The 47941-nt window shown below is 63.5% G+C and carries 45 protein-coding genes; 22 read left to right on the plus strand and 23 right to left on the minus strand.

Annotated features, from left to right (window positions below):
- Window positions 1-347 precede the first annotated feature (347 nt).
- Window positions 348-1307, plus strand: a complete 960-nt coding sequence (locus ACDC66_RS14340; protein WP_376697423.1) for an integron integrase — start codon at window positions 348-350, stop codon at window positions 1305-1307.
- Here the strand turns inward: ACDC66_RS14340 and ACDC66_RS14345 are convergent.
- The 5 genes from ACDC66_RS14345 to hemL all read right to left on the minus strand — a co-directional run bounded on the left by ACDC66_RS14345 (window position 1304) and on the right by hemL (window position 6809).
- Window positions 1304-1690, minus strand: coding sequence for a VOC family protein (locus tag ACDC66_RS14345; protein WP_376697424.1), 387 nt, complete (start codon window positions 1688-1690; stop codon window positions 1304-1306). The two genes, ACDC66_RS14340 and ACDC66_RS14345, sit on opposite strands and share 4 nt — an antisense overlap.
- Complete coding sequence (locus tag ACDC66_RS14350) at window positions 1687-2163, minus strand: helix-turn-helix domain-containing protein (protein ID WP_376697425.1); 477 nt, start codon at window positions 2161-2163, stop codon at window positions 1687-1689. The genes ACDC66_RS14345 and ACDC66_RS14350 overlap by 4 nt, the downstream gene beginning before the upstream one ends.
- Before the next feature lie 163 nt (window positions 2164-2326).
- Entirely contained in the window at window positions 2327-3763 is a 1437-nt protein-coding gene (locus ACDC66_RS14355; protein ID WP_376697426.1) for an NAD(P)(+) transhydrogenase (Re/Si-specific) subunit beta, read from the minus strand.
- Window positions 3764-3775: 12 nt separating this feature from the next.
- A complete protein-coding gene (locus ACDC66_RS14360) occupies window positions 3776-5350 on the minus strand; it encodes a Re/Si-specific NAD(P)(+) transhydrogenase subunit alpha (RefSeq protein ID WP_376697427.1) in 1575 nt (524 codons plus the stop codon).
- 172 nt (window positions 5351-5522) lie between these two features.
- A complete protein-coding gene (gene hemL, locus ACDC66_RS14365) occupies window positions 5523-6809 on the minus strand; it encodes a glutamate-1-semialdehyde 2,1-aminomutase (protein ID WP_376697428.1) in 1287 nt (428 codons plus the stop codon).
- A gap of 172 nt (window positions 6810-6981) precedes the next feature.
- On the opposite strand from hemL, the gene ACDC66_RS14370 reads away from it, so the two are divergent.
- From ACDC66_RS14370 to ACDC66_RS14390, 5 genes are all read left to right on the plus strand, one after another.
- Window positions 6982-7314 (plus strand): metalloregulator ArsR/SmtB family transcription factor, encoded by a 333-nt coding sequence (locus ACDC66_RS14370; RefSeq protein WP_376697429.1) that lies wholly within the window; start codon window positions 6982-6984, stop codon window positions 7312-7314.
- A 6-nt stretch (window positions 7315-7320) separates the two neighbouring features.
- The gene (gene arsC / locus ACDC66_RS14375; protein WP_376697430.1) at window positions 7321-7743 is read left to right on the plus strand and encodes an arsenate reductase (thioredoxin); all 423 of its coding nucleotides are present in this window, start codon (window positions 7321-7323) and stop codon (window positions 7741-7743) included.
- A 12-nt stretch (window positions 7744-7755) separates the two neighbouring features.
- Entirely contained in the window at window positions 7756-8862 is a 1107-nt protein-coding gene (gene arsB, locus ACDC66_RS14380; protein ID WP_376697431.1) for an ACR3 family arsenite efflux transporter, read from the plus strand.
- Window positions 8859-9176, plus strand: a complete 318-nt coding sequence (locus tag ACDC66_RS14385) for a CC/Se motif family (seleno)protein (RefSeq protein WP_376697432.1) — start codon at window positions 8859-8861, stop codon at window positions 9174-9176. Before arsB ends, ACDC66_RS14385 begins: the two co-directional genes overlap by 4 nt.
- 97 nt (window positions 9177-9273) lie before the next feature.
- Entirely contained in the window at window positions 9274-9426 is a 153-nt protein-coding gene (locus ACDC66_RS14390; protein ID WP_376697466.1) for a rubredoxin, read from the plus strand.
- Here ACDC66_RS14390 and ACDC66_RS14395 read toward each other — a convergent pair.
- The 5 genes from ACDC66_RS14395 to ACDC66_RS14415 form a co-directional block, all read right to left on the minus strand.
- Entirely contained in the window at window positions 9423-10169 is a 747-nt protein-coding gene (locus ACDC66_RS14395) for a metallophosphoesterase (protein ID WP_376697433.1), read from the minus strand. The two genes, ACDC66_RS14390 and ACDC66_RS14395, sit on opposite strands and share 4 nt — an antisense overlap.
- Window positions 10170-10300: 131 nt before the next feature.
- Window positions 10301-10543 (minus strand): DUF6116 family protein, encoded by a 243-nt coding sequence (locus tag ACDC66_RS14400; RefSeq protein WP_376697434.1) that lies wholly within the window; start codon window positions 10541-10543, stop codon window positions 10301-10303.
- Between the two features lie 5 nt (window positions 10544-10548).
- A complete protein-coding gene (locus ACDC66_RS14405; protein ID WP_376697435.1) occupies window positions 10549-11010 on the minus strand; it encodes a DUF192 domain-containing protein in 462 nt (153 codons plus the stop codon).
- Between the two features lie 175 nt (window positions 11011-11185).
- Window positions 11186-13597 carry a S9 family peptidase gene (locus ACDC66_RS14410; protein WP_376697436.1) on the minus strand — a complete coding sequence of 804 codons (2412 nt, stop codon included), beginning with the start codon at window positions 13595-13597 and terminating at the stop codon, window positions 11186-11188.
- A gap of 150 nt (window positions 13598-13747) precedes the next feature.
- Window positions 13748-15742 (minus strand): ATP-dependent helicase, encoded by a 1995-nt coding sequence (locus tag ACDC66_RS14415; RefSeq protein WP_376697437.1) that lies wholly within the window; start codon window positions 15740-15742, stop codon window positions 13748-13750.
- A gap of 252 nt (window positions 15743-15994) precedes the next feature.
- Between ACDC66_RS14415 and ACDC66_RS14420 the strand changes: the two genes are divergently transcribed.
- Together ACDC66_RS14420 and ACDC66_RS14425 are read left to right on the plus strand one after the other, a co-directional pair.
- Window positions 15995-16516, plus strand: coding sequence for a hypothetical protein (locus ACDC66_RS14420; RefSeq protein ID WP_376697438.1), 522 nt, complete (start codon window positions 15995-15997; stop codon window positions 16514-16516).
- Window positions 16517-16526: 10 nt separating this feature from the next.
- A complete protein-coding gene (locus tag ACDC66_RS14425; protein WP_376697439.1) occupies window positions 16527-17168 on the plus strand; it encodes a thymidine kinase in 642 nt (213 codons plus the stop codon).
- A gap of 18 nt (window positions 17169-17186) precedes the next feature.
- Here ACDC66_RS14425 and ACDC66_RS14430 read toward each other — a convergent pair whose 3' ends face one another.
- Window positions 17187-17885, minus strand: coding sequence for a hypothetical protein (locus ACDC66_RS14430; RefSeq protein ID WP_376697440.1), 699 nt, complete (start codon window positions 17883-17885; stop codon window positions 17187-17189).
- 97 nt (window positions 17886-17982) lie between these two features.
- Between ACDC66_RS14430 and ACDC66_RS14435 the strand changes: the two genes are divergently transcribed.
- Window positions 17983-19188, plus strand: a complete 1206-nt coding sequence (locus tag ACDC66_RS14435) for a sensor histidine kinase (protein WP_376697441.1) — start codon at window positions 17983-17985, stop codon at window positions 19186-19188.
- On the plus strand, window positions 19188-19820 hold the full coding sequence (locus ACDC66_RS14440) for a response regulator (protein WP_376697442.1): 633 nt from the start codon (window positions 19188-19190) through the stop codon (window positions 19818-19820). The genes ACDC66_RS14435 and ACDC66_RS14440 overlap by 1 nt, the downstream gene beginning before the upstream one ends.
- Here the strand turns inward: ACDC66_RS14440 and ACDC66_RS14445 are convergent.
- Complete coding sequence (locus tag ACDC66_RS14445; RefSeq protein ID WP_376697443.1) at window positions 19817-20755, minus strand: LysR family transcriptional regulator; 939 nt, start codon at window positions 20753-20755, stop codon at window positions 19817-19819. The genes ACDC66_RS14440 and ACDC66_RS14445 overlap by 4 nt on opposite strands.
- 103 nt (window positions 20756-20858) lie before the next feature.
- Between ACDC66_RS14445 and ACDC66_RS14450 the strand changes: the two genes are divergently transcribed.
- Complete coding sequence (locus tag ACDC66_RS14450) at window positions 20859-21845, plus strand: DMT family transporter (protein WP_376697444.1); 987 nt, start codon at window positions 20859-20861, stop codon at window positions 21843-21845.
- A gap of 216 nt (window positions 21846-22061) precedes the next feature.
- Here the strand turns inward: ACDC66_RS14450 and ACDC66_RS14455 are convergent, their stop codons facing one another.
- The 7 genes from ACDC66_RS14455 to rpmH form a co-directional block, all read right to left on the minus strand.
- Complete coding sequence (locus ACDC66_RS14455; protein WP_376697445.1) at window positions 22062-23048, minus strand: glutathione S-transferase family protein; 987 nt, start codon at window positions 23046-23048, stop codon at window positions 22062-22064.
- Between the two features lie 144 nt (window positions 23049-23192).
- Entirely contained in the window at window positions 23193-24071 is an 879-nt protein-coding gene (locus ACDC66_RS14460) for a fructosamine kinase family protein (protein WP_376697446.1), read from the minus strand.
- A gap of 19 nt (window positions 24072-24090) precedes the next feature.
- Complete coding sequence (locus tag ACDC66_RS14465) at window positions 24091-24519, minus strand: CBS domain-containing protein (protein WP_376697447.1); 429 nt, start codon at window positions 24517-24519, stop codon at window positions 24091-24093.
- A 73-nt stretch (window positions 24520-24592) separates the two neighbouring features.
- A complete protein-coding gene (gene mnmE, locus ACDC66_RS14470) occupies window positions 24593-25939 on the minus strand; it encodes a tRNA uridine-5-carboxymethylaminomethyl(34) synthesis GTPase MnmE (protein ID WP_459117387.1) in 1347 nt (448 codons plus the stop codon).
- A gap of 706 nt (window positions 25940-26645) precedes the next feature.
- On the minus strand, window positions 26646-28373 hold the full coding sequence (gene yidC, locus ACDC66_RS14475; protein WP_376697448.1) for a membrane protein insertase YidC: 1728 nt from the start codon (window positions 28371-28373) through the stop codon (window positions 26646-26648).
- On the minus strand, window positions 28370-28699 hold the full coding sequence (gene rnpA, locus ACDC66_RS14480) for a ribonuclease P protein component (protein ID WP_376697449.1): 330 nt from the start codon (window positions 28697-28699) through the stop codon (window positions 28370-28372). The genes yidC and rnpA overlap by 4 nt, the downstream gene beginning before the upstream one ends.
- Window positions 28700-28730: 31 nt before the next feature.
- The gene (rpmH, locus tag ACDC66_RS14485) at window positions 28731-28877 is read right to left on the minus strand and encodes a 50S ribosomal protein L34 (protein ID WP_376697450.1); all 147 of its coding nucleotides are present in this window, start codon (window positions 28875-28877) and stop codon (window positions 28731-28733) included.
- Between the two features lie 238 nt (window positions 28878-29115).
- On the opposite strand from rpmH, the gene dnaA reads away from it, so the two are divergent.
- From dnaA to gyrB, 4 genes are all read left to right on the plus strand, one after another.
- The gene (gene dnaA, locus ACDC66_RS14490; protein WP_376697451.1) at window positions 29116-30444 is read left to right on the plus strand and encodes a chromosomal replication initiator protein DnaA; all 1329 of its coding nucleotides are present in this window, start codon (window positions 29116-29118) and stop codon (window positions 30442-30444) included.
- A gap of 242 nt (window positions 30445-30686) precedes the next feature.
- Window positions 30687-31784, plus strand: a complete 1098-nt coding sequence (gene dnaN, locus ACDC66_RS14495; protein ID WP_376697452.1) for a DNA polymerase III subunit beta — start codon at window positions 30687-30689, stop codon at window positions 31782-31784.
- Window positions 31785-31799: 15 nt separating this feature from the next.
- Window positions 31800-32852, plus strand: coding sequence for a DNA replication/repair protein RecF (gene recF, locus ACDC66_RS14500; protein ID WP_376697453.1), 1053 nt, complete (start codon window positions 31800-31802; stop codon window positions 32850-32852).
- A gap of 78 nt (window positions 32853-32930) precedes the next feature.
- On the plus strand, window positions 32931-35315 hold the full coding sequence (gyrB, locus tag ACDC66_RS14505; protein ID WP_376697454.1) for a DNA topoisomerase (ATP-hydrolyzing) subunit B: 2385 nt from the start codon (window positions 32931-32933) through the stop codon (window positions 35313-35315).
- Between the two features lie 125 nt (window positions 35316-35440).
- Here the strand turns inward: gyrB and ACDC66_RS14510 are convergent, their stop codons facing one another.
- The 3 genes from ACDC66_RS14510 to glyQ are packed head-to-tail and all read right to left on the minus strand — an operon-like array spanning window position 35441 to window position 38897.
- Window positions 35441-35920: a hypothetical protein gene (locus tag ACDC66_RS14510; protein WP_376697455.1), complete on the minus strand. Its 480-nt coding sequence runs from the start codon at window positions 35918-35920 to the stop codon at window positions 35441-35443.
- Entirely contained in the window at window positions 35920-38001 is a 2082-nt protein-coding gene (gene glyS / locus ACDC66_RS14515; protein ID WP_376697456.1) for a glycine--tRNA ligase subunit beta, read from the minus strand. Before glyS ends, ACDC66_RS14510 begins: the two co-directional genes overlap by 1 nt.
- On the minus strand, window positions 37998-38897 hold the full coding sequence (glyQ, locus tag ACDC66_RS14520; RefSeq protein ID WP_376697457.1) for a glycine--tRNA ligase subunit alpha: 900 nt from the start codon (window positions 38895-38897) through the stop codon (window positions 37998-38000). The genes glyS and glyQ overlap by 4 nt, the downstream gene beginning before the upstream one ends.
- Before the next feature lie 123 nt (window positions 38898-39020).
- Here glyQ and ACDC66_RS14525 point away from each other — a divergent pair, with 123 nt between their 5' ends.
- From ACDC66_RS14525 to ACDC66_RS14540, 4 genes are read left to right on the plus strand one after another with little or no spacing between them, the layout of a single operon-like run.
- On the plus strand, window positions 39021-39776 hold the full coding sequence (locus tag ACDC66_RS14525) for a glutamine amidotransferase (protein WP_376697458.1): 756 nt from the start codon (window positions 39021-39023) through the stop codon (window positions 39774-39776).
- Window positions 39760-41133: an MBL fold metallo-hydrolase RNA specificity domain-containing protein gene (locus ACDC66_RS14530; RefSeq protein ID WP_376697459.1), complete on the plus strand. Its 1374-nt coding sequence runs from the start codon at window positions 39760-39762 to the stop codon at window positions 41131-41133. Before ACDC66_RS14525 ends, ACDC66_RS14530 begins: the two co-directional genes overlap by 17 nt.
- Window positions 41130-42653, plus strand: coding sequence for a thymidine phosphorylase family protein (locus ACDC66_RS14535; RefSeq protein WP_376697460.1), 1524 nt, complete (start codon window positions 41130-41132; stop codon window positions 42651-42653). The genes ACDC66_RS14530 and ACDC66_RS14535 overlap by 4 nt, the downstream gene beginning before the upstream one ends.
- Window positions 42650-43552 (plus strand): ribose-phosphate pyrophosphokinase, encoded by a 903-nt coding sequence (locus ACDC66_RS14540; RefSeq protein WP_376697461.1) that lies wholly within the window; start codon window positions 42650-42652, stop codon window positions 43550-43552. The genes ACDC66_RS14535 and ACDC66_RS14540 overlap by 4 nt, the downstream gene beginning before the upstream one ends.
- 69 nt (window positions 43553-43621) lie before the next feature.
- On the opposite strand, the gene ACDC66_RS14545 is transcribed toward ACDC66_RS14540, so the two are convergent.
- Window positions 43622-44983 carry a sodium-dependent transporter gene (locus tag ACDC66_RS14545; RefSeq protein WP_376697462.1) on the minus strand — a complete coding sequence of 454 codons (1362 nt, stop codon included), beginning with the start codon at window positions 44981-44983 and terminating at the stop codon, window positions 43622-43624.
- A gap of 190 nt (window positions 44984-45173) precedes the next feature.
- Between ACDC66_RS14545 and ACDC66_RS14550 the strand changes: the two genes are divergently transcribed.
- Genes ACDC66_RS14550 through ACDC66_RS14560 form a run of 3 tightly spaced genes read left to right on the plus strand, consistent with a single transcriptional unit; the run spans window position 45174 to window position 47680 of the window.
- Window positions 45174-45863, plus strand: a complete 690-nt coding sequence (locus tag ACDC66_RS14550; protein ID WP_376697463.1) for an ABC transporter ATP-binding protein — start codon at window positions 45174-45176, stop codon at window positions 45861-45863.
- A complete protein-coding gene (locus ACDC66_RS14555) occupies window positions 45860-47125 on the plus strand; it encodes an ABC transporter permease (protein WP_376697464.1) in 1266 nt (421 codons plus the stop codon). The genes ACDC66_RS14550 and ACDC66_RS14555 overlap by 4 nt, the downstream gene beginning before the upstream one ends.
- A gap of 60 nt (window positions 47126-47185) precedes the next feature.
- Window positions 47186-47680, plus strand: coding sequence for a DUF3299 domain-containing protein (locus ACDC66_RS14560; RefSeq protein ID WP_376697465.1), 495 nt, complete (start codon window positions 47186-47188; stop codon window positions 47678-47680).
- Window positions 47681-47941: the final 261 nt, after the last annotated feature.

Below are 47941 nucleotides of genomic sequence, written 5' to 3' on the forward strand. Positions count from 1 at the left end.
GACGCTGCCCCTTGCTCGCTGCCCGCACGGAGCTAGGCGAATCGACTGCTCGACGTTTGGCAACGAGCCGGATGCTGAAAAGCACAAGTGCTATAACTAAGAACTATGTGGATTAAGTGAGGATCGGTCGATTGGGGTAGCGAAGTTCCTTCTAAGTGCGATCTCACGGGCTGGGCTTGGTGGTTTCTTCATAAAATCAGTGTTTTGAAAGGTTGCGCCAGCGCCTTTATTGCGGCGTTTTTCCTCTTAACGCGCAATTTTCTTACCTGACTGCGCGCCTTGTTCTTATTTTGCCGTTCAAAACGGTGCGCTTCAATCGTAGGCCGACTCGACACGGTTGAACAAGCATGGCGAGCAAATTATTGGATCGGCTGCGGGCAGCGATTCGGGCCCGGCACTACAGCCATCGCACCGAAGAGGCCTACGTGCACTGGGCCCGGCGATTCATTCTGTTTCACGACAAGAAGCATCCCGCCGATATGAGCAAGCGGCAGGTGGAGGCTTTTCTGACCCACCTGGCCGTGGATCGCAACGTCGCCGCCTCCACGCAAAATCTGGCGCTGTCGGCCATTCTCTTTCTCTACCGCGAGGTGCTCGAGATCGAGTTGCCCTGGCTGGATGAAGTGGTTCGCGCCAAGAAGCCGGCGCGGATGCCGGTCGTTCTCGAACGCGACGAGGTGCGCATGATCATGGCGCAACTTCCGCCGCCACAGGATCTGGTCGTCAAGCTGCTGTATGGCTCCGGGCTCAGGCTGATGGAAGCCTTGCGGCTTCGCATCAAGGACGTCGATCTGAATCGCCGTGAACTGATCATTCGCGACGGCAAGGGCGCGAAGGACCGCGTCACGGTGTTGGCCGATGCCTGCCGCGAGGGACTGGAGCAGCAGATCGAGCAGTCACTGGAGCTACTGGCGCTCGATCGCAAACTCGATCGGGGCGGCGCGATCCTTCCCCACGCCCTGGATCGAAAGTATCCGCATGCCCGCTTCGAGCCCGGCTGGCAGTACATCTTTCCCTCGCGGCGGGTGGCCATGGATCCCCGGTCGGGTCGGGTGGGTCGTCATCACCTGTTCGATTCCACCGTCCAGAAGGCCGTCAAGCGCGCGGCGCGCCACTGCAGGATTCGCAAGCCGGTGACCTGCCACACGTTCCGTCACAGCTTTGCCACGCACTTGCTCGAGTCCGGATCGGATATCCGCACCGTCCAGCAGTTGCTGGGCCATTCGGATGTTCGCACGACGATGATCTATACGCACGTGATCAATCGCGGTGCAATGGGAGCACGCAGTCCTTTGGACGCCGTCTAGCCGACCTGGAATATCTGGATGCAGTTGCCGCAGGTGTCGTCAAGCACGGCCATTCGCGTCGGACCCATGTCGGTTGGCTCCATGCTGAATTCGACGCCCAGACCTTTGAGGCGCCCGTGCTCTCGATTCACGTCGTCAACCTGGAAGGCGGTCAGGGGGATGCCCGCTTCGTGGAGCGCTTTTTGGTAATCGCGGGCCGGCTCGAAGCTCATCGGCTCGAGGACCAACTGAGTGCCGTCGGGTTCTTCGGCCGAGACGACGGTTAGCCATCGATGCTCGCCCATCGGGATGTCGGTCTTTTTCACGAAGCCGAGCTTTTCGGTGTAGAAGGCCAGGGCCTTGTCCTGATCGTCGACCATGACGCTCGTGAGTGGGATTTTCATGTGATTCTCCTTGTCGCTGCCTGCCATCGGTCGATTATCGGCATGGGGTAATCGGCGCGCTTATCGAGAATTGCTTTTCGGTATCGGGAAGGCGGCACGCCGCTGCTACGACGGAACAGCAAGGAGAAGGATGCCACGCTTGTGTAGCCCACCACCAGGCAGGCCTGTGTCACGGAAGCGCCCTGGCCGAGCAGTTCTCGAGCGCGGCGCAGTCGAACCTCGCGCAGGTAGCGGCCGGGCGTCTGGCCGTAATGGCGCTGGAAAAGACGGATGAAATGGTGTTGCGAAAGGCAGGCCCTGGCCGCAATGGCGTGCAAGTCGATGGGGCGGGCGTAATGCCGGTGGATGTATCGGCGCGCCGCCTGAACGAGTCGGGTTCGACGCCGGGTCGGAAAGAGCTCGGCGTTCAACCGGTGTAAGGTGTTCGAGTAGGTGTCCATGGAAATTGCGGCGCGGGTGTGGGCGGTCGGCACGCTACCGCCATGGCCCGCCCATTACGCAGCGTCCCCGGTGCCAGTCTAGCGAGCCCGGATACAGGGTTCAAATTCGGGGCTGGGAGGTCCCGGATCATCGCTTTGCGATGTCCGGGACGACAGGCATGTTGGCCGCTGGCGGCAGCCAGCGGCCGACCCGGGTTCAGTCCAGTTCTTTGAGCAGCGCTTCCATCGAGGCCTTGGCGTCGCCGTAGAACATGCGGGTGTTGTCCTTGAAGAACAGCGGGTTCTCGATGCCGGAGTAACCGGTGCCGCTTCCGCGCTTGCACACGAACACTTGTCTTGCCTTCCACACTTCGAGCACCGGCATGCCGGCGATCGGGCTGCCCGGGTCGTCCTGGGCGGCCGGGTTGACGATGTCGTTGGCGCCGATGATGATGACCACGTCGGTGTCGGGGAAGTCTTCGTTGATCTCTTCCATCTCGAGCACGATGTCGTAGGGCACCTTGGCCTCGGCCAGCAGCACGTTCATGTGCCCCGGCAGGCGACCGGCAACCGGATGGATGGCGAAGCGTACGCTCTTGCCCTGGTCGCGCAGTTTCTTGGTCAGCTCGGAGACCGCGGTCTGCGCCTGGGCGACGGCCATGCCGTAGCCGGGCACGATGATGATGCTGTCGGCATCATTCACCGCCGAGCCCACGGCATCAGCGTCAGCGGCAATCATGTCGCCCTCCACCGCCGCCGAACTGCTGGACTCCCCACCCCAGCCGCCGAGGATCACGGAAACGAAGCTGCGGTTCATGCCCTTGCACATGATGTAGGACAGGATCGCGCCGGAGGAACCGACCAGCGCGCCGGTGACGATGAGCAGGTCATTGCCCAGCGTGAAGCCGATGGCCGCGGCGGCCCAGCCCGAGTAGGAGTTGAGCATCGACACCACCACGGGCATGTCGGCGCCGCCGATGGCCATGATCAGGTGGCAGCCGATCAGGCCGGCGATGACGGCCACAGCGATCATCGTCCACAGACCCGCGCCGCCGAGATAAAGCGCGCCGAGCACCAGGCAGGAGATGATGGCGGCCAGATTGAGCATGTGGCGGCCGGGCAGCGTGAGCGCCGCGGAGCTGAGTTTTCCGGACAGCTTGCCGTAGGCAATAATGGAGCCGGTAAAGGTGATCGCCCCGATCAGGATGCCGAGGAACAGCTCGACCTTGAGGATGTTGAGTTCCACTGCCGATTTCTTGGCGATGGTCGCCGCGAAGCCGGCCAGCTCGGCAACCGTGCCGGCGTCTTTCGCGGCCAGCGCCACGGCCATCTCCAGGTGCGCGTTGATACCGATGAACACGGCAGCCAGCCCGACCAGGCTGTGGAAGCCGGCGACCAGTTCGGGCATTTGCGTCATCTGCACGCGCTTGGCGACGAACCAGCCGATGACGCCGCCGATGGCAACCAGCAGCGCGATCATCGGGTACTGGCCCACGCCCGGGGTGCCGATGGTGGCCAGCACCGCCAGCGCCATGCCGACGATGCCGTACCAGATGGCGCGCTTGGCCTTTTCCTGGTTGGCGAGCCCGCCCAGCGCGAGGATGAAGAGTACTGCCGCGACGACGTAGGCGGCGGTGATCAGTCCGTTACTCATGAATCATTCCCTTTAGCTGCGCTTGAACATGGCGAGCATGCGGCGGGTCACGAGGAACCCGCCGAAGATATTCACCGACGCCATCAGGATCGATGCCGCGGCCAGCACGAACACGATCGAATTGCCGGAGGCCACCTGTAACAGGGCGCCGACAATGATGATCGACGAGATCGCGTTGGTAATCGCCATCAGCGGCGTGTGCAGCGAGTGCGCCACGCCCCAGATCACGTGGTAGCCGACGAACACCGCCAGCACGAACACGATGAAGTGCTGCATGAAACTCGGCGGCGCCACCGCGCCGACGCCAAGGCACAACAAGCCGCCGATGCCCAGCATCCAGCCGGTGCGGTTGAGCGAGGCTTTCAGGGCCGCCGCTTCGCGCTCGGCCTTTTGTTCGGCCGTCTCTTCGGGCTCCTTCTTCTTCGGCTTGGCCGCGGCAATGGCCTTGGTCTTCGGCTCGGGCGGCGGCCAGGTGATCTCGCCTTCGTGGCAGACCAGCGAGCCGCGGATGACGTCGTCTTCCATGTCGATGACCGGCTTGCCGTCCTTCTCCGGCGTCAGGTCGTCGAGCATGTGCCGGATATTGGTGGCGTAGAGGTTGGACGACTGCGTGGCCATGCGGCTGGGAAAATCCGTGTAGCCGATGATGGTCACGTCGTTGTCGGTGACGATGCGCTCGTCCTTCTTCGTGAGCGTGCAGTTGCCGCCGCGCTCGGCGGCGAGGTCGACGATCACCGAGCCCGGCTTCATGGCCTCGACCATGTCGTCGGTCCAAAGCTCCGGCGCCGGGCGGTTGGGAATCAGCGCGGTGGTGATGACGATATCAACCTCGGGCGCCAGCTCGCGGAACTTCTCCAGCTGCTTCTCGCGGAACTCCGGGCTGGACGGCGCCGCGTAGCCGCCGGTCTCGGCACCGTCCTGCTGATCCTCTTCAAAATCCAGGTAGACGAACTCCGCGCCCATCGACTCGATCTGCTCGGCCACTTCGGGGCGCACGTCAAAGGCCAGGGTGATCGCGCCCAGCGAGGTCGATGTGCCAATCGCCGCCAGGCCGGCCACGCCGGCGCCGACGACCAGGACATTCGCCGGCGGCACCTTGCCGGCGGCGGTCATCTGGCCCATGAAGAAGCGGCCGAAGTTGTTGCTCGCCTCGACCACGGCGCGGTAGCCGGCGATGTTGGCCATCGACGAGAGCGCGTCCATCTTCTGTGCCCGGCTGATGCGCGGCACCATGTCCATGGCCAGCACGGACATGTTTCTGGCCTTCATTTTTTCCAGCAGGTCTTCGTTGTTCGCCGGCCAGACGAAGCTGATCAGGGTCTTGCCCTCGGGTGCGGCGTCGATCTCCTCGTTGGAGGGTTCGCGCACCTTCACGATGATATCGGCCTGCTGCCAGAGCGCCTCGGCGGAGTCGACGACTTCCACGCCGGCATCCTTGTACGCCTGGTCGGTAAACGACGCGGCCAGCCCCGCGCCCTTTTCGACCAGGCATTCGTAGCCCAGCTTCTTGAGCCGGCCCGCGCTCTCGGGTGTGAGCGCAACCCGCGCTTCGCCCGGTGCGGTCTCTTTCGGTGCACCTACTTTCATTCCATGCGCTCCTGGAAAATCCTGTTGGGGTGGCCCCGCCTTCGACGAGGCCGGTTCCCTCTCTGAAGGGGTCGTCGCCCGATCAGCGCCACCCCCTTTCTCCTTCAAGATGCTAGTCCACTCCGCCGGGCCCGGCAACTTCCGGCCCGACCGGCATCCCGTTCGATACTTGTTAGCCCGCGACCTTCTTCAGCGCCTCGCTCGCCGCGCCCACGGTTTCGGTGACGTCGGCGGCGGTGTGGGCGCTGCTGACGAAGCCGGCTTCGAAAGCCGACGGGGCCAGGTAGATGCCGGCATCGAGCATCGCGTTGAAGAAGGTCTTGAAGTGCTCGATATTGCAGGCGGCGGCCTGTTCGAAGTTGGTGACTTTTTCGGCATCGGTGAAGAAGTAGCCGAACATGCCGCCCACCGCCACGGTGGCCATGGGCACGCCGGCGTTGTCGGCGGCCTGCTTGAAGCCTTCGGCCAGTTGCGTCGTGCGGGCTTCCAGTCTTTCGTAGAAGCCTTCCTCGCGCAGCAGTTCCAGGTTGGCGATGCCGGCGGCCATGGCGACCGGATTGCCCGACAGGGTGCCGGCCTGGTAGACCGGGCCTTCGGGCGCGACCAGCTTCATGATCTCGTGCTTGCCGCCGAAGGCGCCGACGGGCATGCCCGCGCCGATGACCTTGCCGAACGTGGTCAGGTCGGGGATGACGCCGTAGCGGCCCTGGGCGCCGGTGGGACCGACGCGGAAGCCGGTCATGACCTCGTCGAAGACGAGGACAGCACCGTGCTCGTCGCAGATCTGGCGCAGGCCTTCCAGGAAGCCGGGTACGGGTGGTACGCAGTTCATGTTGCCGGCCACGGGCTCGACGAAGACGCAGCCGATTTCGTCGGGGTACTCGTCGAACAGTCGGCGCACGCTGTCGAGGTCGTTGTAGCGGGCGTTGAGCGTGAGCTCCGCCAGCGCGGCGGGCACACCCGGCGAAGTCGGCACGCCCAGGGTCTGCGCACCGGACCCGGCCTTGACCAGGAAACTATCGCCGTGGCCGTGGTAGTTGCCCTCGAACTTGATGAAGCGGTCTTTCCCCGTGGCCGCGCGCGCCACGCGCAGGGCCGACATGGTGGCCTCGGTGCCGGAGTTGACCATGCGAACCCGCTCGAGCGAGGGAATCATTTCGCACAGCATCTCCGCCATGGTCACCTCGCCCTCGGCGGGTGTGCCGAAACTCAGGCCCTTGGCGGCAGCTTTCTGCACCGCCTCGATGATGTGCGGATGGGCGTGGCCGCAGATCATCGGGCCCCAGGAGCCGACGTAGTCGATGTAGCGCTTGCCGTCGACGTCGAACATGTAGGCGCCTTCGGCGTGATCGAAGAAGATCGGCTCGCCGCCGGTGGCGGAGAAGGCGCGAACGGGGGAGTTGACGCCGCCGGGAATGCGGGCGCGGGCGCGGGTGAACAGGTCGTGGCTGGCGGTCATGGCGTTTTGAACAGCTCCTGGAACCGGCAAGTTCGGGTTTGGATTTCGGGCAGACAGTTTAAGGCATGGCGTTCGATCGGCGGGCCGGTTGTCGGACGCGATGCGCCGGGCAGGGTTGGCCTGCCGCCCGCATCACCTCTATAATTACATATATGCATAGGCGTATATCGACATGACGACCGAACGCTTCTTCCGGGCGCTGGCCGACCGAACACGGCTGGACTGCCTGCTGCTGTTGCTCGGCGAGCGCGAAATGTGCGTGTGCGAGCTTGTCCACGCACTGGCGCTGTCGCAGCCGAAGGTCTCGCGGCACCTGGCACAGTTGCGCGATGCGGGCATCGTGGCCGACGAACGCCGCGGCCAGTGGGTCTACTATCGCCTGCATCCCGTGCTGCCCGACTGGTCGCGCAAGGTCCTCGAGACCGTGCGCGAGGACCAGGCGCTCGAAGACTACCGCAAGCGCCTGGCGGCCATGCCCGACCGGCCCTTTGCCGCCTGCGACTAATTGATCGTGACTGACATCCTGTTTCTTTGCACCGGCAATTCCTGCCGCTCGCAGATGGCCGAGGGCTTTGCCCGGGCGATGGCCGGCGACCGCGCCGGCGTTGCCTCGGCCGGCATCGAGGCCCACGGCCAGAATCCCCGGGCGGTGGCGGTGATGCGCGAGGCCGGCGTGGACATCTCCGAGCAGCAATCAACGCGGGTCGACGATGACATGCTGGCCGCGGCCGACCTGGTGGTAACCGTCTGCGGCCACGCCGACGAACACTGCCCGGTGCTGCCGCCCGGTGTCCGGCGCATCCACTGGCCGCTGCCCGACCCGGCCCGGGCGACGGGCGAGGAAGCGGAAATCATGCGTCAGTTCCGCGCCGTGCGCGACGACATTCGCCGCCGCGTCGAGGACCTGCTTGCAACCGAACTCCAATCGCACTAGCCGGAAATCTGAATGAACACGGAAACCACCCGCACCATGGATGAGCAGGACTTGCCCGACATCAAGGAGGGGATGGGGCTTTTCGAGCGCTACCTGTCGATCTGGGTCGCGCTGGCGATCGTTGTCGGCATTGCCGTCGGCCAGTTCCTGCCGGCCGTGCCCGACACCCTCTCGCGCTTTGAATACGCCCATGTCTCGATCCCGGTGGCGATCCTGATCTGGGCGATGATCTACCCGATGATGGTGCAGATCGACTTCGGCGCGATCCTGGGGGTACGCCGCCACCCGCGCGGCCTGGTCATCACCACCACCGTCAACTGGCTGATCAAGCCGTTCTCGATGTTCGCCATCTCGTGGCTGTTCCTGATGGTGGTCTTCGCGCCGCTCATTCCGGACACGCTTGCGCGCGAATACCTTGCCGGCGCCATCTTGCTGGGCGCGGCGCCGTGCACGGCGATGGTGTTCGTCTGGAGCTACCTGACCCGCGGCGACGCGGCGTATACCCTCGTCCAGGTTGCGGTCAACGACCTGATCATGCTGTTCGCCTTCGCCCCGATCGTTGTGTTCCTGCTCGGTATTTCCGATATCAGCGTGCCCTGGAATACGGTGGCGCTGTCAGTTCTGCTGTATATCGTGATCCCGCTTTTCGCCGGCTACCTGACCCGCATCACGCTGATCCGCCGGCGCGGCAGCGAATGGTTCGACAACGTGTTCATGAAGCGCATCGGCCCGATCACGCCCATCGGGTTGATCATCACGCTGGTGCTGTTGTTCGCCTTCCAGGGCGAGGTGATTCTGGAAAACCCCCTGCACATCGCGCTTATCGCCGTGCCGCTGATCATCCAGACCTTCCTGATCTTCTTCATCGCCTACGGCTGGGCCCGTCTGTGGCGCGTGCCGCACAAGGTCGCCGCGCCGGGCGCCCTGATCGGCGCGAGCAATTTCTTCGAGCTGGCCGTCGCCGCGGCCATCGCCCTGTTCGGGCTGCATTCGGGTGCTGCCCTGGCCACCGTTGTCGGCGTGCTGGTCGAAGTGCCGCTGATGCTTGCGCTGGTGCGCATCGCCAACCGCACGCGCAGCCACTTTCCGACCATGGCGCAGGCCGAGGGCCGGGCTTGAGCGCAGGCATCGAGATCACCCAGGACGCGCGCCGCTGGCTCGCCCGCCGCAACAAAGCGGTCATGGTCAGGATCTCGCCGCGGCACGGCTGCTGCGGCGGGATGGCCGGCGTGCCGGTCGCCGAGCCGGGGACGCCCGAGAATGCGTCGGACTACCGGCACGAGCGCATCGGGGACATCGACGTCTACATCGACCTCGATCTCGATGAAGCCGGGACCCTGACGATCCGCCTGGAGGGCCTTTGGGGCCTGCGGCGCCTGTTCGTCGAGGGCGCGGACCTGAGTGGATCGGGGCGGCCAGCAGGCATGGCGTGATGTGCGCCCTGCTTGGGCGCGGCTTTCGATAGAATGCCCCTCAACTTTAACGACTACCGGATTGCAAGTGAGCGAAGAGCAACCCTACAAGACCTGGATGTGCATCGTCTGCGGCTTTATCTACGACGAGGAGAAGGGCTGGCCCGACGACGGTATCCCCGCCGGAACGCGCTGGGAAGACGTCCCCGAAGACTGGCTCTGCCCCGATTGCGGTGCCGGCAAGGAAGACTTCGAGATGATGGAGATCTAGAGAAGCCCCGATTCCCAACGACCGTCCGGCCATAGCCGGAACCAGCGCGCGGACGGACCCTGCTCGCTCGGGGTGAATCTTGGCGCGTCTGAAATACCGTTGGCCGCGGTCGACGGCGCCGACAGGCAAGCGACGCCGTCCTTTTCTCCCTCGTAGATCTGGTGCACGTGGCCGAAGGCGACCGCCTTGACCGGCTTGCCCGCCAGCTTTTCCCATAGCCGCCCGGGTTCCACCAGGGGATACTTGTCGATCCAGGGCGAGCCCACCGGCAACGGCTGGTGATGCACGAACACCAGCGCCGGCCGTTGGTCGTCCATGTGGTCGACGGGCGCCAGTCGTTCTTCATCCATTTCGCCTTCGGGACGATTGGGCCAGGCCGAATCGAGCAGGACGACCTGCCAGCCGCCGACCTCAATCCGGGGGCCGGCCTCGAACCCCAGCTCGTCGAAAACCTCGGCCATGACCGGTCGCTCGTCGTGGTTGCCGGGAATCCAGGCAATCCGCGGCGCCAGATCGCGCACGAAACCGCCCATGCGCCAGTAGGATTCCGGCGAGCCGTCTTCGGAGACATCGCCGGAGAGCACGATGACCTCGGGCGAGAGATTCCTGATCGCATCGCGCAAGCTGGCCAGGTTGGCGTCGGCCAGCTGGCCGCGGTAGCGCGCCTGCGGGTCTTTCGACAGGTGACTGTCGGACAATTGCAGGAGGGTGACGGGTTGCGAAGTGGCGGCAGGTAGATTCATACCACTCAGGATATCGCAGAGCAGAATTGAGCTCGTCTAAGAATCTGGAACCACGGAAAGCACCGAATTACACGGAAGGGCGGAAAAACAATTCATATTCTTCCGTGTATTCCGTGCCTTCCGTGGTTACATCATTCTTTCCGCGGCGGCTGGGTTGTTTGATCCGGGGCATCTGAGCCACTTTTTCGGCGTTCCCGGAAGGCGCCGACGATGACCGTGACGACCAGCATGATCATTTCATCGATGAAGGGAATGGGGTCGGGGATGAACAGGTTGGCGCCGAACAGGCCGGCCAGGATCAGGAACAGGGTGGGAAAGCGCCGCCGCTCGAGAAAGCGCTGGATCGGGCCGAAAAGTTTCTTGAAGATCCACATGTTGTTTACTGCTCCGCCATTTGCGCCACGTTACCCACTTCGATCCGGTCGCCGGGTTCCAGCCCCAGTTCGGCCGCCAGTCCGCCATTGATCTCGAGCACGTAACGCGCCGGGCCCTCACTGGGATAGCTGGGGCAGCGGCCGCTGCGCGAGCGGCACGGCGGGGTGTCGGCGCTGATGCTGACCACGCGCAGGTCGCGATCGAGGTAGATGATATCGAGCGGAATGCGCGTGTTCTTCATCCAGAAAGACCGCGGCCGTTCATTGGAAAAGATGAACAGCATGCCGTGGTCTTCGGGCATCTCGTCGCGGAACATCAGCCCCTGCGCACGGGTGGCGTTGTCGTCGGCGATTTCCACGCTAAAGCGCTTGCCCTCGACTTCCACATAGGGCTCACCGGCATCGCAGGCCGCCAGGGCCAGCATCGCCGTCGCCGTTACCGCGAGCTTGATCAGGTTATTGGCCATGGATTGGCATCATAGCGTCTTGGAGCTTTGGAGGCATTAGCTCTTTGTCTCACGCAAAGCCGCAGAGGACCCAGAGAAAAACAGTTAAGAATAATTTTGGTTTTCTCTGCGCGCCCTCTTCGCTCTGCGCCTCTGCGCCTCTGCGTGAGAACGTCAACGTATGCGCTCCCGCCACTTAGTCCGCTTGGCCACCCACGTAGGTCTCCAGCCACTGTTGCTGTTCCCAAAGCATGTGCAGCAGCGAGGCGCGGGCGCGGTAGCCGTGGGACTCGTAGGGCAGCATCACCAGCCGCGCCTGTGCGCCCAGCCCCTTGAGGGCGTCGAACATGCGCTCGGACTGCATCGGGTAGGTGCCGGAGTTGTTGTCTTCCATGCCGTGGATCATCAGCATGGGCTCGTCGATCTTTTCAGCGTGGAAGAACGGCGAGGCGGTGGCGTAGACGTCCTGCGCCTCCCAGAAATCGCGCTCCTCGCCCTGGAAGCCGAAGGGCGTGAGCGAGCGGTTGTAGGCACCAGAGCGCGCGATGCCGGCGGCGAACAGGTCGCTGTGGGCGAGCAGGTTAGCCACCATGAAGGCGCCGTAGGAGTGCCCAGCGATGGCGATGTGCTCGGGGTCGGCAATGCCGCGCTCGGTCAGCACGTCCACCGCGGCCTGCGCGCTGGCCACCAGCTGGGGGCGGAAGTTGTCGTTGGGCTTGTCGTCGCCGACGCCGACAATCGGCATCTTGGGGTCGTCGAACACGGCATAGCCCAGCGCCAGGTAGGGCAGCGGGCCCCAGAAACTGACCTGGTTGAACTCGTAGGGCGACTCGCGCACCTGCCCGGCCACCGCCGAGTCCTTGTACTCCAGCGGATAGGCCCACATCAGCACCGGCAGCGGGCCGTCGCCTTCCTCGTAATCGGGCGGCAGGTAAAGCGTGCCGCTGAGATCGACACCGTCATCGCGCTGGTACTTGATCAGCTCCTTGGAAATGCCCGTCATTTGCGGGTGCGGGTGCGGAAATTCCGTGACCTGCTCAAGCGTGTCCGCATCGAGGTCGCGCATGAAAAAGTTGGGTTGCTCGTCGCGCGCCTCGCGCAGGGTGAGCAGGCGATTGCCGCTGTCATCGAGGACGTCCTGGACACGTTCATAGTACGGCGCTTCGGAGTGCCAGAGCCGCTTCGTCTCATCCGTGGAAAAGTCGTGGCGATCGAGGAAGGGAACATTGCCTTCCGGTGAAGCACCCTGGCCGGTCAGCAGCACCTTGTCCCCGTCGAAAACGTGGATGACCTGGGTTCCGAACTCGCCGCGGGTGGTGACCGGCTGGCCGGGATCGTTGTAGGCGTCGTTGTAGGAACGCTCGTTGAACAGCACCGGCTCGGCGTCCGGGTTGCCCGGCTCGATGCGCCAGATTCGCAGCTTGCGGTCGGAGAAGCGCCAGTCGATGAACACCGCCAGCTCGTCATTGCCCCACTGAAGGCCGGCGTAACGGCGTTCGGTGGCGATCAGTTCCCCGGGCTCGGCCTCGAACGGGGCCGGCCAGGTAAAGACGCGATCGTGAATCTTGACCTCGGCGCTCATGTCGCCGCCGTCCTGCGCCTCGGCCCAAACCAGGGTGGCGGGGACATCGGAACGCCACTGGATGCTGCGCCGACCGCTGCGCACCGAATCGAAGCCCTTGGGAATATCCTCGGCCAGGGGCAGTTCGGCGACCGTTTCGACCATGTTGCCGTCGGCGTCGAGCACCACCGAAGTCAGCGGGAAGCGCGAGTACGGTACCGAGTAGGAAAACGGCTTTTCAAGGGTCTCCAGCAGCGTGTAGCGGGTGTCCGGCGACGGGGCAAAACTCGCGATCAGGCCGGGTTCGGTCAGTTCGGTCACCGAACCATCGAGCTCGACACGGGCAAGCTGCCCGGTGGCCAGGAACTCGAACTGCTCGGCGTCGGCCGGCGTCTCCAGCAGGTCCTGGTAGGTGCGCACCGGCGCCTTGCTGTCAGGATTGGTTTCCTCGATGACCGGGGCGACGGCTGCAAGGCCCGGCTGCGGTAGCTCTTCGCCGTGATTCGCGGCCAGGTTGACCAGCAGGGCGCTTCCGTCGGGCAGCCACTGGTAGGGGCGGGCTGTAAGCACGCCGTTGAGCGGACGATCGGAAAGCTGGCGTGCCTGAGCATCCGCAACGTCGTAGAGCCATAGCGTGCGCCGGTCGTCCCGCTCCAGAATGAAGGCGAGGTGGCGCGAGTCCGACGACCAGGCCGGCGAGGCGATGCGCGCGTCTTCAGGCAGATCGACGTCGATCTCGTCCCCGCTGTCGAGGTTGCGCAGCACGATCGCGTCGTAGGTGCTCGAGCGCGAACGCGAGAAGGTCACCGGCTCGATCCGTAGGCCGGCCAGCTTGAGCTCGTCGCGGGCCACCTCCTCGAGCGGCTTGACCCATTTGTACTCGAATGCCGCCAGCCAGCGCTTGTCGGGCGAGACATTCGATGCCGGCTGCTGCGGCGCATCCACCAGTGCGGTCAGCGCGGGATCGGGTTCGCGGTAGTTGTCGTTGGCCCCGGCCGTGGCGACCAGGCCAAAGAGAATCAGAAAAGCGGCCAACGCTCGCTGCATGGTGTCACCTCGTGAGTATAAAAGGCGCCCAGTATAGCCACCAAAGAAAAGCGCTAACCGCGAAGACGCAAAGAGCGCGAAGAATCCTTGTCTCTCCTTGGCGCTCTTTGCGTCTTTGCGGTTAAAGCTCTTTTCTCTCGCTTCCGCCGCTCAACCGTCGAGCATGGCCTTCAGGGCCGCGATGTTGTCCATGGCGTCTTCGGCGGTGGCTTCCTCGCTGCCGTGGCGGGCCGGCCAGCGGATGGCGCCTTCGGGCAATTCGTCGAGAAAACGGCTGGGGGTGGTCTCGACCTGCTCGCCGCCGCGACGGCGACGGCGGGCGTAGGAAATCTGAAGCTTTCTTTCCGCACGCGTGATGCCGACGTACATCAGGCGGCGCTCTTCCTCGATGGTGTCGTCGTCGACCGAGCGGCTGTGCGGCATCAGGCCTTCTTCGCAGCCGGCCAGCCATACGCGCGAAAACTCCAGCCCCTTGGCGGCATGCAGGGTCATCAGGCGCACCATGTCGGCGCCGTCATGGCGATCGTCGTCGGGCCCGGAGGCCAGGGACACGCGCGCGATCAGCTCCTCGCCCGACTGCACGTCGGCGCTCAGGCGCTCGACCCAGCCGGTGAGGTCCTTGATCGATCGGCGTCGCCGGTCGGCCTTTTTCGGATCGTCGTCGGTCTCGATCAGCCATTCCAGGTAGCCGATGTGGTCGATCATTTCGGCAAAGGCCTCGCCGATGTTGTTTCGCTCGGCGCGATCGTTGAAGTCGATCAGCATATTGGTGAACGACCGGAACCCCCGCTGCGCCTGGGTGGGTAGCTCCGACTGGAACATGGGATCAATGGCCGCTTCGAACAGGCTCTTGTGCGTGGCATCAGCGTAGGTGGCCAGGCGCGACATCGCGCCCGAGCCGAGCCCGCGCCTGGGGGCGTTGGCCACGCGCATGAAGGCGGGATTATCTTCGGGATTGACCAGCAACCGCAGGTAGGCCAGGCAGTCGCGCACCTCGCGCGCATCGAACCAGCTCGGCCCGCCCGAAACCACGTAAGGCAGGCCGTACTCGCGCAACTGCTTTTCGATCGCGCGGGCCTGGAAGTTGGAGCGGTACAGCACCGCGCAATCACCATGGCGCGCGTGGCCGCCGTGGACTTCGGTAACGATCGAACGTGCGATCGACTCGGCCTCGTCGGCTTCGTCGGCGTATTCGACGACCTCGATCCTGTCGCCCGGCCCGTGCTCGCTCCACAGCTGCTTTTCGAACTCGTGCGGATTGCAGCTGATCACCGAGTTCGCGGCCGTCAGGATGTAGCCGGTGGAGCGGTAATTCTGCTCAAGCTTGACCACGGTCAGGCTCGGCCAGTCGGACTTGAGGCTGACCAGGTTTTCCGGGCGCGCGCCGCGCCAGCCGTAGATCGACTGGTCGTCGTCGCCGACCGCGGTGAAAGCACCGGTGTCGGCGGCGAGTTTTCCGAGCAGGCGGTACTGGGCCTCGGAGGTATCCTGGTATTCATCCACCAGCAGGTACTTGAGCTTGTGGCGCCAGCGGGTGCGCAGGACGGGGTCCTCGAGCATCTTGGCCGGCAGTGCGATCAGGTCGTCGAAGTCGACCGCATTGAGTGCGGCCAGGCGTTCCTGGTAACCGGCGTAGATTTCGGCCGCACGGGCGGCGTTCTCGCTGGTGGCCGCGGCGTGGGCCTGTTCGACATTCAAGCCGGCGTCCTTGTAGCGCCCGATGCCGGCCTGCACCGCGTAAACCATGTCACCGGGCGCGCCCGAGGGCAGCAGTTCCCGCACCAGGTCGCCGGCGCCGTGCTGGTCGAGAATGCTCAGGCCCTTGCGCCGACCGGCAGCCTCGGGCTCGGCGCGCAGGATCTGCCAGCCCAGGGAGTGAAAGGTCGAGATGGTCAGGCCCTCGATGCGCTTTCGCCCCAGGCGCTTGCCGATGCGCTGGCGCATTTCGCGCGCGGCCTTGTTGGTGAACGTGATCGCCGCAATCTCGCGCGCGCCGTAGTGGCCCTGGTCGATCAGCCAGGCGATTTTCTCGGTGATCACCCGCGTCTTGCCCGACCCCGCCCCGGCGAGGACCAGCAGCGGCGTGTCGATATGGGTAACCGCGGCGTGCTGGGCCGGATTGAGTTTGATGGCGGGCTTCGACATGGGCGCGGCATTGTAGCGGAAAGATGATTCTACTCGCCGAAAGAATTGCGGGTTCCGGGTTCCAGGTTCGGGGTTCCAGGTTCGGGGTTCCGGGTTCGGGGTTCCGGGGTTCGGGACCGGTTCCGATGCCCCAGAAGCCCCGGCCTACACCGCGCCCCGCTTGTCGACACCGAGCCAGCGGCTTCGCCCAACGCGCCTGAACCCTGAACCCTGAAACCTGAACCCCTCCTTTAAACGATATACTCCCAACCCATGCGCTTGCTGCTCTCCCTCACCATCTTGTTCACCGCCCTGCTCGGCGCCGCGCCATCTATTGCTACGGATATCACCCGCATCGAGCTGCACCAGCGCGAAGACGTGATGCAGGCGCAGCAGCGTTTCGTGGGCAACCTGCGTGCGCAGGCCCAGCGCGAGGGCATCGTGGTGAAGGTGCCGCAGCTGTTCGTTTATTTCACCGACCGGAGCAGCGCCTGGCACTTGCTGGGATTCCGACGCGGTTTCGAGCGGGAACTGGGCCTGACCTACGAGCACGGTCGACGCGAACGTTCGATGGTGAACCTCGAGCGGCTGCTCGATCGCACGCTCACGCCCGAAGGCGAACGCTACACTCACGAGGATCTGCCCGAGGCCGACATCTACCTGCTTCTGTATCGCCGCGAAGACTGTGACGATTGCCGGCTGGTGGAATCAACCCTGGGCGACTGGCTGGGTGAACGACAGAACCTGGATGCGGTCTGGTTCGACGTCTGGGTGGATCGGCACAAAGCGGACTGATTCATCGAGCATGGCCAAGCTCTATTTTTATTATTCGACCATGAATGCCGGCAAGACGACGGTCTTGCTGCAGTCGGCCTGGAACTACCTCGAACGCGGCATGCGGCCTCTGCTGATCAGCCCCGGCATCGACGATCGCGCCGGCGGCGGCGTGATCCGTTCCCGCGTGGGTATCGAACAGCCGGCGCTGGCCGTCGGCCCGGATGACGACCTGTTCGAGCTGGTCCAAGGCCAGCTCGACGCCGGCAACATCCACTGCCTACTCACCGACGAGTCGCAGTTTTTTACCCGCGACCAGGTTTACCAGCTCACCGAAGTAGTCGACCGCCTGAAGATTCCGGTGCTGGCCTTCGGCCTGCGCACGGATTTCCGCGGCGAGCTGTTCGAAGGCAGCCAGTACCTGCTCGCCTGGGCCGACAATCTCAAGGAGCTCAAGACCATCTGCCACACCGGTTCGAAGGCGACCATGGTGGTGCGCGTTGGCGACGACGGCTATGCCGTCACCGACGGTGAGCAGGTGGAGATCGGTGGCAACGAGCGCTACGTCCCGGTCTCCCGCGCCGAGTTCAAACTGGTGTTCTACGGCGGCAAGAAAGTACGCGATTTCGAGACCGTGCAGATCGAGAACCAGCCCGACCTGCTCGATCGCTGAGCGCTCGCTCCGCCCGCCTCACACGGCCGGTCGGGCAGGTGTTCGCCGCGGCCGCATGTATCGCCGATCCAGCCAGTAACCGGCGGCGAAGGCAAGCGCCAGCGGCCCGAACCAGGCCAGGTGCTGGACCACCGTATTGCCCAGTTCCGGAATCAGGCGCATGAGGCCGATCTGCAGGAAGGCGATATGCGTGGCCACGCCGTTGCCGATCATGGCGCCGTAGTGTTCTTTCAGCCACCACTTGGGGTTTTCGGGCCCCTTGCGCATGAACTTGCGGGCCTCGAGCGCGCCGAGCGGTCCGATCAGGCCGAAGATCACCAGGATCCAGGCTTCGTACACCAGGCCCAGACCCGAGACCGTGATTCCGGAAAGCGCCAGCACGACGTTGCTGACTCGGTAGCCCGTGCCGATATAGCCCTGGAAATCCCGCTTCCACCGGATGGACAACCAGGCCAGGCGACAGGCGTGGGTAACCAGCACCACCAGGTATCCGAGGAAGGCCGCGCCCACCCATTGACCTTCCAGGGCGGCGGCGAGCGCCAGCGGCACCGCCGTGATCACGATGCCGATCATCGCCAGCAGGTAGACCCTGCCCACGCGCTTGTGCAGGGGTGATCCCTTCTTCACCAGGGCGGCGGTCCAGAAAGTCGCCAGGGCGACGGTGCCGACCAGCGCGTGGGGCCGGGCAAATCCCGAAAGCATTTCGATCAGTGTCATGGCCTTGTCTCCTTGCGAACGTGCCGTGGCTATACGATCGCGCCAATGCCGCGGCCGTTGAGGTGCCGGAAGTCAGGAAAACCGGGTGCCGAAAGTCATGACTTTTGGCTGCGTGCTTGTGGTCGGCGCAGCGCGCAGCTATACAGGAGTCATGGATCAATACTGGAAAAACGGCGCCCGCGAGCTCGTCACCAGTCCCCTGGCCTGGGCGTCCTACGCGGCCTGGGCCGCGGTGTGGCTGTCCGTCAGCCCCCTGTTCGGGCGACCCGAAGCCACATTCCCCTCGCTCGCCGACGGCCTGTTGCTGGGCTGGCTGGCGCTCTGGGTGCTCTGCCTGCTCGACGAGTCATTCACGCGGCAGGTGCGGGACGTCCTGCTTGTCGGGCTGGCGGGGATGACGGCCGTCATTCTTTGGCTGGTGCCCGCCGGCTCGATGCCTATCCTGATGATCCTGCTGGTGACCCAGTTCGCGGTGCGACTTAACAACATCGGACTGACGCTGGCATTGGTGGCGCTCAACCTGTACTTCGGTGGCGTCATGATCGGCCCCTGGGAAGTCCCGCTGCAGAGCGCGGCGCGTAACCTGCTCGGGCTTTTCGCCTTCCAGATCTTCGCGGTGATGGTGATGCGCTACGCCATGAAGTCCGAGCGCATGGCCGAAGACCTCAAGACGGTGAATGCACGCCTGCTGGCCACCCGCTCGCTGCTCGGCGAGACCGCCCGCGACCAGGAGCGGCTGCGCCTGTCGCGCGAGTTGCACGACGTGGCCGGGCACAAGGTCACGGCCCTGAAGCTGAACCTGCGCGGACTCTCTCGCAGCCTGGACGACGAGGCGGCCGCCGCACAAGTCGGCAAGGCCACCGACCTGGCCGACGAACTGCTGCAGGATCTTCGCTCGGTCGTGAAGCACCTGCGCCAGACCGAGGGGATCGAGCTTTCCGAGAGCCTGCGCGAGCTGGCTCGGCCCTTTCCGCGGCCGAGGCTCGAACTGAAGCTCGACGAACACACGCGCGTGCCGCGCGCAGACCAGGCCGAGACCTTACTGCGGGTGGTCCAGGAGGCGCTCACCAACGCCGCCCGCCACGGTCCCGCCGAGTCGCTGCGCGTGCATCTCCAGCGCGAGGTCGATCGCCTGGTGCTTACCATCGAGGATGACGGGCGCGTCAGCGGAGACATTCGTCCCGGCAACGGCCTGACGGGCATGCGCGAACGACTGGCCGAACTGGACGGATCGCTGGAGATCGCCCGATCCGATACCGGCGGCCTGAAGCTCGTCGCCACCCTGCCTCTGGAGCCGCATTGATGACGATCCGTATCGCCCTGGCCGACGACCAGGCCCTGATTCGGGAAGGGCTGAAATCCGTGATCAACGACCTGCCCGACACGGCCGTGGTGGTCGAGGCCGGCTCGGGCGAACCGCTGCTCGAAGCACTCGAGCACGAGTCGGTCGACCTGATCGTTTCCGATATCCGCATGCCCGGCGTCGACGGCATCGAACTGTGCCGGCAGCTGAAGCAACGCGAAAGCGCACCGCCGGTGCTGTTGCTCACCACCTTCGACGACAGCGCGTTGATGCTGGCGGCCGTCGAAGCCGGCGCGCAGGGTTTCGCCCTCAAGGATATTTCCCCCGAGGATCTCGGCGAGTTAATCAACGCGATCGTCGGTGGTGAAAGTCGACTGCAGCCCATCAGTACCGCCGGCGTGGCCGAACGCTATCCCTACCGCGACGACTCGCCGCCGGCCGACGCCTTCTCCGGCCGCGAGGTCGAGATCATGCGGCTGATCGCCGGCGGTTATTCCAACCGCGAGATCGCCCGCTCGATCCACCTGGCCGAGGGCACGGTCAAGAACTACGTCTCCGACATCCTCGACAAGCTCAATACCCGGGACCGCACCCGCGCAGTTCTAAAAGCCATCACCCTACAGATTATCTAGCGGCTCCAGCCGCAGGCGTCTGCCTGTTTGGCCAACCATCGCGAGAGATGACGCATCGCCGGTTCGTTTGCACGCGAGGTCTTGCAGGCAAAGTGAAATTCATCGCCGGTCCGAAACTCATGGGTGGGCAGGCGCACCAGGTCGGGGTCGGTGGCGGTATCGAGCATGTAGTCATTCGATAGCGCGATGCCCTGGTGGTGGCGCGCGGCCTCCTGCGCCAGGAGCATATGCGAGAAGTGTTGCACGTGGGCTTCGGCCGGCAAGTTTGCTTCGGCGGCTGCGAACCAGCGCCGCCAGTCCTCGCCCGGGCGCTCGAAGATGCTGGCCGCCGAAAGCAGGGTAAAGCGCGAAAGCCACTCGGGCCGGATCGCGCCGCCGCCCTTCTTGCGCAAGCCGGCATCATCAAGCTCATCACGGATGCGGTTCCAGTACTGGCGCGAGCAAACCGCGAACAGACGCTCGACGTAGAGGCGCTCGGACTGATAGCCGCGCTGCTTGTAACGGAACGTGATGTAGCAATCGGCCAGTCGTTCGGACATCAACGGCATGTCGGCGAGCATTTCCAGATCGATATCGAGTTCGGGATGCTGGCGCTGCAGGTGTGGCAGGCGGGGAATCAACCAGCTGACGGCAAAGGAGCTGGGTACCGCCAAGCGCAGGCGCGAGTCGCTGACGCCGCGCAGTTGTTCGCTGGCGCGCTCGATCTGGGCCAGGGCCGGGGCGACGGCCTCGAGGTAATGCTCACCCTGCTCGGTCAGCGCGACGCGGCGGCCGCCGCGCTCGAACAGCGATTCTCCCAGGTGATCCTCGAGCTGGCGAATCTGGTGAGAGACCGCCGACTGGGTGACGTTCAACTCCCTGGCCGCGGCCGAGAAGCTGAGCGTGCGGGCGACGGCCTCGAACACCGGCAGCGCCCTGAGCGGGGGCAGGCGCATTATCTAAATATCTCATGGGTGATGAGTATTCATCATTTTACATAATATTGGCTCGTCGCCAGAATGGCAGCCTTCGACACACCGCCATGTGGAGTACTCGGCCATGTCCGGACGCACCGTCAACAGCGCGATCTTCCTGCTGGTCGTCGGCAACTTGCTGGCGATCTTCTCCGATGCGCTGATCAAGTGGGCCAGCGGCGACCTGGCCGTGTTCCAGTTCGTGGCGGTGCGGCTTGCGTTCACGCTGCTGCTGCTGCTGCCCTTCCTGTCGCTGGTCGACTGGAAAAACTTCTGGGTCGGCTCGCGTGTTCACCTGGTGCGCTCGCACGTGGGCCTGGGTGGCATCCTGTGCATGGTCGTCGCCCTGGGCGCCCTGCCGCTGGCCACCGCCAATGCCATTTTCTATGCCGCGCCGGTGCTGGTGATGGTCTTCGGCGTGCTGTGCTTCGGTGAACGACTGAACAAGTCGAGCCTGTTCGCCGTGATCGGCGGCATGATCGGCGTGCTGATCATCCTGCGTCCGACCGAAATGAACCTGGCCGGCTTCACCGCATTGGGACTGGCCGTGGCGCTGGCGGTCAACGCCCTTCTGGTGCGCAAACTGCCGCGCGAGCAGTCGGTGGTGCACAGCCTGCTTCTGAATTATCTGTTCGCCCTACCCGCGGCGCTGGTGCTGGCATTCATCGAGGGCGCGCCGCTGGATGTTTCTTCACTGGGGGCGGCCTTCGGCTCGGCGCTGTTCATCCTCGGCTACAACATGACGGTGATCCTGGCCTACCGTCACGTCGACGCCAACCAGGTGACCGCCTCGGAATACACGGGCATCGTCTGGGCCTTCGTGATCGGCTGGCTGCTGTTCGCCGAAGTGCCGGACCTGTGGTTCTGGATCGGCACGACGCTGATCGTGGTGCCCTTGCTGGTGCAGGCCCTGCAATCGGCCCGGCCCGCCGGCCGGCGTCGACCAGTGGGCCATGGGGCGCATTGGGTAGCGCTCAGAGCCACTGTGTGGACGCGAATCAAGGCGCGGTTCGCAGGCAAGGCTGGGGGCCCTTGGCAAGAAGCGCAACGCCGAGTCGCGTCCACACAGTGACTCCCGAAGGGCCGCAACACAAGCACCGCGGGCAGCGTTGCACTCGCTTGAATTGGCTACGGCCAGTCCTGCACTCGCGCGCCTTGCCCGCGGTGCTTGTGTTGCGGCTGTGCACTACCCAACGCGCCCCATGGCCCACTAGCACGCAGGTGGGCGGTTCGCGCCGCGCTACCGACCGGCTGTCGGCCGCAAGCGAGGAATCCGAGACGACCCCGATCAGTCAGCCGGTAGCCGCTCGCGGTCGTGCTTGCGATGAAAGTCCAGCGCCGGCCCCAGCGGCACGATGTAGTTCGGATTGATCGTGTCGTGGCTGCCGTAGTAGTGCAGCTTGATGGCGTGGAAGTCGACCGTCTCGGAAATCCCCGGCACCTGGTAGAGCTCGCGCAGGTAGTTCGACAGGTTGGGGTAGTCCTCGATGCGCCGGATATTGCACTTGAAGTGGCCGACGTAGACGGCATCGAAGCGGATCAGCGTGGTGAACAGGCGCCAATCGGCCTCGGTGATGCGTGAACCGCACAGGTAACGGTTTTCGTCCAGCCGGGCTTCGAGTTCGTCGAGGGTTTCGAATAGCGGGATGACCGCTTCCTCGTAGGCCTCCTGGGCGGTGGCGAAGCCCGCCTTGTAGACGCCGTTGTTGACGTTGGTGTAGACGATCGTATTGATCTCGTCGATGGCCTCGCGCAGATCCTCGGGGTAATAGTCACCCTCGAGCGCGCCGACCCCGTCGAAGGCCGAGCTGAGGATGCGCAGGATATCGGCCGACTCGTTGCTGACGATGGTGTTTTCCTGTTTGTCCCACAGCACCGGAACCGTGACGCGACCGGTGTAGTCGCGCTTGGCGGCGGTGTAGACCTGGTGCATGAACTCGGCGTTGTGAATCGGGTCGGGCGTGACCTTGTAGCCGGATTGGAAAGTCCAGCCGTTCTCGCGCATGATCGGGTTGACCACGGAGACGGGGAGCATCTGTTCAAGGCCCTTGAGCTTTCGCATGATCAGCGCGCGGTGCGCCCATGGACAGGCGTAGGCGACATAGAGATGGTAGCGGTCGGGCTCGGCCTTGAAACCACCCTGGCCCTGCGGGCCGGGCGAACCGTCGGCGGTCACCCAGTTGCGAAAGGCGGCCTGGTCACGCTCGAATCGACCGCCGGTGGACTCGGTGTCGTACCACTGGTCGTGCCATACGCCGTCGACGAGAAGTCCCATGTTGCACTCCGTAGAAAGTTTCCAATGCAACTAGTTTAACAATAGGCGATCTGCAGATTGAGAGGCTCGCTTCTTTCAATCTGCGGCCATCTGCGAAATCTTAGGTTTCAAATCCCAGGAGACCCGAAGCTGCAGCGCGAAGAACTACGGTTGCAGAATTCGGCGGCAAAGTTGCTCGCTGGCTTCGATATAGGGGCCGCCGAAGAGGTTGGCGTGATTGAGCATGTGGTAGAGCTTGTAGAAGAAGCGGCGCGTTTCGAAGCCCTCGGGCAGCGGCCATGCGGCTTCGTAGGCCTGGTAGAACGACTCGTCGAAACCGCCGAAGAGGTGGGCCATCGCCAGATCGCACTCGCGGTCGGCGTAGTGCACGGACGGGTCGTAGATCACCGGCACGTCTTCGGACAACGCGGCGGCGTTGCCGCGCCACAGATCACCGTGGATCAGCGACGGCGCCGGTTCGTGCGCGTCGGAGACGCGCATCCAGGCGTCGATCACTTCGTTCTTGAGATCGTTCCAGCCCGAGTCGGGCTGGTTGCGGCGCAGACGGTCGAACTGTGCGCCGAGCCTGTGGGCGGCGAAGAAAACGGTCCATTCGTCGACCGTTGTGTTGGTCTGCGGGGTGCGGCCAATGTAGTTGCTGCGGTGCCAGCCGAACTCGTCGCCCGTGTGGCGATGCATGGCGGCGAGCTGACGGCCGAGCCGCTCGTCGGCGCGCGGACTTCGCTGGTCGAGTTCGAGGTACTCCAGCGCCAGCCAGGCGAAACCGTCGTGCATGCCGCGCCGGATGACCTTTGGCACGCGGACTTCGCCGGTATCGTCCAGGGCCTTCAGCCCGTCGTCCTCAGCCGACAGCAGGCCAGCCTGCTCCAGCGGCAGGGCTTTGACGAAGACGGTTGCGTCGGCAGCACGCAGAAGTGATGCCTCGGCAATGTCGCCGCCGGGGACCGCCTCGATTTTCAGCTCGTGTTCGTCCAGCCCGAGTGTTCTGGCGACAGCGGAAGCCTGTTCGATATCCAGCGGCATTGTTTTCCCCTCGCCGGGGTCAGCCGGTCACATATTTTTCCAGTTGTTCGATCAGTTGCTGCTGATCACCGATAACCGCATTGACCAGGTCGCCGATGGAGACCACACCGAGCAACTGATCCTGCTCAACCACGGGCAGGTGACGAATGCGTTTGTTGGTCATCAGCGCCAGGCCCTCTTCCGCGGACGCTTTCGGTGAAATGGTGATGGCCGGACTCGAACAGATGTCGCCCACCTCGGTGTCGCGTGAGGAGCGACCTTCCAGGATGACCTTTCGGGCATAGTCACGCTCGGAGACGATACCGTGGAGTTGATCGTCGTCCAAGACGATCAACGCCCCGATACCCTTGGTCGCCATCAGGCGAATCGTGTCGTAGACGGTGTCTTTGGGAGTGACCGACCAGATCTGATCCCCCTTTTCGGCGAGAATCTGTCGAATCGTATGCATGATCACCACTCTCTTGTGTAATGCGCTAGTTGATTTTGAGTATAGGCCTACCGGGCCCGGGTCGGCAAATAGCTTACTTGCCGATACAGAAACTCGAGAAGATACGACCGAGCAACTCGTCGGAGCTCATGCGCCCGGTGATCTCGCCCAGTGCCTCGGCAGCCAGACGCAACTCCTCGGCCAGCAACTCCCCCGATCCGCTGGCCGCCAACTCGGCCTGCCCGCGGCGAATATGTTCGCCTGCGAAATCGATCGCGTCGACGTGTCGCTGTCGCGCGGAATACTCGCCACCGCCTGCTTCTTTCAGGCCGAGTTCCTCGACGACCACTTGCTCGAGCAGTTCCAGGCCACCGCCGGTCATGGCGGACACTCTGACGTGACGTCCCTCCCGAGAAGGCGCATCGCCCGAAAGGTCGATCTTGTTTTCGATGCGAATCAGGGGAACGTCTTCCGGCAGGCCCGGAAGCGGATGCGCTTCGGGCTCGGTTGCATCGATAACCCAGAAGATCAAGTCGGCGGCGTGCATCTCGCGCTCGGCGCGTCGAACGCCCTCGGATTCGACTCGATCGACCGTCTCGCGAATGCCGGCGGTATCGGCCAGCGTCACCGGCAGTCCGGCAATCGTGATGGTTTCACGCAGCACATCTCGCGTGGTGCCCGGCACCTCGGTGACGATGGCCGTGTCATGACGGCTGAGCGCATTGAGGAGGCTGGACTTGCCCGCATTGGGCCGACCGACAATAGCGATGCGAACGCCGCTCGACAGTAGTCGTCCGGTTCCCGCTCGAGCGAGGAGTTCCTCCTGACGGGCTCGCAGTCGGGCCACCCGTTCTGCAACCTGGCCGTCGGCGAGAAAGTCGATTTCCTCGTCCGGAAAATCCAGGGCTGCCTCGACCCAGACGCGAAGTTCGACCAGGGCTTCGGCGAGTTCGTCGACTTCTTTTGAGAAGGCTCCTTCAAGGCTTCGGTGCGCGGCGCGCGCGGCGGTATCGGTGGCCGCTGAAATCAGGTCGGCCACGGCCTCGGCCTGGGCGAGATCCATGCGGTCGTTGAGAAAGGCACGCTGGCTGAACTCCCCCGGTCCGGCGCGCCGGGCGCCGAGTTCCACGCAGGCGGCGATGATCATCTCCAGTACCACCGGGGAGCCGTGGCCCTGCAATTCAACGACGTCCTCGCCGGTAAACGAAGCCGGGCCGGGAAAGACGATCGCCAGTCCGGAATCAAGCGTTTCGCCCCCGGGGACCGTGAACGTGCGCAAGCCCGCCTTTCGAGGCGACGGCAGCTTGCCGCCTAGTTTTTCGGCAATGGCGCAGCTATCCGGACCGGAAAGGCGTACAACGCCGACGCCGCCCCGTCCCGGGGGTGTGGCGATGGCGACAATCGTGTCGGTGGGGGAATCCATGGGTTCGGATTTTGCCATAAGGGATTCTGGTTGCTGGATTGGCGATACCGAAAGCGGTGGGGGCCTCGACAAGTCAAAGGCTGTTTCGCCCGGCTTGCTTCGCAAGCTCTTTCGGCGAGCAACTTTTTTCTCGCGCGAAAAAAGTAACCAAAAACGCTCTTAAAACCATGCGGTGGGGCCGCAGGAGTAACTCGCCGTGGTGGCTTCACAGAATGTTGCTTGTGCCTTCGATCCTGCCCGGTCGAATTGGATGGCGTCTTCGGCAGAGATCGGGCGTAGCCCGCACCTGAACGGTACGACTTCGATAAAGGCCAACTTCCATTCGCCATAAGGGAAGCTGGAGGTGTAGCACCCCTGCCTCCAGTGTGGGCGCCCTGGCGCTGCTGTTGGCATGCATCGAGGTCGTGGCAGTGGGTCGGGCCACGCGTAACCTCAAATCGGAGCTTGGAAGAATCCGGCCGGGCACAAGCGAAGCCACAGCCGTAATTCTGTGAAGCCACTCCGCTGGAAAATGCCTGAGACGTATCCGCCTAGCTTTTAAGCGCGCTTTTGGTTACTTTTTTCGCGCGAGAAAAAAGTGACTCGCCGAAAGAGCTTGCGAAGCAAGCCGGGCGAAACAGCAGTTGACCTGTCGAGGCCCGCACAACGAGCAGTGGCGCCAATCCACCTAGCGCCCCATACAGTGAAGCGCCCCGATACCCCGCCCAAGGCGGGGCACAAAACCTTAGCGCTTCTTCCGTTCTTCTTCCTTGTCGAGCCGCCGCAGGATGTACCACTGCTGCGCGAGCGAAACGCCGGCGTTGGTTGCCCAGTACAGCACCAGGCCGGCGGGGAACAGGGCGAACAGGAAGGCGAAGACGATCGGCAGCCCCTGCATGATCTTGCGCTGCATCGGATCCATGCCGGCGGCCGGCATCAGTCGCTGCGTGATGATCATGAAGATGCCGTTGAGCACCGGCAGAATGAAAAGCGGGTCCGGCTGGCTGAGATCGGGCACCCACAGGAACGAGGCCTGTCGCAACTCGACCGACTCGAGCAGTACCCAGTAGAGCGAAATGAAGATGGGAATCTGCACCAGGATCGGAAGGCAGCCGCCGAGCGGGTTGACCTTCTCCTTCTTGTAGATATCCATCATCGCCTGACCGAATTTCTGACGGTCGTCGCCGTAGCGCTCCTTGAGCTGCTGGATGCGCGGCTGCAGTTTCCTCAACTTGCCCATCGAGCGGAACTGCGCCTCGGTAAGCTTGTAGAAGAGCAGCTTGATGAGCAGGGTCAGCACCACGATGGACCAGCCCCAGTGCTGGATCAGGGTGTGAATCTTGTCCAGCGCCCAGAACAGCGGACGCGAGATGATGGTGAAGAAACGATAGTCGACGGTCAGGCGCAGGCCCGGTGCGATTTCGTCGAGACGGTTCTGAAGCTTGGGGCCGGCAAACAACCGTGCCGAGAATTGGTGCCTGCCGCCGGCGGGCACGGTAACCTGGGGCGAGGTAGCCGCCAGGAGGTAGCGCGGCAGCTGCCCGTTTTCGACCTCGCGCGTCGTGTATCGGTGACGCTGGTCCTCGGGCGGAATCCAGGCAGCCAGGAAGTAATGCTGGATCATGGCTGCCCAGCCGCCGGCATGGGTCGCCTGATACTGGTCCTCGGCGATATCGTCCCAGCCGCGCTTGGTCAGCGCGTCTTCCGGTGAATAGATAGCCGCGCCGTTGTAACTGATGCGTTCGGGATTGGTAAAGACCCAGCCGGCTTCGCTGGTGTCGGGCCGGGTGCGCTGAAGCTGGACGTACCGGGCGCCCTGCCACGGCTCGCCAGAGTTGTTGATGACCTCGATCTCGAGATCAACCACGTAGTTGTCGCGATAGAAGACCCAGGTGGCGATCACTTCAAGGCCGGATTCGTCCTGCCAGGTCAGCGGTACTTCAAGCCGGTCCTCGCCGGGCTGCAGTTCATAGAAATCGCGTTCGAACTGCCACTGGGTCCGGTGATTGGGCGCCGGCCGATCGGCGCTGACCAGGCCCGCCTGGGCAACGAAGAGTTCCGGCAGGTCCTGAACGAGCAGGACGAATGGTTGTTCGGGGCGATCGACACTGACTGGGTAGTCCTTCAGGCGCAGGTCAACCAGGGTGCCGCCGTTGGCATCGAGGTCGACGTTGAGCACATCGGTATCGATGGTGATCCGGCGACTGGCCCGGGCTTCCGGCTGCGGCGAGGGCACATCGGGCGAAGCGGCCTGTTCCCCGTCTTCGGCGGGGTCATCGGAAAAATCGGGCACGTCGGGTACGTCACCGGGTGCGGCTTCGCTCCGGCTCTCCCGGGCCTCTGTTCCCGGATCAGCCTGCTGCTCCGATTCGGTCGCGGGTCGCGGCGGCGGTGCATAGTCCTTCTGCCACTCCAGGTAAACCATGAAGCCCAGCAGGCCGATGAGAAGAAGAAGAAAACTGCGCGTATTCATGGGGTGTCGCTAAACCGCTGCCATAGTTGTTCGAGGTTTTCTCTCAGGACGCGACGATCTGCCTTGCGGGCAGCCGATCGGGCCACGACCACGTAGTCCATGGGTGCGAGCCGGTCACGCCGGAGCCGAAACGATTCGCGGATCTGGCGTCTGATGCGATTGCGATCGACCGCTCGCTTCGAGACGCGGCGCGAAACGGCCATGCCGAGTCGCGCCTGATCCGAGGGCATATAGTGAACCCGGAAGAGTTCATTGCCGCAGGAGCGGCGGGCGGCGAAAACTGCCTTGAACTGCCCGCCGGATAACAGGCGCGCAGCTCGCGGCAAGCGGTGCCGCCGTAGCATTCGCCTTGAGTACTTATCGTCCGGGGTTGGCGCCCAGGCGCTTACGACCCTTGGCCCGGCGGGCGTTGATGATCGCGCGGCCCGACTTGGTGGCCATGCGCGCACGAAAACCGTGGCGGCGAAGGCGCTTGATTCTGCTGGGTTGGAATGTCCGTTTCATGACCGAATCCGTAAAATTTTGGCGATAGAATGAATGGCCTGGTCGCGCGGTGACCGGCCGGGCCGGATACGACAACGCGCCCCCGCACGGCGGTCTGCCGCGCAAGGAAGCCTAACAAAAGACATCAAGAATACCGCTTGGACGGCTTTCGTGTCAAGATTCAGAAGGGTTTCAATCGACTACAGCTGCCCGGTTTGTCGAACCGGTCCTATGCGGGATGAATTAGACTGAGCAACTTATGAGCGAGCCGCAGCACAATCGTCCAGTCGCCGATCTTTGGCAGCAATGCCTCGAGCGCCTGGAGCGACAGATTCCCCTCGAGGAGCTCAACACCTGGATACGCCCGCTGCAACTCGACGGAAACGGCGGCGGCCGGGTTCGGCTGACCGCGCCCAACGATCTGGTGCGCGACCAGGTACGCCAGCATTATCTCGATATGATGCGGGAGTTCTTTGCCTACCACGGCTATGAACGCGAGTTCGTCACCATCGAAGTCGGTAGCCGCAGGGAGCCGCGTGTCCAGCAGCGCTATCAGCCCGATGGCGGCGCCTGGGGCCTGGACGATCGCTATCGTTTCGAAAATTTCGTCCTGGGCAAGTCGAACGAACTTGCCTATGCCGCCGCGCGGCAGGTCGCCAACAGCCCGGGCACCGTCTACAACCCGCTTCTGCTCTACGGCTCCACCGGCCTGGGCAAGACCCATTTGCTGCATGCCGCGGGTCGTTTCATCGCCGATGCCAATCCCGACGCCCAGGTGATGTACCTGCACGCCGAGAAGTTCGTCAGCGAGATGATCCAGGCGTTGCGGCGCGACAGCATCGACGCCTTCAAGCGCCGCTACCGCTCGGTCGACACCCTGCTGCTCGACGACATCCAGTTCTTCGCGGGCAAGGACCGTTCGCAGGAGGAGTTTTTCCACACCTTCAACGCGTTGCTGGAATCGCGCCAGCAGATCATCCTGACCTGCGATCGCTATCCCAAGGAAGTCGACGGAATCGAGGCCCGGCTTCGCTCGCGTTTCGGCTGGGGGCTGACGGTGTCGATCGAGCCGCCCGATTTCGAAACGCGTGTGGCCATCCTCCAGAAGAAGGCCGGCGAACGGCAACTGGAACTGAGCGACGACGTCACCTTCCTGATCGCGCGTCGAATGCGTTCGAACGTGCGCGATCTCGAAGGCGCGCTCAATTCACTCATCGCCAACGCTCGTTTTTCCGGCCGCACGATCGACCTCGACTACACCCAGGAGATTCTGCGTGACGTGCTGGCCGTTCACGACCGGCTGATCACCATCGAGAACATCCAGAAAGTGGTGGCCGATTATTATCAGCTGCGCGTGGCCGACCTGCTCTCGCGCCGCCGGAGCCGGTCGATCGCCAGGCCGAGACAAATGGCGATGTACCTGGCCAAGGAACTGACCGAACACTCGCTGCCGGAGATCGGAAACGCTTTCGGCGGCCGCGATCACACGACAGTGCTTCACGCCTGTCGTAAAATCGAGAGTTTATGCGAGTCGGACGGGCGTTTACGCGAAGAGCACGCGCGTCTGACGCGAGAACTGACGAGCTGATGCAATTACCTGTGGGGATAACCTGAACAAGCTGTGGACAGAATTTTCGACGCGACTTATCCACAGACAGCCAACAACTTTCGAGGACAGTTGTCCCGATCGATTTTGGTATGCAATACGTTGAAAATAAAGAGAAAAACAGTTCGTCAACAGTATCAACAGGCCCTGTTACTACTGGTTATTTCTTTATATATACATAAACAGAAACAGTCATCCGACTGCCTCGACATGAAGGAGAAATCATGAAGTTCTCGATTCCACGTGAGACGCTGCTGGCGCCGATCTCCCAGGTAGTCAACGTGGTCGAACGACGGCAGACATTGCCGGTTCTGGCCAATTTCCTGATCGAAGCCGTCGACGAGGGACTGCGCATCACGGGCACCGACATGGAAGTCGAGGTAGTTGCCCGGGCCCAGGCCGAGGTCGCACAGACCGGTTCCATTACGGTGCCGGCACGCAAGCTGGTGGATATCTGCCGGGCGCTGCCCGAGGGTGTGCAGATCAACGTCCAGCTCAACGAGGACAAACTCGCGGTTCATGCCGGCCGCAGTCGATTCAGCCTCGCCACCCTGCCGGCCAGCGAATTCCCGTCGAGCGACCAGGCCGAGACGCTGCAAACCTACGAGGTCAACCAGGGTCGCCTGCGCTGGTTGCTGGACAAGACATCGTTCGCCATGGCCCAGCAGGATGTTCGGCACTATCTCAACGGCCTGCTGCTCGAGTTCCGCGAGGGGCAGCTGCGGTCCGTGGCCACCGATGGGCATCGTCTGGCGCTGGCCGAAACCGAGGCTGAAATCGATGGCGAGGTGCGCAGCGTGATCGTCCCGCGCAAGGGGGTGATGGAGCTCAACCGGATCCTCGAGGATATCGATGAGCCGCTCAAGATCATGCTCGGCCAGGGGTTCCTGCGCGTGGATCGGGATCGCATCGTCATGACCACGAAACTGATCGACGGGCGTTTTCCGGATTACGAGGCCGTCATTCCCCTGCTCAGCGAGGATCCCATGAAGGTCGATCGCGATGAGTTTACGCACGCGCTGCAGCGCGCAGCGATTCTCTCCAACGAGAAGTACCGCGGCGTGCGCCTGGAGATGCTGCCCGATACCCTGCGTATCGTGGCGCACAACCCGCAGCAGGAAGAAGCGACCGAGGAAATCGAGGCCGAGCACAGCTTTGACAAGCTCAAGGTCGGTTTCAACGTGAATTACCTGATGGACGCCCTGAGTTCGATGGAAGGCGAGAAGGTTTCGATCTCGCTCAAGGACGCCAACAGTTCCTGCCTGGTGACCGACCCGGACAGTGAAGCCGTGCGTCAGGTCGTGATGCCACTCAAACTTTAAGTTACCGGGCATCTCTTGAGCCTGGATCGCCTGTCGATCCGGGGGGTGCGCAACCTCGAACCCCTCGAACTGTCGCCGGCGCCCGGCATGAACTGGTTCTGCGGCCCCAACGGGGCCGGCAAGACCAGCATTCTCGAAGCCATTTATCTACTCGCCCGCGGGCGCTCCTTCCGTACTGCGCGCATTACGCGAGTTATCCAGAAAGACGCCGATGCGCTCACCGTGGTCGCCCGGCGGGCCGACACGGCCGGCCGGCTGGGAGTCGAGCGTGACGCCGACGGCTGGCGCGGCCGAATCGATGGTCGCGACTGCCAGCGCATCAGCGAATTCGCCGCTTTGTTGCCCCTGACCCTGATTGAACCCGGTAGCCACGCCTTGATCGACGGCGGGCCCGAACGCAGGCGCCAGTTTCTGGATTGGCAATTGTTCCACGTGGAACATGAGTACCTCGCCGCCTGGCAGCGCTTCGCACGCCTTCTGCGCCAGCGCAACGCCGCCCTCAAGGCGCGGGCTGCCGACAAGGTGCTCGACGCGCTCGAGCCCGAGTTCCTGCGCGGTGCCGAGGCGATAGGCCGTGCCCGCCGGGCCCTGGTCGAGCGGCTGTCCGGATATGTAACCGCAATGCAGTCCGAGCTGGGTTTCCGGCTTCCGGGGAGCCTGGAATTGCGTTACCGCGGGGGATATCCAGAAGATGCGGATCTGGCGACAATCCTGCATGAAAAGCGGGATCGGGATCGTGAGCGTGGTTTTACCCAATACGGCCCCCATCGCGCCGAGCTGGTGCTTCGCTGCGATGGGCAGGCGGCCGCCGAAATGTCGCGGGGGCAGCAGAAGCTGGTCGCCGTCGTGCTCCTGCTGGCGCAGTACCGGCTTCTGAAGGAGGGGCAGACGCTGGCGCCTGTCCTGTTGATCGATGATCCTGTCTCCGAGCTCGACGCCGACCACCTTGAAGCGCTACTGTCCTGGCTGCAGCGTGAGTCCGTTCAGAGCTGGATTACCGCAACCAGCGCGTCTCCGGTGTCCGCGAGGATGTTCCACGTGGAACAAGGGCGCGTTGACCGTGGGTGATATAATCCCGCAATGAAGTTCCGCGAGCGGATTCTCGCTCGTCGGTCGTGCGCAAATCTTCCTGGAAAAAGCATCCCAATGGCGCAAGACAGTTACGGTTCAACCAGCATCAAGGTCCTCAAGGGCCTGGATGCCGTTCGCAAGCGGCCGGGCATGTATATCGGCGATACCGATGACGGTACCGGCCTGCACCACATGGTTTTCGAGGTCGTCGATAATTCCATCGACGAAGCCCTGGCCGGGCACTGCGATGTGATCCGCGTGATCCTCCACGGCGACGGTTCGGTCAGTGTTTCCGACAACGGTCGCGGGATTCCGGTGGATCTGCACGAGGATGAAGGGCGTTCGGCGGCCGAGGTCATCATGACCGTGCTGCATGCCGGCGGCAAGTTCGACGACAATTCCTACAAGGTTTCCGGCGGGCTGCACGGGGTCGGCGTGTCGGTCGTCAATGCCCTGTCAGAAAAACTCGAGCTGGTGATTCATCGTCAGGGCCAGCGCTGGTACCAGAGCTATACCGACGGTGTGCCCGACCAACCACTGGAAGCCACCGGCGAGAGCACGCGCAGCGGTACGGAGATTCGTTTTACCCCCAGCACAGAAACCTTTACGGACGTCGAGTTCCATTACGACATCCTGGCCAAGCGCCTGCGCGAATTGAGTTTTCTCAATTCAGGTATCGAGATCGAACTGACCGACGAGCGCAGCGGCAAGCAGGACCGCTTCATGTACGAGGGCGGCATCCGGTCCTTCGTGCAGCACCTGGGCGAAAAGAAGAGTGCGCTTCATCCTACGCCCCTGCACTTCTCTGCCGAGGTTGATGGCATCACCGTCGAGGCGGCGCTGCAATGGACGGACGCTTACCAGGAGTCCGTTTTCTGCTTTACCAACACCATTCCGCAGCGAGATGGCGGCACGCACCTGGCCGGCTTCCGAGCGGCGTTGACCCGAACAATCAACCACTACATCGACGAGGAGGGCCTGGCCAAGAAGGCAAAGATCCAGACCACCGGTGACGACTGCCGGGAAGGCCTGATTGCCGTTCTTTCGGTCAAGGCGCCCGATCCCAAGTTCTCCTCCCAGACCAAGGACAAACTGGTCTCCTCCGACGTCAAGCCGGCGGTGGAATCCGCGCTGTCGGAACACTTGCGCGACTTCCTGCTCGAGCATCCCAATGAAGCCAAGGTGATCGTCGGCAAGGTGATCGAGGCCGCCCGCGCCCGAGAGGCCGCCCGCAAGGCACGAGACATGACCCGGCGGAAGGGTGTGCTCGACATTGCCGGACTCCCCGGCAAGCTGGCTGATTGCCAGGAAAAGGACCCCGCGCTGTCGGAACTGTTCATCGTCGAGGGTGACTCCGCCGGTGGTTCGGCCAAGCAGGGCCGCAACCGCAAGTACCAGGCCATCCTGCCGCTGAAGGGCAAGATCCTCAACGTCGAAAAGGCGCGCTTCGACAAGATGCTGGGCTCGGCCGAAGTCGGCACGCTCATCACTGCCCTGGGTACCGGTATCGGCAAGGATGAGTTCGATGTCGAGAAGCTGCGCTACCACCGAATCATCATCATGACCGACGCCGATGTCGACGGCTCGCACATCCGCACCCTGCTGTTGACCTTCTTCTACCGCCAGATGCCAGAACTGATCGAGCGCGGTTACGTCTACATTGCCCAGCCGCCGCTGTACAAGATCAAGCAGGGCAAGCAGGAGTGGTACCTCAAGGACGAGGCGGAAATGAACAACTATCTGCTAGAGCGTGCCCTGGACGGCGCTCGCTTGTTCCCGTCGACCGAGGCACCGGCGATCGACGACGCTGCACTGGGCGAGCTGCTCAAGAATTTCCAGCAGGCCCGGCTGGTCGGTGAACGGCTGAAGCTACGCTATGACGCCGACGTGATAGAGCAACTTGTTGATTTTCAGCCACTTTCTTCGGAAACAGACTTCGATAGATGGGCCCAGGCCTTCACCGCACGACTCGAGCAGGCCACGCCGGCCGGCGTCACCTGGAACATCAAGGCGCTCGGCGGCGGCGGCGTGGTGATCTCCCGCCACGCCCAGGGTGTGGTCCAGGATACCGTCCTCGACACCTCGTTCTTCAACTCGCCCGAGTATCGACAGCTGGCCCGGGTCGGCGAAGCCGTTCACGACCTGTTCGAGGATGGCGCGCGCGTGGAACGGGGCAATAACGCGACCCCCATCCACCGGTTTGCCGAGGCCTTTGACTGGCTGATGGAAGAATCCCGCAAGGGCCGCAGCTTCCAGCGCTTCAAGGGCCTGGGTGAAATGAATCCGGAGCAACTCTGGGACACCACGGTCAACCCGGAAACCCGGCGTCTTCTGCGCGTGAATATCGAAGATGCCGTGGCCGCCGATGAGGTCTTCTCGACCCTGATGGGCAACGAAGTCGAACCCCGGCGCGCCTTCATCGAAGACAATGCGCTACAGGTCTCCAACCTGGATATCTGAGCAAAACACAGGAACCACCACGGAAGGCACGGAAATCACGGAAAAAGAAACTTCTATCTTCTTCGCTTCCGTGCCTTCCGAGTTTTCTGTGGTTCCATGGGTTTTGCTTTTCAGAAGAAGCCGGCTCAGAGCACGTTCGCCAAGGCGGTTTTGAGGTCTTCGAAGGTGGGAATGTTGGGGATGGGCGTCGATCCCACGACGCCGAGCTTGAGACCGACCCGGTCGGCGGCATCGATTAATGCATGATCGGACCCGATAAGGGTCATTTCGCCGACGTTGCGGCCATATCGACGCGCGGTTTGCTCGAACTCGTTTTTCTGGCGGTGCTTGCGGCTGAACAGGCCGGTGCCCAGGTACAGCACGCCGTCGAGCTCTGCCCCGGCGCGGGTGAAAAGCTGGTGGAGCTGCTGCTGCAGTGCCAGGTCGTGGTCGACACTGCGGCGGGTCGGCCGCCAGCTGGCCGGCTTGGGCGCGACCAGCACGACGCGATTCCCGCGCCTCTGGAAGGTCACTACGCGTTCAATCCGGGCGGCGTTGGGCGTCCGTTCGCCCCGCCCGAGCAGCAGGGAACGCTCGATCAGTACCGGTGCGGTCGACCCGCCCATCAGCGACCCAGCCGGGCGACGTCGGCAATGCGCAGAAACAACGCGCGCAGGCGATCCAGCAAGGCCAGGCGATTGTTCCTGAGCGCTTCGTCATCGCACATCACCATGACATCATCAAAGAAGGTGTCGACCGGTTCGCGCAGTCTGGCCAGTGTTGCCAGGGCCGCCGGATAGTCCGCCCGTTCCATCGCCTGGTCAAGCTCGGCTTCGGTCGAGTCGATCGCCTCGGCCAGTGCGGATTCGGCCGGCTCCGAGAGCAAAGGGTGATCGATGCGCTGGCCGCACTGGAGTTCCGCCTGCTTGAGCAGGTTGCTGGCGCGCTTGTTGGCCGCGACCAGCGAGGCCATGGCCGGATCATCGGCAAACTGCTGAACAGCACGGGCCCGCGCCAGGAAATCGGCGACCGACCCGGCTTCGCCGGCGGCGACCGCATGCACGGTATTGGTTTCCATTCCCTGCTCTGCCGCCCAGGACCGCAGGCGCTCGAAGATAAACTGTTCAACCTCCTCGATCAGCGCATCGTCGACAGGAACCGTCCCTTCGAGCGGCCGGGCAGCGGCTTCCAGCGCCTTGCGGATCGTCAGTGTCGTTCCGGTATCGGCGAGCAGGCGCACGATACCCAGTGCGGCTCGCCGCAATGCGAACGGATCCTTGCCGCCCTTGGGCTTCTGCCCGGCGGCGAAGACACCCAGCACGGTGTCGAGCCGGTCGGCCAGGCCCAGCGCCCGGCCGGCGGCATCGTGCGCCAGATCGTCACCGGCATGACGCGGCCGGTAATGTCCCTCGATGGCGTCGGCGACCGCTTTCGGCTCGCCGTCTTCGAGCGCGTAATAGCGCCCCATCGTGCCCTGCAGCTCCGGGAACTCCCCGACCATTTCGGTAACGAGATCGCATTTGCACAACCCGGCCGCGCGAGTGCTCGCCTCGATACTGGCGTCCAGGGCGGGCGCCGTCGTTTCGACCAGCTTTTCGAGCCGGCCCACCTTGTCGCCGATGCTGCCCAGCTTTTCCTGGAACAGGATGGCGTCGAGCCTTTCCCGTTTGTCGGCCAGGCTGTTTCGCTGATCCTGGTCCCAGAAGAACCGGGCATCGGCCAGGCGCGGACGAATCACGCGCTCGAAACCGGCCGTCATAAGCTCCGGGTCCGTACTTTCCAGATTGGCCACGGCGATGAAGCGCGGCGCCAGCTTGCCGTCGCCGTCTCTGAGCGCGAAACTCTTCTGGTGCTGTTCGAGCGAGGAAATCAGCGCCTCCTCGGGCACTTCGAGAAAGTCCTCGCTGAAGCGCCCCATGACGGCCACCGGCCATTCGGTCAGGCCGGCGACCTCGTCGACCAGGTTCTCGTCGAGCACGGCAACCAGATCCGCCTCGGCAGCCAGTTGCCTGGCTTGTACGACGATTCGCCGGCGACGCCGCGCGGGGTCGACGATCACCGAGGCTTTCTCGAGCAAGTCCTCGTAAGCGCCGGCTTGATCAACGCTGTGCCAGCCCGGCGCATGAATGCGATGTCCGCGGGTCTGTCGACCCGCCCTCAATCCGAAGTATTCGAACTCGATCGTCTCTTCGCCGTGCAGGACCAGCAACCAGCGCACCGGCCGCAGGAAACGCTCCTCGCGGTCGGACCAACGCATCGACCGGGCCCCGGCCATGGATCGCACGGTTGCGTCAAACACCTCCGGCAGCAGTTCGGAAAGCGGCTTGCCGGGCTGATCGACGCGCGTGAAAAGCCAGCGGCCCTGGTCGTTTTCCAGCCATTCGAGTTCGTCGAAAGACTTGCCGACGCTGCGGGCGAAGCCCTCGGCCGCCTTGGTCGGCTTGCCCTCGCCGTCCAGGGCCACGTTGTCGGCCGGTCCCTTCCGTTCGAGTACCTGGTCGGCCTGGCGTCGCTTGACCGCGGGAATCCGGATGGTCAGGCGGCGCGGCGTACCGAGCTTGATGATGCCTTCGTCGCTGTCGATCAACCCGGCTTCGAGCAGGCGGCTGCCCAGGCCCTCCGCCAGCAGTTGAAGCTGTCCCTGGAGCTTGCCCGCCGGCAGTTCCTCACAGCCGATTTCAATCAGCAGGTCCGCACGCTCACTCATGCCGCGTCCTCCCGCTCATCCTTGAGGCCGGGGAATCCCAGCTCCTCGCGCCTGGCGTAGTAAGCCTCGGCCACGCGGCGGGAGATATCGCGCACCCGCAGGATATAGCGCTGCCTTTCGGTTACGGATATTGCCTGTCGGGCGTCGAGCAGGTTGAACGTATGGGAGGCCTTGAGCACCTGGTCGTAAGCGGGCAGCGGCAGGTCGGCCTCGACCAGGCGTACCGCCTCGCCGTAGCAAGTATCGAACCAGCCGAACAGGCTGTCGACATCCGCCCACTCGAAGTTGTAGGTCGACTGCTCGACCTCGTTCTGGTGATACACGTCGCCATAGGTGACTTTGCCGAACGGCCCCTCTGTCCAGACCAGGTCGTAAACGCTGTCGACCCCCTGCAGGTACATCGCCAGGCGTTCGAGACCGTAAGTGATCTCGCCCATCACCGGCTTGCAGGCCAGGCCGCCGGACTGCTGGAAATAGGTAAACTGCGTGACTTCCATGCCGTTGAGCCAGACTTCCCAGCCCAGGCCCCAGGCGCCGAGGGTGGGCGACTCCCAGTTGTCTTCGACGAAGCGGATATCGTGCACCTTCGGATCGATGCCGACCGCGTCGAGCGAGCCCAGGTAGCGTTCCTGGAAATCCAGCGGCGAAGGCTTCATGACCACCTGGTACTGGTAGTAGTGCTGCAGCCGGTTGGGGTTCTCACCGTAGCGCCCGTCCGTGGGCCGACGGCAGGGCTGCAGGTAGGCGGCATTCCACGGTTCCGGCCCGATGGAGCGCAGGAAAGTGGCCGGATGAAACGTCCCGGCCCCCACCTCCAGGTCCAGCGGGGCGGTCAGAACGCAGCCCTGCTCTGCCCAGTAGCGGTCCAGGGTGCGTATGAAGTCCTGAAAATACACGATCTTGTCCGACTTTAGTGGGGCAAGCCTGCAAGTATAACGGCCCATGTACCGGCCGGTGGCGCGCATCCGGTTATCATGGCTCGCCCGACCGGCCATGCTGACCGCCGACAATGGAGTGCCGTGACTCGCGATCGACTGCTTATCGTAAAGACCGGTTCCGCCGTGGCCGAGGCGCGAGGGCGCTTCGGCGACTTCGAACGCTGGTTTGGCGACGTCATCGGACAGGACGGGTTCGATTACCAGACCGTCAATGTCTCCAACGGTGAAACGCTCCCGCCGCTTGAAGCGATCCCTGCCTACGCCGGCGTGATCGTGACCGGATCGCCGGCGATGGTTTCCCACGGCCTGGACTGGTCCGAAGCAGCGGCTCGCTGGCTGGCTGAAGTCATTGGCGATGACCACTTGCCGGTCCTCGGCGTCTGTTACGGGCACCAGCTCATGGCCCATGCCCTGGGCGGTCGCGTCGGCCCCAATCCCCGGGGTCGTCGAATGGGCACGCATCGCTTCCAGGTCGAGGGCGCCGAAGATCGCCTTGTGGGCTCGCTTGCGCCCGAAGCCCCGGTACATGTGACCCACCTTGAGGTCGTGCTCGATCCGCCGCCGTGCGCCCGCGTTCTTGGCCGAACCGAAGCGGACCCCAACCACGCGCTCCATTTCGGCGGCCGAAGCTGGGGTGTGCAATTTCATCCGGAATTCGATGCGGCGATCATGCGATGCTATGTAGAGGCTCGGACCGAGTTGCTCGATGGCGAGGGCTTCGACAGCCAGGCCATACTCGACCAGGTTCGGGAGACTCCTTCGGGAACAATCCTGCTGCGGCAATTTGCCGCGATCTGTAAAGCTGGGCGAGGTGATGAAAATGGCGAAAGCCGCTGACAAGACAATCCGGTTTCTGGGTGCAGCGGGTACGGTGACCGGATCGAAGTTCCTGCTGCGCTGCAAGCGCTCGCACTACCTGGTCGATTGCGGCATGTTTCAGGGCTACAAGCAACTGCGCCAGCGCAACTGGCGACCGCTGCCGATCAAGCCCCAACAGGTCAAACACGTCATCCTGACCCACGCGCATATCGATCACTCCGGCTGGCTTCCGGTGCTCTGTCGCGAGGGCTTTGGGGGCAAGATTCTCGCCACGCCGGCCACACGCGACCTGTGCCGTCACCTGCTGCCCGATAGCGGCTTTATCCAGGAAAAGGATGCCGAGGATGCCAACCGGCACGGCTGGACCAAGCACCAGCCGGCCAAGCCCCTCTACACCAAGGCCGAGGCAGAGGCTTCGCTGAAAAGTTTCCGCTCAGTCCGCTTTCACGAGTCCTACCGCACCGACCACGTCGAGGTGCTGTTCAGGCATGCCGGGCATATTCCCGGCGCGGCGACCGCGCAAGTCGATCTTGATGGAACCCGCATCGTTTTCAGCGGCGATCTCGGCAACTACAACAGCGCGACCATGCCCGAGCCCGAGACGGTCGAATCCGCCGACTACCTGGTGGTCGAGTCCACCTACGGCAACCGGGATCGAAATCACGAGGACCCCGAAACCGAGATTGCCCGGGTGATCAAGGACACGGTCGGACGCGGCGGCAGCGTGATCATCCCGGCCTTCGCGGTGGGGCGCACGCAGCTTTTGTTGCATCACCTCAATCGCCTGATACAGTCGCAAAAGATTCCGCAAGTGCCGGTCTACCTCGATAGTCCGCTCGCGATCAATGCCACGGAAGTGTTCGCCAATCATCCCGACGACCATCGACTGAGCGCAGCCGAGGCCGAGGCCGCCTGCTCACTGCCCGAGTACGTTCGCGACGTGGAACGTTCCAAGGAACTCGATCGCGATCCGCATCCGAAAATCATCATTGCCGGCAGCGGCATGGCCACGGGAGGGCGCGTCATCCACCACCTCAAGGTCTACGCACCGGACGCCCGCAACACCATCCTCTTCGCGGGATACCAGGCCGGAGGAACGCGTGGCGACAAGATGGTCGCCGGCGAGAAATCGGTCAAGATTCACGGACAGTACTGGCCGGTCAAGGCGCAGGTCGAAAACCTCGACATGCTCTCGGCTCATGCCGACGCCGACGAGATCATGCGCTGGCTCTCCGGTTTCCAGCGGCCGCCGCGCAAGACGTTCATCGTCCACGGTGAGCCTGCCGCCGCCGATGCGTTGCGCCTGCGTATCGAAGAGGAACTCGGCTGGGACTGCGTGGTGCCCGAACACGAATCAGAGCACGAGCTGGCATGAGTGGCCAGACCGACGCGTCAAGCGGCAACAACCTGATCGCACGTCGGCTTGGCCTCGATACCCACGACGAATTAGTGGTCATCACTCGGCGCGATTGCCCGATCTGCCGCTCTGAAGGCTTTTCGGCCCACGCACGGGTTCGGCTCAGGAACGGCCGTCGATCGATCATAGCGACCCTGTATCAAATCGAGTCCGAATGGCTCGGCCTGCATGAATTGGGCCTGTCCGAATCAGCCTGGAAACACCTGGAGACCGACGAAGGCGACCCGGTTCACATCAGCCATCCGCAACCCATCGCTTCGCTCAGCGCCGTGCGTGGTCGCGTCTATGGCAAGCGCCTCGACCGCGCCCAGATGCATGCGGCCATCAACGACATTGCAGCCGGACGTTATGCCGATGTCCACCTGGCCATGTTCCTGGCCAGCATGGCCGCCAGTGATCCAGACGATGACGAGCTTGCCGACATGATCGCCGCGATGGTCGATGTCGGCGAACGGCTCGAATGGTCTCGCGACATCATCGTCGACAAGCACTGCGTCGGCGGTCTTCCAGGCAACCGAACGACACCGCTGGTCGTCGCCATCGTCGCCGAACATGGTTTGTGGATGCCCAAGACCTCGTCGCGCGCGATCACCTCGCCTTCGGGAACAGCCGACACCGTCGAGACCATGACTCGGGTCGATCTCGATATCCAGACCCTTCGCGAAGTCGTCCAGCGGGAAGGCGGTTGCATGGCCTGGGGCGGCGCGATGCGGCTCAGCCCCGTCGACGACACCCTGATCCGGGTCGAGCGCCTGATGGATATCGACGCCGAAGGCCAGATGGTCGCATCGGTCATATCCAAGAAGGTGGCGGCCGGCTCCACACACCTGGTGCTCGATGTGCCGGTGGGCGAGACAGCCAAGGTCCGTTCGCAGGCCGACGCCGAGCGACTGGCAGCGCGGCTGGAAACCGTCGGCCAGCGTTTCGGCATGAAAGTCAGGGTGCTGATCACCGACGGCAGCCAGCCGGTGGGCCGCGGCATCGGTCCGGCGCTGGAGGCCCACGATGTGTTGGCGGTGCTGGCCAACGCCAAGAACCAGCCGCGCGACCTGCGTGAACGCGCGGCACGACTTGCCGGCGCGCTGCTCGAACTCGCAGGCGCTGCGGAGACCGGAGAAGGTGCGGCGCTGGCGGAAGAAACGCTGGCCAGTGGGCGTGCGCGGGCCCGTTTCGAGGCCATCTGTCGGGCCCAGGGCGGCCTCAAGACGCCACCCCGGGCCGACCACGAGCACAAGATGACCGCCAAACACGGCGGCGTGATCACCCGCTTCGACAACCGACGGTTGGCCCAGGTGGCCAAGCTGGCCGGCGCGCCGGGCGCCCCTTCAGCCGGCGTGTACATGCACGTTAGCCTGGGTGATCGCGTTGAAGTCGGCCAGCCGCTCTACGCGATCCACGCGGAGTCGGGCGGCGAGCTCGACTATGCCCGGGAATATGCCGAAACCAACGGTATCGTGGCGATCGGGTCGGGGATATGACGGTTCACGACAAGCCACTGATCCTGCCCCTGCCCGGCAGCGATGATCTTGCGGTGTCCCTGGCCGGGCAACTCGGATTGCCCCTTGGCGAATTGGAATGGCGGCGCTTTCCCGACGGCGAGAGCTACCTGAGATTGCACGCCGATCCGGCCGGCCGCGACGTTGTGGTCGTCGCCCGGCTCGACCATCCCGACGACAAACTGGCCACCCTGCTTTTCACCGCCGACCTGCTCCGGGAAATGGGTGCCGGAAGAATCGGGCTGGTCGCTCCCTACCTGCCCTATATGCGACAGGACATGCGGTTCAATCCCGGGGAAGCGGTGACCTCGAGACCCTTCGCGCGATGGATTTCAGCCGCGTTCGACTGGCTGGTGACCGTCGATCCCCACCTGCATCGTTACGCGAGCCTGGACGAAATCTACTCGCTGGAATCGAGCGCCATCGAGGCTGCCCCCGTCCTGGCCGACTGGATTGCCACCGGGGTCGAAGACCCGGTGCTGATCGGGCCTGACGGCGAAAGCGAGCAGTGGGTTTCGGCGGTGGCGAGCCTGCGCAAACTGCCCTGGCGGGTGTTTACCAAGAAACGCCACGGCGACCGGGACGTGTCCCTGCAGTTGCCCGAGCTGTCCGGCCTGGCTGGACACACGCCGGTGCTGGTCGACGACATCATTTCCTCGGGTACGACGATGGTCGCGGCGGGGCGCCAGCTGGTCGAAGCCGGTTTTCGGTCACCGCTGGTCGTCGGTGTCCACGGCCTGTTCGGCGACCAAGCCCGCGAAACACTGATCGAGGCGGGCCTGAATCAGATCGTGTGCACCAACAGCATTGATGTACCGGAGGGAGTGATCGACTTGAGCCCGTTGCTGGTTGAGGCGATCGGAGAGTGGTTGGAGGGGTAGGCGCATCACGCTGACTAACCGGGCCGACCAAACAGGCCGGCCCGTCAACCGAGAGTTCGCTGTGTTCGCTTAGATGAATCCCATCAGGCTCGCCAACACCACCAGCACCAGTGCCGGGGTAACCACCCGCACCAGCCACAACCAGGCATTGAAGGCCCAGTCGGGCATTTTCTGGTCGAGTTCTTCGTGCGTGATCTTGTTCGAAAGCACCCAGCCCGCGAACAGCGCGATCAGCAGGCCGCCGAGCGGCATCATGATGTTGTTGGCGGCGTGCTCGATGGCGCTCATGATGTCGCGCCCGCCGATCGACACGTGCGACCAGACATTGAAGGAGAACACCGAGGCCATGCCGGCCAGCCAGGCCAGCAAGCCCACGACCAGCGCGGCCGCCTTGCGGCCCATGTTGGTACTCTCGACCAGGTAGGCGGTCGCCGGCTCAAGCAACGAGATGGAACTGGTCCAGGCGGCGACCGAAAGCAGCAGGAAGAACATCATCCCGTAGAGAATGCCGAAGGGCATTTCGTTGAAGGCCAGCGGCAGCGAGGTAAAGATCAGGCCGGCTCCGCCGGAGCCCGGATCGATACCGAAGGAGATCACGATCGGGAAAATGGCCAGCCCGGCAATCAGTGCGACGGCGGTATCGGCGGCGGCCACGGTGATGCCCACGCGCGGGATGCTCACCCCGGCCGGCAAGTAGGCCCCGTAGGTCATGATGGCGCACATGCCCAGGCTCAGGGTGAAGAAGGCCTGCCCCATGGCAGTGACGATCATCTCGCCGGAGACTTGTGACCAGTCCGGGCTGAACAGGAAGCCGACCGCTTCGACAAAGTGACCGGTGCTCATCCCGTAGCCGAGCAGGATCAGCAGAAGTGCCAGCAGAATCGGCATGAGAATGCTGACCGCGCGCTCCAGTCCGCGCTCGACCCCGAAGGCGACAACCCCGAGTGTCATCGTCATGAAGATGGCGTGCCAGAAAGTCAGTTCTCCGGGATTGGACAGCAGGGCGCCGAACGTTGCCTCCGGATCGGTGATGGCGGCGCCTCCCAACAACTGCTTGAGATAGGTGAAGCCGTAGTGCAGGGTCCACCCGGCGACCACCGAATAGAATGACAGCACCAGGAAGCCGGCGATGATGCCCATCCAGCCAATTCCCGTCCAGGCGCGTGTGGCGCCGGCGTCGTCGGACAGCTCCTTGATCGAGTTGATCGGGCTCATGCGTCCGCGGCGGCCTATGACGATCTCAGAAAACATCACCGGCAGGCCCACGATCAGGATGCACAGCAGGTAGATGAGCACGAAGGCACCGCCACCATTCTCGGAGGTGATGTAGGGAAAGCGCCAGATGTTGCCCAGGCCGACTGCGGAGCCGGTTGCGGCCAGGATGAAGGCCAGCCGCGACGACCACATGCCGTGAATGGAAGTGGTTTTCATTGTTTTCGAATCCCCGAGTAATGAAGTTGTTATTACTGGCCGGCAATTGTGCGACAAGGAGGGGGTGGGTGCAAACGGGCGCCTCGTTGACCGGAGGGGCGCGAGCGGCCGGGGACCGGCAGGGCGCTCGTGCCAGCAGTTGTCCGGGCACTCACCAAAAGGTAACCGCCTTACGGCAGAATGAGGGACCATGCATTCCGTACTCGCCATCGATGACCTGCGCTTTGCCTGGCCCGGCCAGGACCAGGCTGTGCTGGATATCGAGCGGCTGTCGATTGCGCCGGGGGAGAAAGTGTTTCTTCACGGGCCCAGCGGTTCGGGCAAGTCGACGCTGCTTGCGGCCATCGGCGCGCTGGTCGTGGCGCAGGCCGGACGGATCGAGTTGTGCGGGCAGGACCTGTCGGCGCTGTCGCGCGGAGGCAGGGATCGATTCCGGGCCGATCATCTCGGCGTGATTTTCCAGCAGTTCAACCTGTTGCCCTGGCTCGACGTGATCGCCAACGTGACCCTGCCTTGCCGCTTCTCGAAGCGGCGCGCGCAGCGGGCCGGCGACATCGAGCGGGCTGCCGGACGACTGCTCAAAGGCATGGATCTCGAGGCCTCGCTGTGGCATCGCCGCGCCGACCAGCTCAGCGTTGGCCAGCAGCAGCGGGTGGCCGCGGCCCGCGCCCTGATCGGTCAGCCCGACCTGGTGCTGGCCGACGAACCCACCTCCGCACTGGATGCCGACCGGCGCGACCGCTTTCTCGATTTGCTGTTCGAGCGCATCGACGAGGCCGGCAGCGCCCTGTTGTTCGTCAGCCATGATCGGCAACTGGCGGTTCGCTTCGACCGCGTCTTCGACCTGACCGAACTCAACCGGGCGGAGTTGCCGGCGTGACCCTGCTTCGCCTGGCCTGGCATTCCCTGCTCAATCGCCGGGCGACGGTGGTGCTCACCATCTTCACCATCGCCTTGTCGATCGCCCTGTTGGTGATGGTCGAACAGCTGCGCCAGGATGTGCGCCAGGGTTTTTACCGCTCCGTCTCGGGCACCGACCTGATCGTGGGTGCCCGGACGGCACCCGTGCAGCTGCTGCTCAATACGGTGTTTGGAATCGGCACTCCCGGCAACAGCATTTCGCACGAGACCCTCGATCACATCCAGGACCAGCGCATGGTCGAGTGGACCATTCCGCTCTTGATCGGCGACAGCCACCGCGGCGAGCGGGTGATCGGCACCACGCAGGATCTTTTCGAACACTATCGTTACGCCGACCGGCAAGCGCTGGAGATGGCCAACGGCACGACCTTCGAGGATTTGTTCGACGTGGTCATCGGCCACCAGGTTGCCCGTCGATTCGGTTACTCCGTGGGCGATGAGATTCATCTGGCCCACGGCGGCGGCAATGTCAGCCTGCACGAACACGAGGACCATCCCTTCACCGTGCGCGGTGTCCTCGAACCGACCGGAACACCGGTGGACCGCAATCTCTACATTCCCATCAACGCCTACGGCGTCATTCACGTCGGCTGGGAGTCGGGCGTTCACCGGCCCGGCAGTGGGATCGACGCCGATGAGGCGCGCGAACACGCCCACGAGCACGAACCCGAGGAAATCTCCGCCGTCCTGGTCGGCCTGACCGCTCCAGCGGCGGTGTTCGGGCTGCAACGTTCGCTCAACGAGTACGAGGCCGAGCCGCTCACGGCACTGATGCCGGGCATTACCCTGCAACAGCTTTGGCGCTTGACCGGCGTGGCCGAACTGGTGCTGCGCGCCGTCGCCGTGCTGGTGGTTGTCACCGGCCTGCTCGGCATGGTCACGGTGTTGCTGACCACGCTCAATGAGCGACGCCGGGAGATGGCCATTCTCCGAGCCAACGGCGCGCGCGCCTGGCAGATCGCCGCGCTGCTGGTGTTCGAGGCCGGCCTGATCGTCGCCGGTGGCCTGTTTTTGGGCATCCTGCTGGCTTTCGGCGCAATTTACGCGCTTGGGCCCTGGCTGCTCGAAGTCTTCGGTCTCGCCGTCGGGGTGACCCTGCCCGAACCCTGGCAGTGGGCGGTACTCGGCGGCATTTTCGTCACCGGCTTGCTGGTGGCGCTTCTTCCGGCCATCATGGCCTATCGCCGCACCCTGTCCGATGGCATGCAGGTCCGGCTTTGAACCTGCAGACAAGGTGGTTGTCGGTGTATGAGTGAATTCGAATCAATCAACGGGAGCGTCATGAAGCGCAAGATCATCCTGGCCGTCGCAATCCTCGGCCTGCTGCTGACAGCCTCGGGAGCAGCAAACGAGACTCGCGAAATCGAGTGGATGGACCTCATGCCGGAAGAAGAGAAGATGGCGTGGGACGAGGCTTCCGAAAACGTTGACCACTCCGGCTATGCCTCGGCCGAGGAATTCCAGTCCTGGGAAACCGTGGGGGAGCTCGATGGCCAGAAGCTCCGTATTCCCGGTTTCGTCGTGCCGGTCGAGACCGACGGCGAAGGCAGGCTCGAAACCTTCTTCCTGGTCCCCTACTTCGGCGCCTGCATCCACGTCCCGCCGCCGCCGGCCAACCAGATCATCTACGGTCGACTCGACGAACCCATCGAGATGGTCAATATCTGGGACGCCTTCTACATGGAAGGCACGCTCAAGATCGAGGAAGTCTCCAACGAAACCGCCGACTCCGCCTACACCATGGCGGTGGACTCATTGAAGCCGTACTCCGGATAGGAAATAGCTCACGCAGCACCGCTGAGGTTGCAGAGAAGTTCAGAATCAAAATCTTGGAAACGCAAAGACGCAAAGACGCAAAGACGCAAAGGAAATACGAAAAGAATAAGACCTTGGAACCACGGAATTGCACGGGAGAAATTAGTCAATAAGTTTGCACGTGGGGCTGTCCTGAGATTTGTGTAACTGCCCATTGATACGTACTGTAAATCAGGAGTTTATCAATGGACGCAGTAGTGGATGAGAAAAAGCTGAAGGAGC

Source organism: Wenzhouxiangella psychrophila (assembly GCF_042310375.1).
Lineage (GTDB): Bacteria > Pseudomonadota > Gammaproteobacteria > Xanthomonadales > Wenzhouxiangellaceae > Wenzhouxiangella.

Excerpts from the sequence above, each read along its gene's own strand:
- yidC (WP_376697448.1), bottom strand. The coding sequence starts at position 28,373 with ATGAATACGCGCAGTTTTCTTCTTCTTCTCATCGGCCTGCTGGGCTTC.
- ACDC66_RS14445 (WP_376697443.1), bottom strand. The coding sequence starts at position 20,755 with ATGCGCCTGCCCCCGCTCAGGGCGCTGCCGGTGTTCGAGGCCGTCGCC.
- ACDC66_RS14390 (WP_376697466.1), top strand. The coding sequence starts at position 9,274 with ATGTGCATCGTCTGCGGCTTTATCTACGACGAGGAGAAGGGCTGGCCC.
- ACDC66_RS14455 (WP_376697445.1), bottom strand. The coding sequence starts at position 23,048 with ATGGGACTTCTCGTCGACGGCGTATGGCACGACCAGTGGTACGACACC.
- ACDC66_RS14550 (WP_376697463.1), top strand. The coding sequence starts at position 45,174 with ATGCATTCCGTACTCGCCATCGATGACCTGCGCTTTGCCTGGCCCGGC.
- ACDC66_RS14425 (WP_376697439.1), top strand. The coding sequence starts at position 16,527 with ATGGCCAAGCTCTATTTTTATTATTCGACCATGAATGCCGGCAAGACG.
- ACDC66_RS14410 (WP_376697436.1), bottom strand. The coding sequence starts at position 13,597 with ATGCAGCGAGCGTTGGCCGCTTTTCTGATTCTCTTTGGCCTGGTCGCC.
- ACDC66_RS14540 (WP_376697461.1), top strand. The coding sequence starts at position 42,650 with ATGACGGTTCACGACAAGCCACTGATCCTGCCCCTGCCCGGCAGCGAT.
- dnaA (WP_376697451.1), top strand. The coding sequence starts at position 29,116 with ATGAGCGAGCCGCAGCACAATCGTCCAGTCGCCGATCTTTGGCAGCAA.
- ACDC66_RS14530 (WP_376697459.1), top strand. The coding sequence starts at position 39,760 with ATGGCGAAAGCCGCTGACAAGACAATCCGGTTTCTGGGTGCAGCGGGT.
- ACDC66_RS14450 (WP_376697444.1), top strand. The coding sequence starts at position 20,859 with ATGTCCGGACGCACCGTCAACAGCGCGATCTTCCTGCTGGTCGTCGGC.
- arsB (WP_376697431.1), top strand. The coding sequence starts at position 7,756 with ATGAACACGGAAACCACCCGCACCATGGATGAGCAGGACTTGCCCGAC.
- ACDC66_RS14535 (WP_376697460.1), top strand. The coding sequence starts at position 41,130 with ATGAGTGGCCAGACCGACGCGTCAAGCGGCAACAACCTGATCGCACGT.
- ACDC66_RS14360 (WP_376697427.1), bottom strand. The coding sequence starts at position 5,350 with ATGAAAGTAGGTGCACCGAAAGAGACCGCACCGGGCGAAGCGCGGGTT.
- ACDC66_RS14415 (WP_376697437.1), bottom strand. The coding sequence starts at position 15,742 with ATGTCGAAGCCCGCCATCAAACTCAATCCGGCCCAGCACGCCGCGGTT.
- ACDC66_RS14395 (WP_376697433.1), bottom strand. The coding sequence starts at position 10,169 with ATGAATCTACCTGCCGCCACTTCGCAACCCGTCACCCTCCTGCAATTG.
- hemL (WP_376697428.1), bottom strand. The coding sequence starts at position 6,809 with ATGACCGCCAGCCACGACCTGTTCACCCGCGCCCGCGCCCGCATTCCC.
- ACDC66_RS14560 (WP_376697465.1), top strand. The coding sequence starts at position 47,186 with ATGAAGCGCAAGATCATCCTGGCCGTCGCAATCCTCGGCCTGCTGCTG.
- ACDC66_RS14345 (WP_376697424.1), bottom strand. The coding sequence starts at position 1,690 with ATGAAAATCCCACTCACGAGCGTCATGGTCGACGATCAGGACAAGGCC.
- ACDC66_RS14510 (WP_376697455.1), bottom strand. The coding sequence starts at position 35,920 with ATGGGCGGGTCGACCGCACCGGTACTGATCGAGCGTTCCCTGCTGCTC.
- glyS (WP_376697456.1), bottom strand. The coding sequence starts at position 38,001 with ATGAGTGAGCGTGCGGACCTGCTGATTGAAATCGGCTGTGAGGAACTG.
- ACDC66_RS14460 (WP_376697446.1), bottom strand. The coding sequence starts at position 24,071 with ATGCCGCTGGATATCGAACAGGCTTCCGCTGTCGCCAGAACACTCGGG.
- ACDC66_RS14440 (WP_376697442.1), top strand. The coding sequence starts at position 19,188 with ATGACGATCCGTATCGCCCTGGCCGACGACCAGGCCCTGATTCGGGAA.
- ACDC66_RS14370 (WP_376697429.1), top strand. The coding sequence starts at position 6,982 with ATGACGACCGAACGCTTCTTCCGGGCGCTGGCCGACCGAACACGGCTG.
- mnmE (WP_459117387.1), bottom strand. The coding sequence starts at position 25,939 with ATGGCAAAATCCGAACCCATGGATTCCCCCACCGACACGATTGTCGCC.
- ACDC66_RS14545 (WP_376697462.1), bottom strand. The coding sequence starts at position 44,983 with ATGAAAACCACTTCCATTCACGGCATGTGGTCGTCGCGGCTGGCCTTC.
- ACDC66_RS14400 (WP_376697434.1), bottom strand. The coding sequence starts at position 10,543 with ATGTGGATCTTCAAGAAACTTTTCGGCCCGATCCAGCGCTTTCTCGAG.
- ACDC66_RS14405 (WP_376697435.1), bottom strand. The coding sequence starts at position 11,010 with ATGGCCAATAACCTGATCAAGCTCGCGGTAACGGCGACGGCGATGCTG.
- ACDC66_RS14430 (WP_376697440.1), bottom strand. The coding sequence starts at position 17,885 with ATGACACTGATCGAAATGCTTTCGGGATTTGCCCGGCCCCACGCGCTG.
- ACDC66_RS14465 (WP_376697447.1), bottom strand. The coding sequence starts at position 24,519 with ATGCATACGATTCGACAGATTCTCGCCGAAAAGGGGGATCAGATCTGG.
- gyrB (WP_376697454.1), top strand. The coding sequence starts at position 32,931 with ATGGCGCAAGACAGTTACGGTTCAACCAGCATCAAGGTCCTCAAGGGC.
- ACDC66_RS14435 (WP_376697441.1), top strand. The coding sequence starts at position 17,983 with ATGACTTTTGGCTGCGTGCTTGTGGTCGGCGCAGCGCGCAGCTATACA.
- ACDC66_RS14420 (WP_376697438.1), top strand. The coding sequence starts at position 15,995 with ATGCGCTTGCTGCTCTCCCTCACCATCTTGTTCACCGCCCTGCTCGGC.
- dnaN (WP_376697452.1), top strand. The coding sequence starts at position 30,687 with ATGAAGTTCTCGATTCCACGTGAGACGCTGCTGGCGCCGATCTCCCAG.
- rpmH (WP_376697450.1), bottom strand. The coding sequence starts at position 28,877 with ATGAAACGGACATTCCAACCCAGCAGAATCAAGCGCCTTCGCCGCCAC.
- ACDC66_RS14355 (WP_376697426.1), bottom strand. The coding sequence starts at position 3,763 with ATGAGTAACGGACTGATCACCGCCGCCTACGTCGTCGCGGCAGTACTC.
- ACDC66_RS14340 (WP_376697423.1), top strand. The coding sequence starts at position 348 with ATGGCGAGCAAATTATTGGATCGGCTGCGGGCAGCGATTCGGGCCCGG.